Consider the following 57,671-nt stretch of genomic DNA (forward strand, 5'->3'; position numbering starts at 1 on the left):
CATTTTTTTTTTTTTTTTTATAATCGTGTCGTCAAAGAATGGCGATGTGAATGATATAGTCGGCTCAAAATGAGCGGAGCAAATATAATAAAAACAGTCCGAAAACGGTATAGTTTTACCGAGAAATACTGGAATTATCAGATTGCTAATTCGCACACGTTAAATTGCCAAATCGATGATTTTGATATTAAAAAATTGCGGTTTTATTATTTCGGAAATTTGGGCCAAAAAAAAACTCGTTTCAAATGATATGAAACGAGTTTTTTATAACAATTAGATAAATGATTATCTTCTTTTATCTTTAATCTTAGCTTTTTTACCAGTAAGTTCTCTGAAGTAGAAAATTCTAGCTCTACGAACAGAACCTTTCTTGTTGATTTCGATTTTTTGTAAAGCTGGTAAGTTTACTGGGAAGATACGCTCAACTCCAATAGCTCCAGACATTTTACGAATCGTGAAAGTTTCTGTGTTACCAGAACCTCTTCTTTGAATAACAACTCCTTTAAAAAACTGAGTTCTTGTTTTTTCACCCTCTTTAATTTCGTAGAATACTGTAATAGTATCTCCAGCTCCAAATTCAGGGAAATCTTTTCTAGCAACGAATTCGTCTTGAACGAATTTTAATAAATCTGCCATGATAATTTTATTATTATAGTTTTATTTAGAGTAACATTCACGGATCTCGCCAGAGGTTAGTCCAATTCGGGTGCAAATGTAAGTAAAAAAAATAAAATTCCAATAAAAATAAATTCCAAATTTCAATTTGTTAACTGTTTGATTAATTGGTGTTTGGAATTTTAAATATTTGAAATTTATTCTAAAAGATCTGGTCTTCTGTTTTTAGTGTGTTCATAAGCCATATCTTCACGCCATTTATCAATTTTGGCAAAATGTCCGCTCGTTAAAACATCAGGAACTTTCCATCCTTTATAATCAGCCGGTCTTGTATAAATGGGCCCCGAAAGTAAATTATCTTGAAAACTGTCTGTTAATGCTGAGGTTTCATCGCTCAAAACTCCTGGAATTAATCGAATTAAAGCATCAGATAAAACTAGAGCACCTAATTCACCACCAGATAAAACATAATCGCCAATAGAAATTTCTTTCGTAATAAAATGATCCCTTACACGCTGATCAACACCTTTGTAATGTCCGCATAAAATGATAATGTTTTCATACATAGACATTTTGTTAGCCATTTTTTGGTTTAATGTTTCACCGTCCGGTGACATATAAATGATTTCATCATACTCACGTTCACTTTTTAAGTGTGTGATACAGTCATCAATTGGCTGTACAGTCATCACCATTCCGGCACCTCCGCCAAAAGGGTAATCATCAACACTTTTTTGTTTGTTGGTTGTATAGTCGCGTAAATTATGAAAATGTACTTCTACTAAACCCTTATCAATAGCACGTTTCATAATCGATGCCTCAAACGGGCTTCTTAATAATTCCGGCAAAATCGTTATAATGTCAATTCGCATTGTTTTTCTTCAAAAGTTTTGCTGCAAAGATACAAAGTTAATATTTGAAGTTTTAATGATTTAATATTTGAAACATTTATGGGTATTAAATGGAAATATTTGAGCATTAAGAGCGGTTCAAGTTAATGTTTATTTAAACTATTGATAATCTTACGTTCGTTTCTTCTTTTGAGAGAAAGGTTATTTTTATAAAGCAATATATGAAGTAATAAGCCAAAATATAAAAGATGAAAAAATATCTATTGTTAATCACGATCGTAATTCTTGCCTCTTGCTCAAGCTCGAAAAATACTTTAGACGGTTTAACGGGCAAAACGAGGCATAGTCTCATTAAAAGCTGGGGTTTTCCTATTCGAACTGTTAACAATTCTCAAGGGCAGATATTGGTTTACGCAGATCAAGTTTATAAAAATTCTAATAATACAGAATCGAGAATTGCTGGACCGAGTTATTGGAATTATACCTATATATACATTGATTTTGAAGGAAAAGTGTATTCGTATAAAAATGAAAAGCAGAATTATCCTCCTCAGCAAATCGTTTTTACGAATTAATTTTAATACAGTCTTTTTTTTTGTTTAGTAGTTTGTAATCAATGGGATAAGGTTGTCTTTTTTGTTGTTTCTTTAAGTGAATTATTGTTAAATTTAACTACTTTTATTGAAGCTTAAAAATCAATAATAGATGAAAAATGGAATAATAATACTTGCTGTAATTTTTGTACTTGCTTCCTGTAACAACCAAAATCAATCAAAACCAATGGATACCACACAAAACGAAAAAGTAATAAAGCAATATTTTGAATATTTCAATAGCCATAATTGGAAAAAAATGGCTGAAATGTATACCGAAACAGCCGATTTTAAAGATCCATCATTAGGACAAGGAATTGTAAAGCAAACTCGCAAACAAATTCAGGAAAAATATGCAGCATTAAATGAAGTTTTTCCAGATTTAAAAGACAGTATTGTTCAAATATATCCCTCTGGAGAGAAACATATAATTGTTGAGTTTGTTTCAACTGGTACTGCGCCTGATAATTCAAAGTTTGAACTGCCAATCTGTACTATTTTTACAATCGAAAATGGAATGATTACAAAAGATTTTACTTATTTCGATAACTTTGAAGAAGAAGACTCAAAGTAAAATAGAGTAAGGAAAAAAGGAGAAATCATAAATAAAGAGATTACAATTGCTCTAGAAGACTTTATTCGTGATTTTGAAAATCAATTTGTGTAGTTTTAAGTTTTACTTTTTCTTATAAAGATGGTAACAAGAAGAAATTTTATAATAAACAGCAGTTTGGCAGGAGCGGCAGTTTTAGTTTTGCCGTCATTAGCATTTAGTATGGAAAAAAAAGAAATTGGCTTGCAGTTATATACACTGCGTGAGGAACTTCCAAAAGATGTAAAATCAACTTTAAAGAAAGTATCAGATTCTGGTTATTCTATTGTTGAAACTTACGGATTTTCAATCAAAGATCAGTTTTGGGGATTAACTCCTTCAGAATTGAAAAAGATTTTGGATAAAAATGATTTGAAAGCCGTCAGCGGTCATTATAATTTAGGGAGTTTTCTTTATGATGGAAATAAAGAAGAATTGGTTGCTGCTATTAAGGCAGCAAAAGTTTTAAAAAGTGATTTCTTAACGGTTCCATGGATTGATGAAGCGTATAGAAAAAATAGTGATGATTATAAAAAGATTGCCGCACGTTTGAATGAAGCTGCCAAAATGTGTAAACAAGAAGGATTGAAATTTGCGTATCATAATCACGATTTTGAGTTTCAAAAACTAGAAAACGGTGCTACAGGTTATGATATTTTGCTAAAGGAAACAGAAAAAGATTTAGTGTTTTTTGAATTAGATTTATACTGGGTTGCTCGCTCAGGCAACAATCCTCTTGAGTTGTTTGCTGCAAATCCGTGGCGTTTTAAAATGTGGCATGTAAAAGATATGGACAAAGAAAACCAGAGTTTGAATGCTGAAATTGGTTCTGGATCTATTGATTTTAAACCTATTTTCAAGCAGCGAAAAATATCAGGAATGACGTATTTTTTTGTAGAACAGGAGAATAATTATATCCCCAATACTATTGATTCAATTAAAACCAGCTGCGATTTTATTTCAAAAAACTTAATCTGAATAAGTAAGAATTTATGAAGAAACTTGTTTTGTTGGTGTTTGTAATTTTTTGTTCTTGTCATTCGAATAAGAAAGAAGAAAATAATTCAAAGTCACAGTTAAAAGTCCAGCAAATTTTACCGCCTCAACCTTATTTTGTAGCAATTAAAGTTAATGATGTTAAGCTTGAGGAACCAGTTTTTGGAGATTGGTTGTTTTCTCATAAAGAGAAAGGACAAAGTTTTGAACAATTTGTTCGGACTAAACATGTTGTTCCAACAAAAGAAGAGGATATTATCTATTTAAAACCAATTGGAAAATTTAATTCTTCACAATTAAAGCAAATTGAATTGGTTCGTCAATACTTACAAATATTCTTTCAGCTTGAAACCAAGGTTTTGGAAACGGTTTCAAATGATATTATTCCAAATCATGCTAGACGAATTGGTGATGTCGGACAAGAACAATTTTTAGCAGGATATATTTTGACAGATGTTTTAAAAGAAGGAAGTCCTGATAAAAGAATTGCATTAATGGCAATAACTGAAAAGGATTTGTATCCAAAACCAGAATGGAATTATGTTTTTGGTCTGGCATCTTACAGAGATAAAATTGCAGTAAGTTCTATTTACAGAATGCAGAAAGAGGCTGATTTTAATTTATGCTTAGATCGATTGCTGAAAATTTGTTCGCATGAGATTGGGCATATGTTTGGTTTGCATCATTGTATTGAAGTAAATTGCGTCATGAATGGAACCAATAGTATGATAGAAACAGATAGACATTCTATTAGATTATGTTCTCTTTGTCAAAGAAAATTATATTCGGGGTTTCAGTATGATAATATAAAAAGGTTAAATGAATTAGAAAAGTATTTTAGGGAAAACAATTTAGTTGAAGGATTACAGTTAATAAGAAAAGACCTTAAAAGTATTCAATAAAAATAAAATAGTATGAGTTTCGGAACAAGCAAAGAGTTTATTAAAGGAGATGAAATAGAATGGGAAGTAGTAGGCGAAGGAATCAAACGTAAAATATTAGCTTTTGATGATCGCGTTATGCTTGTTAATGTACATTTTGAAAAAGGAGGAATTGGTGTCTTGCATGAACATTATCATTCTCAAGTTACTTACGTTTCAAGCGGTAAATTTGATGTTACAATAAGCGGTGTCACACAGACTTTGAAAGAAGGAGATAGTTTTTACATTCCGCCTCATGCTATTCATGGTGTTGTTTGCTTAGAAAGCGGGCTTTTAACGGATGTTTTTAGTCCAATGCGTGAAGATTTTATGAAATAAAACAGTTTTCAGATACTGCATAATTGGTATAAAAAGGCTTGGTTTTAATGGAGACTTTAGAAATTTTATATTTTTTTTAAAGTTTTGGTTCCAATTAGAATAGTATTTTTGCAAAATGAATTTATCCAAAACGAATGTCCTTTTTATGGCAGTTTGCACTGGTCTTATCGTTGCAAATCTTTATTACTGCCAGCCTTTAATTGTTTTAATTGCCAACGAATTTAAAATTCCAGAAGCCAGCGCTGGAACTATAACGTATTTAACTCAGGCGGGTTACGCTATTGGGTTGTTTTTTATGGTGCCGCTTGGCGATAAACTAGAACGTAAAAAACAAATTTTAATAACCACTTTTGCTTCTGTAATAGCATTACTTATTGCAGCAGTGGCCAAAAGCTTTTTGGTTTTACAAATTGCGTCTTTACTAATTGGGATTACATCAATTGTACCACAGTTAATTTTACCCTTGGCAGCTTCATTGAGCACGCCCGAACAAAGAGGAAAAGTAATTGGAACCATTATGAGCGGTTTGTTAGTAGGAATTCTTCTTTCTAGAACTCTAAGTGGTTTTATCGGTCAGATTTTAGGTTGGAGATCCATGTTTTATATCGCAGCCGGAATTTGTCTTTTGATCTTTTTTGTCATCCAAAGTAAATTTCCTGTGAATAAACCTCAGTTTAAAGGTACTTATGGCGAGTTGATAAAATCTTTGTTTACGCTTATAAAAACACAGCCCGTTTTGCGTGAAGCTACACTAATTAATGTTTTTAGCTTTGCCCAGTTTGGTGCATTTTGGACTACTATGGTTTTATTGCTTTCAGGAGAACCGTTTCATTTTAATAGCGCGACAATTGGTTTATTTGGTATAGTTGGTGCTTCTGGAGCATTGGCAGCGCCTTTGGTTGGTAAAATAGGAGACAAAGGAAATTCTAGAATTGCAGTTGGCTATGGATGTTTATTGATTTTAATAAGCTTTTTGATTTTCTATTTTTCTATAGAAAGTGTAATCGGAATTGCGATTGGAATTGTGTTTATTGATATTGGAATTCAAGGAGTACACATTTCAAACCAAACCAGAGTTTATTCTCTATTACCCGAAGCCAGAAACAGATTGAATACCGTATTTATGTCATTTAGTTTTCTAGGAACCGCTGCGGGATCTGCATACGGATTATTGTTGTGGAAATTCGGCGGATGGCACGCTGTGGCAATTGGCTGTATGGTATTGTCATTATTGGCATTAACCGTTTACGGACTTACTTATAAATCAAAATCTAAAAAAATAGAAAGCACAAATTGATAAAAAATTAATTTGTAAATTTGCAATCAAATTAAAAATAACAACAATGGAAAACGGAATATACGCTAAATTTAACACTAGTAAAGGTGCGATTTTAGTAAAACTAACACACGATTTAACACCAGGAACCGTAGGGAATTTTGTAGCTCTTGCAGAAGGAAATATGGAGAATAAAGTAAAACCTCAAGGACAAAAATTTTATGACGGATTAAACTTTCATAGAGTAATTCCTGATTTCATGATTCAAGGTGGATGCCCTAAAGGAACTGGAACTGGAGATCCAGGTTATAAATTTGATGATGAGTTTGTATCAAGCTTAAAACACGATCGTCCAGGAGTTTTGTCTATGGCAAATTCTGGTCCAGGAAGTAATGGTTCTCAGTTTTTTATCACTCACGTTCCAACTCCTTGGTTAGACGGGAAACATACTGTTTTTGGTCATGTTATCGAAGGACAAGATGTAGTTGATGCTGTTGCTCAAGGTGACGGACTTGAAACTTTAGAAATTATTAGAGTTGGTGAAGAAGCTCAAAAATGGAACGCAATTGAAGCTTTTATTGGTTTAAAAGGTGCTCGTTTGAAACGTGAAGCAGCTTTAAAAGCAGAATCTGAAGCAAAAATGGAGCAATTAGCTGCTGGTTTTGATAAAACAGAAAGCGGTTTACGTTACAAAATGATCCAAAAAGGTGACGGTAAACAAGCTGAAGCTGGAAAAACAGTTTCTGTTCACTATGAAGGATCTTTAGAAAACGGAAAAGTTTTTGATTCATCTTACCCACGTAAAAAACCAATCGAATTTAGATTAGGTCAAGGTCAAGTTATTGAAGGATGGGATGAAGGTATTGCTTTATTACAAGTTGGAGACAAAGCTCGTTTTGTAATTCCTTCTGATTTAGCTTACGGACCATCAGGTGCAGGAGGAGTAATTCCGCCAAACGCAACTTTGATTTTTGACGTTGAATTAATGGACGTAAAATAATAAAACTGATAAAGTTTAAATTGATTTTAAATAGAATCCCATTCGCAAGACGAATGGGATTTTTTTTATATTTACTTAAAAATAAATCAAGGCAATGAAAACAAAAATTCTAACTTTAGCAGTTGTAACGTTACTTTTAGCGTCGTGCGGTACAAAAAAAACAACTGCCGCGACAGCAGAAACAACTGCGTCAGCTTCTAAAACGGTAAAAGCCGAATTAACTCCTGAATTAGCAGAGGGTAAAAATTTGTATGATAATAGTTGTGCAAGATGTCACAAATTGTACGAACCAAAAGATTTTACGAAAGAAGATTGGCAGCCAATTTTGGTGCGTATGCAGAAGAAAGCAAAGTTAGATGATGTGAAAATGGCATCAATAACAAATTATATTCATTCGCAATTATAATTTGCTCTTAAGAAATGATAATTAAAACTATTCAGTAAGTCTATTGAATAGTTTTTTTTGTTTTAGATAGATATAAAAAAAACACCGTCACAGAATGAGGTGTTTAAAAAGTTATAAATTATGTACAGCCGTATTGTCTACTGCTATTATTTTTAAAGTCTTTATACCAGCAGGTAATTCCCAATCGACTTCGTCATTTTCTTTAAATCCGATGATAGCAACGCTTAATGGAGCAAGAATCGAAATTTTAGATTGTTTTACGTCTGCAGATGAAGGTAAAACGATCTGAATTTTCATTTGTTTATTCGCCTTTACATCTTCAATTGTAACAAAAGAATTAATTCGGATAACAGAGCTGTCCATTTCGCCTTCCTTGCTGATAACTGCACGATCTAGTTCTTGCGAAAGCTGATTTGCTTCTTTAGTATTTGTTGAGTTTTTACTTTTTAATATCAATTCTCTTAAAAATTGATAATCTGTTTTACAGAATGTGGGTGTTGGTTTCATATATCTATATTTTATTATTATAATTTAAATGTTTGTGTTTTAATTTTGTTCTTCGTTCAGGCTGGTTAGATAATTGTTAATTCAAAAAAAATCAAATTGTAGATTTAGTACAATAAATGCTTTGAAATTGTTGAATTAAAAAAAGCAAAAAATTATTTGAGAGAAGTTACTCTTTCAAATAAAAATAAATATTAAAATGTGGTATAAATCCTCCGCCTGAAAGAAGAAATTGGAATAGACGGAGGCCTAATTAATAAAGGCCTTACTATGTGAAATAAAAACAGCACCAGACAGTTCTCTTCGTAAAGAAAACAGCAGGAGGCAAACTGTAAATATTGTTATAGTGCTCAAAATGAGTATTTGTTTGTTAGAAAGTACAAAGATAGGTAAACTTTTTTAAAGGTGTACACTCTTTATTTCCATTTGATATTACAGCCTATACTTGGTTTTTGAATTGTATTTAAAGAACGATTGTAAATTAAGGCATCAATGGCGCTTCTTAAATCGCTTCCGCTTAACGGAATTCCGTTTCCAGGTCTTGAATCATCAAGCTGTCCTCTGTAAAATAATCGATTTTGGCTGTCGAATAAATAAAAGTCCGGAGTGCAAGCCGCATCATAAGCTTTTGCAATTTCCTGCGTTTCATCAAATAGGTACGGAAAATCAATTTTATTTTTAAAAGCAAATTCGGTCATCATTTCTGGCGAATCTTCAGGATATTTTTCAATATCGTTGCTTGAAATAGCTATTACGCCAAGTCCTTGAACGCGATAATCATTTGCAATCATTACGATTTCTTTGATTACATGAAGAACAAACGGGCAATGATTGCACATAAAAATAACAAGAGTTCCTTTTGATCCTTTTAAATCTTCAAATGAATATTCATTATTAGAATTGGTATCTTTTAGATAAAAATTGGGAGCAATTGTTCCCAAAGGAATCATATTTGAAGGAGTTCGTGCCATTTTATAGAAAATTAGTTCTCAAAAATAGGGTTTAATTTCTGTAAAAAAAAGAGCACAAGAATAATTCTTCTCGAGCTGCTTTCAAGAGTAAATTGAACTCTAAAAAATAGATTGTAGATATAATGATATTATGGACAAAATTTATAGGTTTATAAATAATCAAAAATTAAAAAATGGATTTAACTTGGAACGAATTTGAAAGAACAGATATGAGAGTTGGAACGATCGTAGAGGTAAATGATTTTCCTGAAGCGAGAAAACCTGCGTATCAACTAACGATAGATTTTGGTGCCGAAATTGGCATTAGAAAAGCATCTGCACAAATTACAAAACGCTACCAAAAAGCAGATTTACTAAACAGGCAAATTGTGGCAGTTGTAAACTTTCCTAAAAAACAAATAGGAAAATTTATGAGCGAATGTCTTGTTCTTGGTGCTGTAGGCGAGGAAGGAGATGTTATTTTGTTAGCTCCAGATTTTAAGGTTGAAAACGGGCTTCGTATAGGATAGTGTTTAGTGTTCAGATTTTTAGTGTTCAGTTTTGGATAAGTAAATAATTGAACACTAAAAATCTGAATACTGATTACTTGTTAATATTCGATATCAGCTTTTGTAAAATTGCTTGTCCTTCTTCCCAATATTTTAAATCAGAATCTGAGTTAATATGGCCTTGTCTCCCAACATTTACAAAATCACTTCCCCATTTTTCGGCAAAATACCGCTTTCTTTCAAACAAAGAGTAAGGATCATTTTCACTGGCGACAACTATTGATGGAAATGGTAATTTATAAAGCGGCATTGGCGAAAAATTTCTAATAACATCTGGTGTGTGTTCGGGCGAATCGACATCTGCAGGAGCAACTAGTAATGCGCCTGCGATATTTTTGTTGTTATTTGTTTCTGCCCAGTGTAATACTAAAGAAACGGCTAAACTATGCGCAATCAAAATAGTTGGTTTGTCAAGTTTAGAAACAGCTTCGTTTAAGCGGAATATCCAATCTTCGCGAACAGGTTCGTCCCAATTATCCTGAACTAAACGGATAGAATTTTTAAATTTCTCATGCCAAAAGGTCTGCCAATGTTTGTCTCCTGAGTTTCCCAAGCCTGGTAATATTAATAGTTGTATTTCCATTTCGTGGAATTTTTATATATTAAAATGGTTAGTTTAAAAGTTTGTGTCTAGTTTTATCTCGACTAAACTTATAGAGTTTAAATATATAAAAAAAGTCCAAAATGTTTAGCATTTTGGACTTGTACTTTTTAAAAAGTTATATTGGGACTAAATATCGTCAAAATCGATATCTGTAAAGCTAGATCTTTGTCCTTCAGGTTTATCAGAACTGTATTCTTTTTTAAAATCTTTTTGGTGTCTTTCAGAAATTACTTCTTCGCCTTTGTGGTTCAAAACGTATGAAGTCATTTCTTCTAATATTTCGGCAAAAGCACTAAAATCTTCTTTGTATAAATAAATTTTGTGTTTTTTAAAATGAAAAGAACCATCTTCTTCAGTAAATTTTTTACTCTCAGTAATTGTGATATAATAATCGTCAGCTTTAGTAGCTCTCACATCAAAGAAATAAGTTCTTCTTCCTGCTCGTAATACTTTAGAAAAAATCTCTTCTTTTTCTAACATGTCATTTTCTCTCATAATACGTTCTATCATTTTTTGGAATTAATAGTACTCAAAAATCATAAAAAATTATCTATTACGCAACAATTAAAGTAATTCTTTTTCCGAAAGTTGTTTTAAATATAACGATGAATAATAGCCTTCCTGATTTATTAATTGATTATGAGAGCCTTGTTGAATGATTTTACCATCTTCTAAAATTATAATTTTATCAGCATTCTTTGCAGAGGAAACTCGATGGCTTACTATTATTGTAGTTTTATCTTTACAAATTTCAAAAAGGTTATTTAAGATTGTTTCTTCTGTTTCGGTATCTACTGCAGATAAACAATCGTCAAAAAGTAAAATGGCTGGATTTTTTATAATTGCCCTTGCAATCGATACACGTTGTTTTTGTCCGCCTGAAAGCGTTATGCCTCTTTCGCCTAAAATAGTGTCGTATTGTTTGTTGAAAGCGGCAATATTATCATGTACAACGGCACTTTTGGCGGCTTCAATCACTTCTTCATCTGTTGCATTTTGATTGCCAAATTTGATGTTATTTTTAATTGTGTCTGAAAATAAGAATGCGTCTTGAGGAACAATTCCAATATTATTTCGCAAATCATTTAAGTTTAAAGTACTGATTTCATTTCCGTCAATCGTTATTCTTCCATCAGTAACATCATATAAACGAGAGATCAAAGATAAGATAGTCGATTTTCCAGAACCAGTTTTTCCTAAAATGGCTAATGTTTCTCCTTTTTTTACTGTAAAAGTGACATTTTTTAAAGCTTCAATATTAGTGTCATCATAAGTAAAGCTTACATTTTCAAAAGCAATTGAACCTTGAATATCAGATGAGTTTGAATTGTTGTTTTTGATTTCTGGCTCGATTTTCAAAAATTCATTTAGACGCTTTTGAGATGCTTCGGCTTCTTGAACCATAGATGAAACCCATCCTAATGAAGCAACAGGCCACGTAAGCATATTTACATAAAGTATAAATTCGGCAATAGTTCCAATATTCGGAATTGTTCCGTTAATATACATGACGCCTCCAAAATAAATTACTACTAAATTACTGATTCCGATAAGCGCAATCATTAAAGGACCAAATAACGATTGAACTCTTGCTAGACTTAAGCTTTTGCGTTTGCTCTCTTCTGCAAGATCAATCATGTTGTTTTGATGTTGATTTTCTAAGGAATATGCTTTTATAACTCTAATTCCTGAAAATATTTCCTGCGAAAAACTCGAAACTTTTGATAAGTATTGTTGAAAGGTGGTGCTACGCTTATTGATTTCAGAACTTAGTTTGAAAATACAATAGGATAAAATTGGTAAAGGCAGAATGGTATATAAAGTAAGTAAGGGCGAAACATTATACATATATAGTATAACAATCGCAAAACGAATAAAAGTATTTATAGAATACATTACTGCAGGACCTACATACATACGAACTTTAGAAACGTCTTCGCTGATTCTGTTCATTAAATCTCCCGTTCGGTTTTGCTTATAGAAATTTTGCGAAAGATTTTCGTATTGCTTAAAAACCTCATTTTTCAAATCAAATTCAATATGACGCGACATTACAATCAAAGTCTGACGCATTAAAAAGGTTAAAAAACCTCCAACAATAGCACTCGCCGTGATTAACAGTGCGTTATGAATTAATTCTCGCTGATAGAAATCGACAATGATTGCAGAGTTTCGATCTGTTTCTGATAATTTAAGAAAGCGCTCAATCACGTCAAAACACTTGCTGACTAATTTTGGAGTAAATAAGAAAAATATTTGTGCGATTATGGTGATTAAAATACCTAAAGAAAAACTGTATTTGTACTTAATGAAATATTTGTTTAAATAGCTTAATTCTTTCATTTTTTTAAGAGATTCAATATTGAATTGATTTAATTTTATGAATTATTCTTAATTAAAATTATAATAAAATGCAATTAAATCAGAAATAATATATTGTGTAATTGTTATTATATAGATAAAAAATTAGCACAAGTGTATTTTTTGTTTAAGTTTGAGAAGTCTTTTTGACAAATTCATAATTTTAACTAATTAATACTAGCGCTATGGATGCAGCTTTCGCAACTGGAAAGGAACTTCAAAAAATGGATCCTGTTTTTGGTCAATTATCTTTTGACGATCACGAACAAATTGTATTTTGCAATGACAAAGATACAGGTTTAAAAGCAATTATTGGTATTCATAATTCGGTTATGGGTCCAGCTTTAGGTGGTACTAGAATGTGGAATTACAATACTGAATGGGAAGCGTTAAACGATGTTTTGCGTCTTTCAAGAGGTATGACTTATAAATCGGCTATCACCGGTTTGAATATCGGAGGTGGTAAAGCAGTAATTATTGGTGATGCTAAAACGCAAAAAACACCTGAGTTAATGCGTAAATTTGGTGAGTTTGTTCACTCTTTAAGCGGAAGATATATTACTGCTGAAGATGTTGGAATGGAAACTAAAGATATGGATACAGTAAGAGATGTAACTCCTTACGTAACTGGAATCTCTGAAGAAAGAGGTGGTTCTGGAAATCCTTCTCCTGTAACAGCTTACGGTGTTTATTTAGGAATGAAAGCGGCAGCAAAAAGCCAATTTGGTTCTGATGTTTTAGATGGTAAAAAAGTTTTAGTTCAGGGAATTGGACACGTGGGTGAAACTTTGGTTGAATATTTAACTAAAGAAGGAGCACAGGTAACTATTACTGATATTAACGAAGAAAAATTATATCAGGTTGCTTCAAAATACAATGCGACAATTTATACTGGTGAGGATTTATATACTGCAGATGTTGATATTTATGCGCCATGTGCAATGGGAGCAACTATTAACGATAATACAGTTAATAAAATTAAAGCTAAAGTTATCGCTGGTGCTGCAAACAATCAATTGGCAGACGAGAATGTTCACGGTGCGAGATTACAAGAAAGAGGAATTTTATATGCTCCAGATTTCTTAATCAACGCTGGTGGAATTATCAATGTTTATGCTGAATTAGAGCATTACGGTAAAGCAGAAATTATGGCGAAAACAGAAAATATCTATAATACTACTTTAGAGATTATCGATTATGCTGTGAAAAACGGAATGACTACGCATAAAGCTGCACTTACAATTGCTCAAAATCGTATTGATGCAAGAAAGATTGAAAACAGCGAAAAGTAATAAAAGCTTATTTTAGAATTTAGAGTCTCGGTTTTAGTCGTATTTTTTAAGTAATCTTTAAAATAGGGCTAATAATCGAGACTTTTTTTGTTGATTTAATTTTAATATAAGGATTGAAATTCCTAATTTTGCAGACTAATTTTTAAATGTTCTTACAAGGTGGTAAATAGAAGACACATACGCGTTAAAGTAATGCAGTCCATTTATGCAATGCATCAAAGCGGTTCTGATAATATGGAAAAAGAAGAGAAGTTTCTTTTTTACAGCATTGATAATATTCAGGATTTATATCTTATAATGCTTTCTTCATTAATTGAAATTTGCAAAAAAGAATCTGTTTTTTTACATCTTTCAAGCAAAAAACATCTTGCAACTGCTGCAGAACGTAATCCAAACGAAAAATTTATTAAAAACAAAATTTTTCAACTTCTTGCCGAGAGCAATTCCCTTAGTATCGCTTTGGAAAATCGTAAAATCAACAACTGGACTTTAAACGACGATTATATCATTTTGCTTTTAAATGATATTAAAGCAAGTGATTTGTATAAAAAATACATGAGCAACAATGTTAATACTTTTGAGGAAGACAAACAGTTTATTGCTGATTTATTTGCTGAAGTTATTGTTCCAAATGATAAATTATACGAATATCTTGAAGACGATAAATTAACTTGGGTTGATGATATTCCGGTTGTAAATACACATATCATTAAACAATTAAAAGCAATTAAAACTGAAGATCCAGACGATTTTAGAGTTCCAAAATTGTATAAAGATGTTGAAGATAAGGATTTTGCGAAAGATTTATTTAGAAGAACAGTTTTAAACGAAGCTGTTTTAGCTAAAGAATATGATGATAAAACGCCAAATTGGGACAGTGAAAGGATTGCCGAAATTGATACGATTATCTTAAAAATGGCAATTTGCGAATTCTTGAAATTTCCTTCAATTCCAGTAAAAGTAACTCTTAACGAATATTTAGAAATTGCAAAAGAGTATTCTACACCAAAAAGTAGTATTTTTATCAACGGAATTTTAGATAATCTTGTTAAGGAACTTACAGCCAATAAAAAAATGGTTAAAGTTGGAAGAGGACTAATGTAAAAAGGATAAATTCCAGTTTATAAATTCCAAAAGAAAATATTAATATAAATCAAAAACAGAATTTCAATTATGGGACAATTAACTCAATTTGCGCCATTTCTATTAATGTTTGTGGTAATCTATTTTTTCATGATCAGACCACAGCAAAAAAGAGCAAAAAACGAAAAAGAATTTGAAAGCAGCCTAAAAGTAGGTGATAAAATAATTACAAAAAGCGGTTTCCACGGTAAAGTTGTTGAGCTTGCTGAAACTTCAGTTATCATTGAAACAATGTCTGGAAAATTAAAAATAGAGCGTTCGGCTATTTCTATGGAAATGAGCGCTGCTTTGAATAAAAAGGCTTAATTTTTTAAATTACAATATTTGAAATCCCAAATTCCAAAAGGAGTTTGGGATTTTTTTGTTGTTTTTTTGTCATTTCGACCGAAGGGAGAAATTACACTGGGAATTCCGCAAAGTTTGTCGTCAATCTTTGTAGAGTTTCTAGTGTGATTTCTCGTTCCTCGAAATGACAAAAAAGAAAAAACCTTTGTCAAAGTTTAAAACTTTGACAAAGGTTTTCATATAGTTTTGGAATTTTTAAATACTACCTGTATTTATCATTCAGTCCAACATTTGCTAATATCATCGGAATCACTTTTTCGATTCTCGAAAGTTTCGTTTTTTCCTGCTTAGCACTTTCTATATATTCTAAAAACTCGTACTGTTTGTAAGGGGTAAACTTTTGAAAAGCTTCCTTTAAGGCTGGGTTTTGAATCATTTCTTTGTCAAGAAGTTCAGAGACTATCATTTCCTTTTTTGAAGGTTTAATGATTTTACCCTGCTTTTCGTTTTCGATAGCTTCTATGATATATTCTAAAACCTCTTTTTCGTTTACCTCTTCTTTCGAGGTAAAACGCCATTGACGCATAGATTTTGTTTTGTCTTCCTGAGCATTGATAAGTCTCTTTTTTTCGTCTTTTAGAAAAACTCCGTTAAGAAACCAAATAGCAAAGTAATTTTTAAAACCTCCAATTCCAATAACATTTTTTTTGTCGTAAACATAAATAGGACCGCCCCATTTTATAGTTTCAACAAGTTCAGTTTTATCAATAATTGACTTAAGGAAGAGTAATTCTTCCTGCCAATTATTGACTTTGTCCCAAACGTGTTTTTTATCAGAATTAGGTTCCAATTATTTTTTCTTTTTAGGTTTTTCGGCTGCTTCAAAAATTCCTGGAATTGCAGTAAGTTCTGCAATTTTTACAATAACATCTGTTGCTTTCTGAATACTTTCGGCAGGAACATATTCGTACTTTCCATGAAAATTATGTCCGCCTGCAAATATATTTGGGCAAGGTAAGCCCATGAAAGACAATTGAGAACCATCAGTTCCGCCTCGAATTGGTTTTATGATTGGTTTAATATCTAGTTCTCGCATTGCTTTTTCGGCAATATCTACAATATGTTTAACAGGAAGTACCTTTTCTTTCATATTGTAATATTGATCTTTTACTTCAGCAATTACAATATCTTCGCCAAATTTCTTCGCAAACTTCTTGTTGAATTTTTTAGCAATTTTAGCGATTAACTCTTTACGTTTTTCGAATTTCTTTTTGTTGTGATCACGAATAATTAATTCTAAAACAGTTTCTTCGATAGTGCCTTTTATGTGATGTACATGGAAAAAACCTTCGTAACCTTTTGTTTCTTGTGGTGTTTCGCCTTTTGGAAGTTCATTGATAAAATCATTTGCCAGCAGCATTGAGTTTATCATTTTTCCTTTGGCATATCCTGGGTGAACGCTTTTTCCTTTAAAAGTAATTTTCGCACCCGCTGCATTGAAATTTTCGTATTCTAATTCGCCAATTTGGCTTCCATCCATTGTGTATGCCCATTGAGCACCAAATTTTTCAACATCAAAATGATGTGCTCCGCGGCCAATTTCTTCGTCAGGTGTAAAACCAATTCGGATTTTACCGTGTTTAATTTCCGGATGCTGAATTAAGTATTCCATAGCAGAAACTATCTCTGTAATTCCAGCCTTATCATCTGCACCCAACAAAGTAGTTCCGTCAGTTGTAATAATAGTTTGTCCTTTATATTGCAATAAATCTTTGAAATAATCTGGAGATAAAATGATGTTTTTTTCGGCATTTAGAACAATGTCTTTTCCGTCATAATTTTCTACAATCTGTGGTTTTACGTTTGCACCGCTAAAATCTGGAGAAGTATCAAAATGAGAAACAAATCCAATTGTAGGCACTTCATGATCAACATTGCTTGGCAAAGTCGCCATGATATAAGCTTTGTCGTCAATAGTAACCTCTGTCAAACCTATAGTTTTTAGTTCTTCAACTAATTTGTTAGCAAGATTCCATTGTTTTTCTGTACTTGGAGTAGTTTTCGAATTCGGATCTGATTCGGTATCAATTGTTACATAACTGATAAAACGATCTATGATGTGTTGCATTTTTTTTAATTTTTAGCAAATATAAGTAATTTTTTCAGCAGATATATTTAGTAAGTTGTCTCTAAAAACAAAAAAAGGATTCTGTTTTCAGAATCCTTTTTTTAATATGATTTTTTCCTTTAAATACTTTTAACGCATCTAAAACCAAGATGATTGGCTGCAGATCGAATTTCTCCTTTTCCTCTGGTTCCAACCATATATCTGGTGCAGTATTGATCTGTACATAAAAATGAACCGCCTCGATGCACACGTTTTATTTGACTTGGATCTGCAGGATCATTGTAAGCATCAGGACCTTGCGGATTTTTAGCCACTTTTCCGCTTTCACTTAAAGATTTATAGTAATCTATGCTGTACCAATCGCTTGTCCATTCCCAGACATTTCCAGCAACATCATAAAGTCCGTAAGAGTTTGGAGCATATTGTTTTACTGGAGCAATGCCTTTAAAACCATCTTCGCCTGTATCTCCGTCTTTAATTGGAAAATGTCCTTGGTAAATATTGGCTTGAAATTTTCCTTTTGGCTTTAAAACATTTCCCCAAGCGTAAATTTCTCCTGTTTTACCACCTCTTGCAGCAAATTCCCATTCCGCCTCAGTTGGAAGTCTTTTTCCTGCCCATTTTGCATAGGCAGCAGCATCTTCGTAAGTAATATGTACAACTGGATATTTTTCTTTTCCTTTTAAGGAACTTTGAGGGCCAAGAGGATGTTTCCAGTCCGTTTCAGGAATATAGGCCCACCATTGCAGAAAATTGTTCAAATTTACAGCAGCATCAGTAGGATTAAATACTACAGAACCCGTTACTAGATCTTCTTCGGCAGCTGTTGGAAATTCTTCTTTAGTTGGTTTTTGTTCGGCAACAGTTATGTATCCCGTAGCTTTTACAAATTCAGCATATTGTTCATTTGTAACTTCGGTTTCGTCCATATAATAGCCGTCAACATAAACTCTATGTACAGGAGCGGCATCTTTTGTAACACCTTTTATACTGCATAAACTTTCATCTTCAACATTGCTTCCCATTGAAAATTCGCCTCCAGGAATCCAAACCATTCCTTTTGGAGCTGTTCCTGATGGTTTATTTTTATTTTCAATAGTTGGTGTAAAAACTGAAGCTATAGATGTATCGGGCTTTTCGGCACAATCCATTACTGCCATTTTTTGCTTTGGTGAGATTAGCTTGGTGTAACCATAAGCAATTGAAATAATAGAAATAGTCAGCACGGCAAATATCCAGTAGGTTTTATTTTTCATTGTAAAAATTTTAAGCTGATAATGGTTGTTAATAGATAGGCATAAAAGTAAATAAAATTATTTTTAATAGTATACTGAATTGGTAGAATTTAAAAATTAATTGTCTTTTTCAACATTCACAACTTCATATTTATTCTTTCCATCAACTTGAACGGATTGATAGTAAGTTTCTCCAAATTTTACGTATTTATTGTCTCCAATAGTTACTTCTTCACCGCCTTCAGGCAGATTGTCTACTAAAGTTCCTGCTGTTGGTGCAACAACTTTATAATTACTTCCGTCTTTTTCATAATACGTTCCTCCATAATAATAGTTATTGACGGTTCCTGTATTGACTGTTTCGGCTCCACTCGGAATATTGTTTACGGTACCTCCAACTGGAGCAGGCACAGCTGTATAACCTCCATTTGTAGAGCTGTACCAAACGCCTTGATCGTAGTGATATTTTTCATTTTCTACGCTGACTACGATTGCTGTAACGGCTAGAGTTGCTACGAAAAATCCCCAAGGATGCCAAACTGGTCCCCAATAGAATGGTGCATAAGGACGTGGGTAATACGGGTGATAGCAGTTGTAGCGATATCCGCCATATACATAAGGAGGGCGTGTATATGGTCTGTAGCCCGGTCTCACTACCGTATTACGATTGTTGCGAACGTGAACGCTGTTGTTTACATTGATGTTTACATTGTTTCTGTTTCGATTAACGGTATTGCCGCTAATATTGGTATTTCTGTTTCCTGTTTTATTTCTATTTACAGTATTAGAATTTCTATTGTTGGTTGTAGTTCTACCGCCAATTTTTGAGTTGGAAGAGTTAGAAGGTCTGTTTATTTTAGTACCCGAATTATTTGCGCCGGGTCTATTTGCTGTTGGTCTCGCTTGAGTTGCTGGTCTGTTTTGTATTGCACCGCCGCCTCTCTGTATTCCGCCGGCAGGTCTATGTGCGCCACCACCACCGCCTCGACGCTGTGCGGTACTATCTATTGAAATCAAAAAAAATGATCCAGCTAAAAATAGTAATGCACCTTTTTTTAGAGTTTTAGTTAATTTTTTCATTTTCAGATTTTTATGTTGGTTAAAGTTATTAAAAAATATACTTTGTATAGAATTTTAAGTCGAATATTTTGAATTGCTGCAATGTCATTTTAACTGTTATAGAGAAATATCCCATTGTATTCTAAAACGCCAGCCTTGTTCTAAAGGCAAGGTTTTGTCCTGAAAACTAAAATAGGAAACCTCTGAAGTGAGCTTGTTTTTATGTCCCTTAAAGAACCAGTTAAAAGCAAGGGTTGTTTCGTTTTGCAAATTTTGTTTTATACTGTTATCTGGGCGATAGGAAGCGTGTCTTCCTGCCATTTCTAAGTGTTTTGGCCACCAATCAAGTACATTGTGAAAAAAATAACCAGCCTGAACATAGTATCCTTTTAAAGTTGTTATGTCATTATTATTCAATTTATCAATAATTTCTTTGGTATGCAATTCGCTTTGCCAAGAAAAACCGCGATACATAAAAGCAGTTTCCATATTCCATTGATTTACTCTGTATTGACCAGGTAAACCATTTTCAAACCCGTCTAAAGAACCTCCTCCTGCTTGAGAAAAGCGAGTATAAGGGCTTCTATTGGTTATGGCAGAAAAAGCAACAATTGGAGTGGGTTTTTCATGAAACTCTAAATCGCAGCCTTCAAAATCAAGAAAGCGTCCCAAAAAGTTCCATTGAGCACGTCCAAAATACATTAAATTATTGTCATCGTTACTCGTGTTTCCTCTACCAGTTCCAGTTAAGGCTGCTACCCAATAATTAAAATCGGCAATGCCGGCTCCTTTAAGATGACCATTAACTTCAACTCCCATTTGTCTGTCTACAGTAAAAGGTCTGTTAATCAAAGATCGCTCTACGGTTTGCTGTTCACCGCTGCTTATAAAACGTTCGCGGGTAAATTCAGTTTTCCATTGCCCGACTTTAAAGCTCAGCCATTCCCATTTTTCGATCATTATTCTAAAGTCCAGTAAATTGGACTGACTTAATTCATATTCCCAATAGTATTTCAACCAGGGTTCAAAAGCATGTCCGCCAATTTTAAGTCTGGCGCGGTTTATTTTAAAAGTGGTTTTGGCATCTTGACTGTAATCATCATAAGTTAAAGGATCGGTATCATAGGGAGTAGAAAATCTAAATTGAAATCGGCTTTGTAATTGAAATAGAAATTTATTGTCTTTGGTTTGTAGTTCTATTCCCTTATCTCCATAACGAACATTAATTAGTTTAGTAGTATCTTTTTCTTTCAATTGCTGCGCTGAGCCATCTAAACTAAATAATAGTACTAAGCAGAGAAGAAGAGTATTCGATACGTTTGTTAGAATGTTTGCGTTATGCATATGCTTAGAATGTTTGTAATAATTTATAGTTACTTAGTATGGCTATTTTCCTCCAAAGTTTTTAGCAATTCCTAAACCAATTCCCCGACTGTCATATGCATTCCATTTTAAGTCGTAGCTGAAAGTTCCAAATATTTCCCAATCTTTTGGAAGTTCATAGCCATATTCTACCCCGGCTCGCGTCAAAAAGAAATCTTCTTCTTTGGCAAATTCTCCTCCAAATCCTAAAAGAATACTCCATGATTCGCTAGGTTTATAGATTCCCATAACGGCAGGAGCGATAGGATAACTGCGTTCGACAGTTTCTTTATCGTCACCGCTTGCATATGTTTTTTCGACTTTAAATTTTTCAATAATAAAATCGGTGTGCAGACCAATTGCCCATTTTTCGTGAAATTGATACGTATAATCAACTCCCCATGCAGGAAGATTTAATACATCATGATTTCCTTCGTCATCACGACCTTCAAATACATGAGCATGATTAATTGATATTCCTATTTGATGATGCGGACTAAATGTTTTCTTTTCGCTTTCTTGAGCTGTAATACTGTTGTAACTGACTAAATAAAAAATCGTTGCCAGGAAAACTGTTATCTTAATATGATTAATAGTAGAAAACATTTAGAGTCTGTATTAATGAAATATTAGTTTAAAGCTGTAAATAGCTCAAAATTAAATAATAAATGACCCAAACAGGTTTGTGCTAAGAGCTTAAATCGTTTCATTTTATAACTTGCAACGTCAAAAAAGTAAATTTTGACTCAATATTTTTAGTTTTTTGAAATGTTTTTAATTTTTATGTTAAAATTGATTTGAAAACTCTTGTAATTTGTTTTCTGTAAAAAGCACCTTTTTAAACTATAATATTTAAATTTGCATCCGAAAAAATAACAACAACACACTTATGTATAAATTGATAATCCGTCCGATACTTTTTTGGTTTGATCCTGAAGAAGTGCATTACTTTACTTTTTCATTTGTAAAATTCATTTCAAAAATCCCTGGAGTTTCATCAATTATACGATCTATTTATGAGGTAAAAGATTCTCGTTTAGAAAGAGAAGTTTTTGGAATTAAATTCAAAAACCCAGTTGGACTTGCGGCTGGATTTGACAAAGATGCCAAGTTGTATAAGGAGCTTTCTGATTTTGGTTTTGGTTTTATCGAAATTGGAACTGTAACGCCGGTTGGTCAGGAAGGAAATCCTAAAAAACGTTTGTTCCGTTTAAAAGAAGATCAGGCAATTATTAACCGAATGGGGTTTAATAATGGCGGTGTTATTGAAGCTGTAGAACGTTTGAAAAAGAATTCAGGAGTTTTAATTGGTGGGAATATTGGTAAAAATAAAGTGACACCAAATGAAAATGCGGTTGATGATTATATCATTTGTTTCGATGCTTTGTTTAATCATGTTGATTATTTTGTGGTAAATGTAAGTTCTCCAAATACACCAAATCTAAGGGCATTACAAGACAAAGAGCCTTTAACGGCTTTATTGCAGACTTTGCAAGATCGAAATATAGAGAAACAAAAAACAAGCACTCAAAAAGTAAAACCAATTCTTTTAAAAATTGCTCCAGATCTTACAGATGAGCAATTGTTAGATATTATTGATATTGTAAAGACAACTCAAATTGCGGGTGTAATTGCTACAAATACGACTATTTCAAGAGATGGTTTACAATCTCAAAACCAATCTGAAACGGGAGGTTTGTCTGGAAAGCCGTTAACAAAACGTTCTACAGAAGTAATTCGTTTTCTTTCGGAAAAAAGCAATAAAGCATTCCCAATTATTGGAGTAGGAGGAATTCATTCAGCAGATGATGCGATCGAAAAACTTAATGCAGGTGCAAGTTTAGTGCAATTGTATACAGGTTTTATTTATGAAGGTCCTGCACTTATAAAAGCTATAAACAAGAAAGTTTTAAGTCAGTTATAAAATTAGTATCTGAACAACTTGTCCAACAAGTATTGCGATTCCAAAACTGATTAAAGTGCCAATCAAAACATATTCAGTTAGTTTTCGATCTTTGGCTTCTTTTAAATCTCCAAACCTAAAAATAGATTTTGCGGCCAGCAAAAATCCAATAGCTTCAAAATGTCCTAAAAGGATAAAGCAGAATATAAATAAACGCTCTAATATGCCAATGTAATTTCCTGCATTGGCAAGTGAGTTATCTTGATTACTGTTTTGACTTTCAGGGCTCCAAATTGAGATTATGGTTTTAATAAAAATAGAAGTTGGTTTAGTTATAAATATAATTCCCGTTACTAAAATCCAAAATTTATCATCAAGCCAAAAATGAATCATATTTTTATTTTGGTATAAAAGGCTGATGCCAATCAGAATCAAAATATGTGCAATTTGGTCTACAACAAACCAAGTGCGTTTCGTTTTCTTCTTCTGAAAATTAAGTTTGATAAAATCTATAAAGCCGTGGGTAATGGCTATGAATGCTGCGTAAGGTATAAAACTTATTTCTCCAACTAGAATTGCTGCCAAAATTCCGTGCAGTAAAACATGAAGATATAAATAAAAGCTTTTATGTTTCTTCGTTTCTTTATCAGCGACCCATTTGTTGGGCTGCCAAATAAAATCTCCTAATAAATGGGCTAAAAACAGTTTTATAAATAAAATCATGGAGCTGTAAGTTGTTTTATTTGTGTTCTAAAATAGCGGTCTAAAGTGATAACCAAATCAAATTGAGCACGTTTTTGCCTGCGGCTAACAGCGGCTTGGTTAATACCTAATTTCTGACCAATTTCTTCTTGAGACAGAGTTGGATTTTCTATTGCCAAAGCTGTAAATTCAGCAGATTGTACCAGCCAGTTGTCCATAAAGGTTAAAGCCAGCTGCAGCATTAGATTCAGTTTTTCATTAAAATCAATGTCGGCAGTTCGTAAAGCCAGTGTTACCTTTTGTTTTTTTAAAGTTCCAAAAAGTTCTCCAGAATTAATGAAAGCAGTTCCATTACTTTCCGATATTTTTGCAGCATTATGTGTTTTGCTGCCAAAACCAATACTCATTCGGGCATCTAGTTTTATAGCTCTTAAACGTGCTTTTAGTAAAATAGCAGTTAGTAGAGCTTCCTCAGGATTTTCAACTTCAATTTGAAATTCATCGCCTCTGTAAATTTCCCATTGATTTGGTGTATCACCAAATTGAGCAAGGATTTTTTTTAAATCCTCGACCCAATGTTTTGATTGCTGTTGTCTTGAATCGATTATGTCGCCTGTAATTACACTAGTCATAAGATCAAATATAATTAAAAAATAATAAAATTTGTATTACAAATATAAGTAATGTTTTTTATTATTACGGTTATTGGTAATATGTTTAATTATTACCATTTTATGTAATATTTGTTTTTATTACTGCTTTTGGTAATGGTTTAGAAATAAAATAAAACTTTTGAGACTTATATGGTTAAAAAAAACGGATTATACAAAACGACTTAATTTTTATTTGTTTAAAAAAGGAACTAACTTAGCCCTTACAAAAGAGTAAGTTTTGAATAAAGAAATCAAGATTATCGAATGTCCGCGAGATGCCATGCAAGGTATTAAAGCATTTATTCCCACAAAAAATAAAGTGACTTATATACAGGCTTTACTTCGCGTAGGGTTTGATACTATTGATTTTGGAAGTTTTGTATCACCTAAAGCAATTCCGCAAATGCAAGATACTGCCGAGGTTTTAGCACAACTTGATTTGTCTCAAACTACAAGTAAGCTTTTGTCGATAATTGCAAATACACAAGGAGCGGCTTTGGCTTCAGAACACGAGTCAATTCAGTATTTAGGTTTTCCTTTTTCGATATCAGAGAATTTTCAAATGCGTAATACTCATAAAACCATTGCAGAATCTTTGATAACTCTTGCAGAAATTCTAGAGATTGCCGATAAAAAAAAGAAAGAGGTTGTTACTTATCTTTCAATGGGATTTGGAAATCCTTATGGAGATCCTTGGAATGTTGAAATCGTGGCAGAATGGACAGAAAAACTGGCAGGAATGGGCGTGAAAATTTTATCACTTTCAGACACTGTTGGAAGTTCGACACCAGAAGTTATTACCTATCTTTTTTCTAATTTAATTCCGAAATATCCGCAAATTGAGTTTGGAGCACATTTGCATACTACTCCCGACAGTTGGTTTGAGAAAATTGATGCAGCTGCAAAAGCAGGATGTACACGTTTTGATGGTGCAATTCAAGGGTTTGGCGGCTGTCCGATGGCAACAGATAAACTAACAGGAAACATGCCAACCGAAAAATTGATCTCTTACTTTACAGCCAATAAAAAAACAACGGGACTTAATTCCTTAAGCTTTGAAAGTGCTTATAATGAAGCTTCAAAATTGTTTGGAAAGTTTCATTGAAAAAGATTACAATAATTTAGCAATCAGGCAATATCTAATTAACGAAAGACGTTTTTATTTATACTATATAAAACAAGCATGCAGTCAAATCTCATAAATAGAATAACTATAGTTTTGTTTTCATCGATTTTATTTCTCTCTTGTTCGAGTGATTTAGATTTTGATCAGGTCGATGATTTAGTACTTCAGCCAACTTTTGTTGCCAATCTGGCTTATTTTACTATTACAGCAGATCAAATTGAAGACAATGGTTCTGGATTTCCAATACCTCCAGCTGTAGAAGATTTTGATGTTTTTAAAAACAAGTTCTTCAATGAGAATTTGATGAAAGCCGAGTTTAATTTTGAAATCGAAAATACAATTAACAGAGGTTTTGAGGTTGATTTGATACTAATTGATGCTAATAATACATCGTTAGAAACTATTTCTTTAAATGTCCCGACCTATACAGGAGGTTCTAATGTAATTAAATATCCTGCTGAGGTTTTTGAAGGAGAACGATTAGTCAGGCTGAAAAAATCTGTAAAAATAGCCTTTGTTGTTCGTATTGTTCCAGGATCGGGAACAGGAGCAATTTCAGGTAACTTAAAACTAAAATCAGGTGCAATTGTTTATATGAAAATACAATGAAAAAAACACTTTTAATTGTAATCTTGATTTTTCAATTTTCATCTTTCGCTCAGAACAAACAAGTATTATACAACTTTACATCAATTCCGCAGTCTTCCCTCGTTAATCCAGGTGCTGATGTGTCTTATAAATTCTATTTTGGGATTCCAGTTCTATCAGGAGTTTCAGGAAATGTTGGTTCAAGCAGCTTTTCGGCTTATGATTTATTTGCTAATAATGGTGTAGATTTCAATGATAAAGTTCGAAATGTTATCAATAAATCATCAGCAAATGATAAAACACAAGTAAACCAGCAGCTTGAAATATTCTCGGGCGGATTTAGAATAGGAGGACAGGAAAGTAAATCTTATATTTCATTTGGAGCTTATCAGGAATTTGATTTTTTAATGTATTTTCCAAAAGATGCCGCAATCTTGGCTGTTGATGGAAATCAGAACTATATGGGGAAATCCTTCAACTTGGCAGATATAAATGTTCGTGCCGAAGTACTTTCCGTTTTTCATGTTGGTTTTCATAAAAAATTAAACAAAAAACTCGTTTTGGGTGGACGTGCTAAAATTTATTCCAGTGGTGCTAACGCAACTTCAACCAAAAATTCAGGGTACATTTATACAGCACAGGGAACCGGTACAAATATGTATACGCAAATAATTGAATCAAATTTAGAGCTTAGAACCGCCGGAATAGCAAAGTTTACGAAAGATGAATATGAAGGGAGTGTTGCCAAGGATATTGCGCACAATACTTTTTTTAACGGAAGTCTTGGCTTAGGATTCGACGCCGGACTTACTTATAATATCGAAGATAATCTTCAGCTTACTGCAAGTGTGCTTGATGTTGGTTTTATAAGACAATCAAAAGATGTTGAAACCAGAACTTACAAAGGAAGTTATAAGTACGATGGAGTAAATCCTAGTTTTGGTACGACCGATGAACCGAATGATATTATAGACGATTTTGAAAAAGCGATTCCAGAAGAGAAACTTTATAATAAATATACAACTTGGCGCCCTGTTAAATTTAATTCTTCTATTCAATATTCTTTTGGTGAAACAAGATCAGACGAAGATTGTAATTGCAAAGGTTCTAGCGAACGAAAATATCTTAATGCAGTTGGAGCGCAATTATTTGCTATGACGATGCCAAAAGATCCTTACGCTGCATTAACCGCTTTTTATAAACGCAGTATTACGGAGAAATTGGATGTAAAAGCAACTTATACAGTTGATCCCTATTCTTATACGAACATCGGTTTAGGTGTTTCTGGAACTCTTGGAAAATTCAATATGTATGTTCTTGTAGATAATGTTTTTGAATACAAAGATGTTTCAAAAGCAAATAGTATTGCATTTCAATTCGGGTTCAATTTTGTTTTTCAAGATTCAAAGAATTAATATCTCAGGTTTTGCTTTTATTGGAATTTGAAACTTCGTATTTGGAGTTTTAAATTGTAAGTATTTCCCTGTAAGAGTAAATTTATGAATAAGTTAGTATTCAAGTTTCCAATTTATTCACTATATTTGCACGCAATTCAACTAGAAATTGCAACATGATAGCACACAACTCCAAGATTATCGGCGAAGGTTTAACTTACGACGATGTATTATTAGTACCTAACTACTCGAATGTGCTTCCCCGCGAAGTGAGTATCAAATCGAAATTCTCAAGAAACATAACATTAAACGTTCCAATCGTATCTGCTGCTATGGATACTGTTACCGAAAGTGCAATGGCAATCGCTATGGCGCAAGAAGGAGGAATTAGTGTTTTACATAAAAACATGACTATCGAGCAGCAAGCTGCAGAGGTTAGAAAAGTAAAGCGTGCAGAAGCAGGAATGATTATCGATCCGGTAACATTACCAACAACTTCGACTATTGCAGATGCAAAAAATGCCATGAAAGAATTTGGAATTGGCGGTATTCCAATCGTTAACGAGAATAGAATTCTGAAAGGAATTGTTACCAATCGTGATTTACGTTTCGAGAAAAATGGTGCAAGACCAATCGCTGAGGTAATGACAAGCAAAAATTTAGTGACTGTTGCCGAAGGGACTTCATTAGAGCAGGCGGAAGTTGTTTTACAAGGGCATAAAATCGAAAAATTGCCAGTTGTAAACGCTAATAATGAATTAGTTGGTTTGATTACCTTTAGAGATATTACAAAACTGACTCAAAAACCAATCGCAAATAAAGATTCATTTGGTCGTTTAAGAGTTGCTGCTGCGATAGGAGTTACCGGAGATGCAGTTCAAAGAGCTGAAGCTTTAGTAAACGCAGGTGTAGATGCAATTATTATAGATACTGCACACGGACATACAGAAGGTGTGGTAAATACCTTAAAAGAAGTAAAATCAAAATTCCCTCAAATAGATGTAATTGTAGGAAACATTGCAACGCCGGAAGCTGCTAAATATTTAGTAGAAAATGGTGCTGATGGTGTAAAAGTTGGAATTGGACCAGGTTCAATTTGTACTACACGTATCGTTGCAGGTGTTGGTTTTCCTCAGTTTTCGGCAGTTTTAGAAGTTGCTGCAGCTATTAAAGGAACCGGAGTTCCAGTTATTGCTGATGGTGGAATTCGTTATACTGGAGATATTCCTAAAGCAATTGCTGCAGGTGCTGATTGTGTAATGTTAGGTTCATTATTAGCTGGAACAAAAGAGTCTCCAGGTGAAACTATTATTTTTGAAGGAAGAAAATTCAAATCTTATCGTGGAATGGGATCTGTTGAAGCGATGCAAACAGGATCTAAAGACCGTTATTTCCAAGATGTTGAAGACGATGTTAAAAAATTAGTTCCAGAAGGAATTGTTGGTCGTGTTCCTTACAAAGGTGAATTAAACGAAAGTATGCTTCAATTTATTGGAGGTCTTCGTGCAGGAATGGGCTACTGTGGTTCAAAAGATATTCCTACTTTACAAGAAACAGGACGTTTTGTTAGAATTACTTCAAGTGGAATTACTGAAAGTCATCCGCATAACGTAACAATTACAAAAGAAGCTCCAAATTATTCTAGATAATTTTAGTTTTAATTATATAAAACAAAAGGCGTAAGATTTAATTCTTACGCCTTTTTTTTATTTTATAGAGAAGTATTTTGTTCTGCTTCTCTCAATTTTTGATTCTCTAAAATCTGTGGAATAAATGGTTTAACTTCATTTTCAATTTCAGATTCAGGTATATTTAGAGCTTTTGGATTAGAAGATAATTGCAGCCAAGGTTTTGGACCGTCAAAATTATAGTTTCCAAAAACTATAACTGGAGTTCCTTTTACTTTTACATTTTCCTTGTCTTTCAAAATCCATTCATCAGCAAATTTGTAGAGATATTTAGCATCTTTTTCTAATAATCTTAAGCAAGAATGTGATGCTGGATAACCGGGAAGTTCGTATTCGTGAAAACCAACACCTAGTTTGTTCTCTATATTGAAATTCCATTTTAAATCCCATTCGTCATTAAAAGTACTTGTTGTTTTTTCAGCTTTCCAATTCGTGAAGAATAATCCTGTTGGAGTCGGATCTTTTTTTCTTCCCATATTTGTCGGCCCAGTATAAACTAATTCTCCATTTTTATAAGCGGCAAAAATCTGTGCAGGATAAGAGAAAATAATAATTTTAGAAACCTCTTTCAAAGCAGAAACATGCAGAGGGAATGGCATATAATAAACCAAATCCCCACTAAAATCGCTTGGAATAACAACAGAGTCAAGTTTTTTGAAGTTTGCTTTGTCTGTTCTGTTTAAAGCGTAAACAATATCAAGTTTGCTGCTGTCAGCTTCATTGATTTTTAACCAGCCTTTTGTTTTTTCAATTTGAAAGGAAACAGATGATTTTGGTTTCTTGTATTCAATCGTTTTTTTAGGCTTAGTATTTTTGGTTAGGTTTGCTTTGTCGTTTTTCTTGCACGCTCCTAATAAAACTAACATTAAGAAGAACGATAAATTCGCTGTATAATATAACTTTTTCATATGATGAGCTTTTATGAAAATAAAGTTATAACTAGAATATTGTAAAAGGGTTACATAATTTTTAGAAATGGTTGTTTGATTTTCATCTACCTGTTTTTTTATCTGAGAAAATCAAAGTAGCTTAAAATATGTTTTTGTAAGCAGTGAGCAAACAAATTCAGTTCTTCCTGTATCAGAATCGGATAGTTTATCTCCCGTGTATGTTAGTTTTAAATATCCGGTTTTTTTATCAATGTAAAATACCCAAATTTGATTATTTGCATAAACTAATTCTGAATATGAGGATTGATTGCCTAGTTTGTTAAAATATGTTATTTTTTCAGTATTGACTTTTTTCCAGCTTTTAGCATGTCTGATTAAGTCAGAAAACTGGATTTCTTCTGTCGTAATTGTTATCATTTGTCCAACAATAGCATCGTCTTCCCCCATAACCCATGAAGGTCTGTCATCAATCATTCTCCAGTTTCCAATTAATTCACTCATTAAATTGTTTTTTGGAAAAATTTCCAAAGAATCCGCTTTTTTAAGTTCAGACGAATCTATTTTGTTTTGTGAGAATAGTTGAAAAAATGAAAAGAGTAGAATAAATACTGTTTTATACTTAGACATTTTTATTATTTTTTAAATCTAAAATATTAAAAAAAAGCTTTAAATCAATCTTTTTATTTTAGCATGTTGTAAAAGAATAATAGTTTTAGCATCAACAATTTCGCCAGATTCAATCATAGCATAAGCTTCGTCAAAGGTATATTCCAGAACTTCTATATTTTCCTGTTCAGAATCCAACCCTCCGCCATCGCTGACTTTCATGCTTTCATCATATTCACCTGTAAACAAATATAAAATTTCGGTTACAGCACCTGGAGACATATAGGTTTCTACAACTTTTTGAACTTTTTTTATGCGATAACCAGTTTCTTCCTCAGTTTCACGAATGATGCATTCTTCCGGATTATCTTGATCTAAAAGTCCTGCACAAACTTCAATCATCATTCCTGTTTTGTTGCCATTTAAAAAAGTTGGCAAACGAAATTGACGCGTTAAAATAACAGTTTTTTTTGTGGTATTGTAAAGTAAAATTCCAGCTCCATTTCCTCGGTCATAAACTTCGCGTACATGCGTCTGAATTTTTTCGTTTTCTTTTTGATAAGTAAAATTTACTTTATTTAAAATGTACCAATTGTCTGAGAGTAAAGATGTTTCTGTAATTTTGATTTCTGGGTTTTTCATATGGCGAATAGATTTGTATAAAAAAACGCCCTGATTATCAGAGCGTTTTAAAGGTATTATTTTGTTATTGTTTGCTTTCTGTCTGGTCCAACCGATACAATTTTGATTGGTACTTCGATTTCTTTCTCAATAAACTCAATATATTCTTTTAGCTCAATTGGCAATTGATCGTAAGTTGTTAAACCTGTTAAATCAGCTTTCCAGCCTTTAAATTCTTTGTAAACTGGAGTAACATTTTCTGGCTCAATGTTGTAAGGGAAATGAGCAATATTTTGTCCTTTATAGTTGTATTCTGTACACACTTTTAAAGTTTCAAAACCAGAAAGTACATCACCTTTCATCATCATTAACTGCGTAACTCCGTTAACTTGAACGGCATATTTTAAAGCTACAAGGTCTAACCATCCGCAACGTCTTTGTCTTCCTGTTACAGATCCAAATTCGTTACCTACTTTTGCCATAGTAGCACCAACTTCGTCAAAAAGTTCAGTTGGGAAAGGTCCGCTTCCAACACGTGTTACATAAGCTTTAAAAATTCCGTAAACTTCTTTGATTTTGTTAGGAGCAATTCCTAAACCAGTACAAGCTCCAGCAGCAGTAGTGTTAGATGAAGTTACAAATGGATACGTTCCAAAATCAACATCTAATAATGAACCTTGAGCGCCTTCGCACAGAATAGATTTACCTGCTTTTTGAGCTTGGTGCATGTATTCTTCACTATCGATAAAATCTAGTTTTTTCAATTCTTCGATAGCTTCGAAAAATTCTTTTTCAAGTTCTGCTAAGTTGTATTGAATGTTAACGTCGTAAAAAGCAATCATTGCTTCGTGCTTGTCAGCTAAAGCTCTGTAACGATCTTTAAAGTCTTCTAATTCAATATCACCAACGCGTAAACCGTTTCTACCTGTTTTGTCCATGTAAGTTGGCCCAATTCCTTTAAGGGTAGAACCAATTTTAGCTTTTCCTTTTGACGCTTCAGAAGCGGCATCAAGTAAACGGTGTGTTGGTAAAATTAAATGTGCTTTTCTAGAAATGATTAATTTGCTTTTGATGTCAAGTTTAAATTTCTCTAAACCTTCAATTTCTTTTTGAAAAACTACTGGGTCAATTACAACTCCATTTCCGATGATGTTTACTGAGTTTTTATGAAAAATTCCTGAAGGAATGGTTCTAAGTACGTGTTTAATTCCGTCAAATTCTAGTGTATGTCCTGCGTTTGGTCCTCCTTGAAAACGTGCGATAATATCATAATTTGAGGTAAGAACGTCAACAATTTTTCCTTTACCTTCATCTCCCCATTGTAATCCTAGTAATAAATCTACGGTCATTCTGTTTTAATTTGCGTTGAGACAAGCTGAGTTGTCCTACTGATTAATGTAGTTAATTTTCTTTTTTTTTATTTTTTTGAATAATGCCTTTTTGGGATTATTGTTTTTGCTTTTTGTTTCCGTAGAAATAAAGTGAATGATTCGTAATTTCGATATCAAATATTTCTTCGATTGTTTTTTTGATGGTTTGAATTCTTGGATCGCAAAATTCAATTACTTCGCCAGAATCAGTCATGATAATATGATCATGCTGTTTGTCAAAATACGATTTTTCGTAATAAGCCTGATTTTGCCCAAATTGATGTTTTCTAACTAAAGCGCAGTCCAGCAGCAGTTCAATCGTGTTGTATAACGTAGCTCTGCTCACACGATAGTTCTTATTTTTCATTTTGATGTATAGATTTTCTATATCAAAATGCTCCTCGCTATCGTAGATTTCCTGAAGTATAGCATAACGCTCAGGAGTTTTGCGATGCCCTTTTTGTTCAAGATACATTGTAAAAACATTTTTTACAATTTCTTGATTCTTAGTGTTGTCAGTTGAAATGAGTGTCATATCCGGCAAAGATAATTTTTTATTTTTAATGAATAAAAGTTTCGGGTTTAAAGTTTCGTTACAAAATTCTTATAGTTTCCCTAAAAAGTTAGGTTCTGTACTCTCTCGTAACCTTATCAACCCCGTCAATTTTCTTAATTGCATTGATCATTTTTTTCAAAATAGTATTGTTTTGAACAATAACCGCAATCTGTCCGTGAAAAATTCCAGCATCAGTACTCAATGAAATACTCTGAATATTAACGCTCATATTGTTTGAAATTACACGAGTCAATTGATTGGTAAGTCCTAAAACATCCATTCCTGTAATATTTATAATCGCCTTAAATTCTTCTTGAGAAGAATCGATCCATTTGGCGCTCATAATTCTGTAAGCGTAATTGGACTGCATTCCAATAGCGTTAGGACAGTCTTTTTTATGCACTTTGATTCCTTCGTTGATGGTTACAAAACCAAAAACGTCGTCACCAGGAATAGGGTTACAGCATTGAGATAACTTATAATCTAGTTTATCATGCTCAGTTCCAAAAACCAGCATGTCGTAATTACTGCTGATAACGGGTTTGTGTATGTCTTCTGAAGTCGTTGTATCTTTATTTCTTTTAATTTTATTTTTAAAGAAATTGATAAACGTATTGCTTTTTTGTGCGGCATAATCTTTTAACTGCTGATTTTCAATTGCACCAATTCCAACGCGATAGAATAGATCTAAGCTTGTTTTTAATTTAAAAAAGTTAACTAACTCATTTGTAGTCTGCTCGTTAAGCGTAATTTTTAAATGTTTTAGTTTTCTGGTAAGTAATTCTTTTCCTTCTTCAGCAATTTTTTTGGTGTTCTCGTTTAGAACGTTTTTAATTTTATTTTTTGCTCTCGAAGTTGTTACATACTCGAGCCAGTTTACCGTTGGTTTTTGGTTTGCAGAAGTTATAACTTCAACTTGATCACCACTTTTAAGTTCATGATTTAAAGGAACTAAACGACCGTTTACACGAGTACCCCTGGTTTTAATTCCAATTTCAGAGTGAATGCTAAATGCAAAATCAAGTGAAGTGGCACCTTTTGGCAGTGATTTGATTTCTCCTTTTGGAGTAAACACGAAGATTTCTTTAGAATATAAATTCATTTTAAAATCCTCAACAAAATCAACGGCATTGGTTTCCTGATTTTCTAGTGCTTCACGAAGTAAATTCAGCCAAGTATCTAAACCGCTTTCTTCGGTTGCGCCATTTTTGTATTTGTAATGTGCTGCATATCCTTTTTCGGCAATTTCATCCATACGCTCACTTCTTACCTGAACTTCGACCCAGCGGCCTTTTGGTCCCATAACGGTAATGTGAAGTGCTTCGTAACCAGTTGATTTTGGTGATGAAATCCAGTCGCGTAAACGACTAGGGCTTGGTCTGTAATGATCTGTTACAATCGAATAGATTTTCCAAGCAATAAATTTTTCGTCATGTGGATCAGATTTGTAAACAATTCGCAATGCAAACTTGTCATAAACTTCATCAAAACTTACATTTTGAGCGCGCATTTTTCGACGAATCGAATAAATTGATTTTGGACGGCCTTTTATAATGTAATCAACATTCTCAGCATCTAAAGATTTCTTCAAAACATCCGAAATATCTTTGATGTAAGCATCTTGTTCTTCCTTAGTTTCTCTAATTTTACTTACAATATCATTGTAAACGGCAGGTTCTGTATATTTTAAACCTAGATCTTCTAGTTTAGTTTTAATATTATAAAGCCCTAAACGATGAGCGAGAGGAGCATAAATATAAAGTGTTTCAGAGGCGATTTTGGTCTGCTTGTATTCCGCCATCGAATCCATCGTCTGCATATTATGTAAACGATCGGCGAGTTTAATCAAAATTACGCGTACATCATCATTCAGCGTCAAGATCATTTTTCTAAAATTCTCTGCCTGCATAGAGGCATTTAGATCTTTTTGTACTAATGAAATTTTCGTTAAACCTTCAACTAACTGTGCTACTTTTGGATTGAATAATCGTTCAATATCTTCTACAGTCATTGGAGTATCTTCAACAACATCGTGTAATAAAGCCGCGGCAATAGAAGTTGCTCCCAGACCAATTTCTGAGGCAACAATTTTTGCAACTGCAATAGGATGAAAGATATACGCTTCTCCAGATTTGCGTCTTTGCTCTTTGTGGGCATCTACAGCAACATCAAAAGCCTTTCTAATCAGTTTTTTATCAGTAGGCGATAAAGTCTGATAACTAATTCGTAGTAATTCTTTATACTCCTGCGCAATCGCTTTGTTTTCTTTTTCTGTATCTATTTCTATCATAACGGCATGGTTCAAGTACTAAAAATAGGAAAAAAAATGAATATACGCAAGGGAATCGATCTCTGATTTTTAGAATGAAATTAATTGGTTTCAGGTTTCAAGTTTCAAGTTTTTGAACCCACTTTTCAAACCAAGTTTTCGACCTGAAACTTGAAACCTGAAACTTGATCACAAAGCTTTATGAGAAACCTGAAATAAAAATTACTTTTTAGAAAAATCTAAATCTTGAAAATCATAACTAAAATCAGTCAGGTCAGAAATTGGAAGCATTTTTAAGTTAACCACATTTCCGCTTTCATCGTATTTGAAAAGCAAATGAGCATCTGCATGAAAAAAGGCATTATTCCATTTTACAACATAATTACCATCTTTGTAGAAAAAGACTTCACCAGCAAGCTGCGGAGAACGTTTTGAAGCAAAATACAGCTTTCCTTTTTTCTCTGTAATCGTTATTTCGCCAAACCAATTGTCTTTGTAAGTACCAATAATTTTTGAAAAATCAACCTTTAGTTTGTTTTTTTTATTTTTTGCCACAACAGCCCAAACTTCGTCTGTAACTTTATCAGCAGATTCTTCGCTGGCTTTCATTCGGTTGCTGTAAACCGTAACATAATCATCAGATTTAATGCCTAAATAACTGTCTTTAATTGTATTTGTAATGGCGCTGAATGCCGCTCCAGACTGTTGATTGGTTAAAACGATAATTCCTAATCCTAATTCTGGAATCAAAGTAGTTTGTGTAACATTACCTTCTAATCCGCCTGTGTGTGAAACTTGTTTGTATCCTTTTACATCGCTTAAAAACCAGCCTAAACCATATCCGTTAAAATGAGTATTGTAAGGAGGTCTTGTTTTGGTTGGAATTATAGTTTGTAACTGCCACATTTCGTCATGTTCTTTTTCTGAAAATAACTGTTTATTGTCGCCGTATTTTCCGTTATTGATTTGCAGAATTGCCCATTTACTCATGTCGTTTACACTAGAATAAATTCCGGCAGCACCATCGAAAAGCTGATTTTCATAACGTTTTATTGTTTTCAATTTTCCATCAATCGGAACGTGTGGCGTAATTACGTTTGTGGTGTCTTTTAAACGTTTTACCGATGCCACACTATTGGTCATTTCTAGTGGTTTCATGATTCGTTCTTCAACAAAATCAGCCCAAGTTTGTTTGCTTACTACATGTACAATTTCGCCCGCAATTATATACATTAAATTGTCGTAATCGTATTTTGTTCTAAAACTCGAAACAGGTTTTAAATAACGTAAATTATGAATAATATCTTGAGCTTTAAAATCGCTTCCATCTGGCCAAATCATCAAATCACCTGCGCCAAGACCCAGTCCGCTTCTGTGCGTTAGTAAATCACGGATTGTAAATTCGCGAGTTACAAAATCATCATACATTTTAAAATCTGGAAGATAAGTAATTACTTTATCATCCCATTTTATTTTACCTTCGTCAACCAGCATTGCTAACGCCGCAGATGTAAAAGCTTTACTGTTTGATGCAATTCCAAATAAGGTATTGGCATCTACTTTTTGTTGTGTCAAAACTGATTTTACACCATATCCTTTGGATAAAACTACTTTGCCGTCTTTTACAATCGCAACTGCAATTCCTGGAACATCAAAAGTTTTTATAGTTCGATTTACCAAGTCATCTACTTCTTGATTGGTTATTTGTGCTGAAACAGAAAAGCTAAATAATAATGCTAAAAGCGATAATTTGTAATTCATGATGGAAAGTTTTTTTTTAGTTAAATCCTCTTTGACGTTTGGCTTCAAAAATTAAAATCGCGGCGGCTACAGAAACATTCATACTGTCTATTTCGCCCTGCATCGGGATAATGATATTTTGTGTTGCTGCATCACGCCAGTCTTGTGTTAATCCCGTAGCTTCTGTACCAACAACTAAAGCGGTTGGAGTTGTGAAGTTTTGGGTATGATAAGAAGTTGAATTTTGTAAGGTAGCACAGTAAAAATCGATCTTTTTTTCTTTCAGAAAAGCAATGATTTCTTCTGTGGTTCCTGTGGCAATTTGATTAGTAAATAAGCAGCCAACGCTGGAACGTACTATATTTGGATTGTATAAATCGCTTTTTGGATTTGCAATTAATACGGCATCTAAGTTTGCTGCATCTGCAGTACGTAAAAGTGCACCAATGTTTCCTGGTTTTTCAGGAGATTCGGCTACTAAAATCAAAGGATTGTCTGATAATTTTAAATCAGACAGTTTTAAAGATTTGGTTTTGGCTACTGCCAAAATACCTTCGGTTGTATCTCGATATGCTAGTTTTTGGTAGACTTCTTTGTTGATTTCGATCAACTGAACTGATTTAGAAACTAGTTCGTAAATTTGATTTTCGGTAACTAATTCAGGTAAAAATAAAACCGTTTCGATTTCAAAACCGCCTTTTATAGCAAGTGAAATTTCGCGTTGTCCTTCAATTAAAAATGTTCCGGTTTGTTTTCGGGCTTTTGCTTTTTCTTGTAATAAAACAAGCGATTTTATAAACGGATTTTGTACTGAAGTGATTTGTTTCATTTTTTTAAAGGCTCAAAGTTGCAAAGGTTCAAAGGTACAGAGTTTTTTCTAAAAGTTACAAAGGTTCAAAGCGGCAAAGGTTGATAGGTTATTTTTTTACTTGGTTTTGAAAACCTTGCGGGTGTTTAGTGAATAAATAGAAATAAAAATTTGCCACGAATTTCACGAATTTTTACAAATTTTTTACCAGTGATAAGTAAAATTTTAATTCGTGTAAATTTGTGAAATTCGTGGCAAAAAGCCAGATTTTTATTTCTTAAAAACTTCTTTAACCTCAGTATCTACAGGATGATCTGCGCTAAAAGTGTATCCCATAATTTTGGCAATAGTTTGAGCAAACTGTTTTTGATAAATTTGAGATTCTGTTTTGATTTCACCTTTTGGAGCAATTTCAGGACCCATCGCTGCAAACCAAATTTGTGATGCGCCGGCAATGTCAGAACCATGATCAGTCCATTGTGTTTTTATTTTGTCGCCGCGTCCGTGATCAACCGTAATGAAAATGGTTGTTTTATTTTTGTATTGCGGATCATTTTGTACAAAATCCCAGATTTCTTTAATCCATTTATCAACCTGATTGGCAGCGTCAAGATACGATTTGTATTGTCCGTGATGTGCCCATTCATCTGTTTCACCATAAGCAACATAAAGTACTTTTGGTTTGTTGGTTTTTAGCTCGTTCATTGCTTGATAATGTGTAAAAACATCTAGACATTCACCTTCATTAAAAGGTTTGTACGAGTTATTACGCATATCATTCAATAATTTTTGAGTGGGCGTTGGCTTAGTTCCTCCAACATTATCAAAAGCCGAAATAACAGGGAAACCGCTTCTTTCTTCGTTTAAAATTCTATCAAAAGCATCCCAAGCTCCAAAAGCTGCAGTTTTGCCTTTTATTTTTGGCTGCTGGTTTAAATATTCTAAAATATTTACATTCGGATTGGCTTTGTAACTGTTTGAATTTACCTTAAGATCAACATTTCCAGTCATAATTTCGCTATATCCGGGATAACTAAACCAATATGGATTGGCTACATCAACTTTGTTACCAAGATCACGATTGCCATAAATTTGTCCTTTTGAAGCAATTTCTGACCAGAAAAAAGGCATTATTTTTTTACGAGATGATGCAAAATCAGCACCAGCGTAGTTTTTATAAATATAAGTGCTGTCACCTTGATTGAATTTTTTATCATTGGCAATTGCAGGATCAATTCCTTTAAAAACTTCCTGCCATCTAAAGCCGTCTGTGGTGATTACAATAATGTTTTCTGTTTTTTGTGCGCTGCTTAAAAAGCTTATTAAAACAAATGCGGTTAAAAATAGTTTTTTCATAGTATAGTTTTTTTGAATTGTAAAGGTCGAAATATTCACGATTTTAAAAATAAACATTTGTATTATCTTTTGTTTTTTATAATGTAAACAATAAAGATTATTTGACTTAATAAAAAAAGAAGAAGCGAAGTATAAGCTACAATATCAAGTAATGTAATGAATTCAAGAATATCTTTTGAATTTTCGACAGTTGTCATGCGGATAAACATATTAAATCTTGCGTAAAATACAAAAGGAATGCAAAGGATAAAATGTATTGCAAAAATTTTAAAAGAAATTACTTTTCCTTTTCGGAGTATTATCCAGTAAGTTATAAGAATTACTAAAAGTATGCTCCATACAATTATTTCTAAATAAGATGTTGACGGAATAACAGTATTCCATCCTGGATTTTGAATTGTGAATCCTGATTCAAATGGAGTTGCAACAAGGAAAAGTAATAAAAATGATAGAAAGGGGATATGTTTTTTTTCCATTTACCTATTTATTGAATCAATTTATCTGATCATTTACTACAAAATCCCGCGCGCCTTAATTTCTAAATATTTATTAATAGCATCTAAAGTCAGATTCTCTGGCTGTGTTAAAACGGAATGGATTCCGTATTTTTTTAATTCATTTGCGATAAGGCGTTTTTCGAACATGAATTTTTCGGCTATAACTTTATCGTAAACTTCTTGAATAGTATCTGTTTTTTTGTTGATGATATCGTTTAATTCTGTATTCTGAAAAAAGACAACTACCAATAAGTGGCTTTTTGCAATTCCTTTTAAATAAGGTAATTGGCGATTTAAACCATCCATAGTTTCAAAATTGGTGTACAGGATAATTAAGCTTCTTTGGTTGATATTTTTCTTAATATCGACATATAATCTGCTGTAATCGCTTTCGAAAAAATCAGTTTTAATATTGTATAAAGTTTCCAGTATTTTTTGCATTTGAGAGCCTCTTCTTTCAGCAAAAACTCTGTTTTCTACTTTTTTAGAGAAAGCGAAAAGACCAGCTTTATCTTGTTTTTTCAGAATTACATTGGATAAAACTAAAGTCGAATTTATCGCATAATCTAATAAACTCAATCCATTAAAAGGCATTTGCATCACACGTCCTTTATCAATTGCCATGTAAACTGATTGTGATTTTTCGTCTTGAAATTGGTTCACCATCAAAGTATTTTTCTTTGCAGTGGCTTTCCAGTTTATGGTTCTAAGATCGTCGCCTTGAACATATTCTTTAATTTGTTCAAACTCCATTGTGTGACCAATTCGGCGTATTTTTTTGATTCCGTATTGATATAAATTATTAGAGAATGCTAATAAATCGTATTTTCTCAACTGAATATACGAGGGATATGTTGGAACCATTTGATCTTTGGCAAATGAAAATCGACGGGAAATTAATCGTAAAGGAGATGATACATAGATATTTAAATACCCAAAATAATATTCACCACGTTCTGTTGGGCGTAAATCATAGCCAATTTCTTTTTGATCTGAAGCTTTGATTTTTTTTACAATTTTAAAATCGCGCACTTGAAATTGAAATGGAATTTCATCAATTATCTTAACTAAAATAGGAAAGGTATAATAGTTTTTTATTTGAATATTTACAGGATTTAAATCTCCATTTGAAAGCTTTTCGGGCGTAATTCTTTCTGCTTCGATTCCAGTTTTTGTGAGATATAAAATTAGAATATCAAGAGCTAAGAAAGTGAATAGAATCAAAAATACAAACCATACAGCATTGTACAAATTTGGAAAAATAAAAGCGCAGACAAATAATCCTATAATGCCCAAAAGCACATAGAAAAAGAAATTATTCAGATATAGACTTTTTATAAAATTCACTGTTTTTTTGTTTCAGGTTTAAAGTTTCAGGTTTCAAGTTAACTCATAACTCAAAATTCATAACTCATAACTTTTTTACTATCTCGGAATCTCTACTGTTTCGATAATTTGTTTGATAATTTCTGAGCTTGTAATTCCTTCCATTTCACGTTCTGGAGTTACAATCACACGATGTTGTAAAACAGGAATAGCAGCTTCTTTAATATCTTCCGGCGTAACAAAATCACGTCCGCGAATAGCAGCAAATCCTTTGGCAGCATTTAAAATCGCAATAGACGCACGAGGCGAAGCTCCTAAATACAAGAAGGCATTTTCACGAGTGTTAACGACGATTCTGGCAATGTATTCTAATAAATTTTGCTCAACTCTAATCTGTTTTACTAAAGCTTGATAATTGTTTATTTCAGATGATGAAAGAATAGTTTTAATAGCTTCTAATTTACCATGATCCTGCAATAAATGTTCTCTCTGGATAATTAAAATTTCTTCGTTTAATTTTGGATAATCAATGGTAATTTTAAACAAGAAACGGTCTAATTGTGCTTCTGGCAAACGATATGTTCCTTCTTGCTCAATTGGATTTTGGGTTGCAATTACTAAAAACGGAGTTTCTAATTGATAGGCAGAACCGTCAATTGTAATCTGGCGTTCTTCCATAACTTCAAAAAGTGCAGCCTGAGTTTTTGCTGGAGCACGATTAATCTCGTCAATTAAAATTAAGTTAGAAAAAATAGGGCCTTTTTTAAATTCAAATTCTGAGCTTTTCAAATTAAAAATAGAAGTTCCTAGAATATCCGAAGGCATTAAATCCGGCGTAAACTGAATTCGGCTAAAGCCAATGTTTAATGTTTTTGAAAGTAATTTAGCAGTAATTGTTTTCGCAACTCCAGGAACACCCTCTAATAAAACGTGACCGTTTGATAAAATGGCAACTAAAAGCTGATCGACCATTTTGTGCTGACCGACAATTACGGTTTCTAGTTCTTTTTTGATCTCGTTTACGTGTTCTAAAAGCGGAGCTAGATTTATTCTGGCTTCAAAATTCACATTTTCATTGGTGATTTCAGTTTCTTGAGTATTAATATCGTCCATGATTGTGTATGTTTTTTATTTAATTGGTATAAAATATTAGTTTAAAATCTTTTCAATTGCAGTATTAATTCTAATTAAATCTTGTTCAATACTGGCATGATAACCGTTTCGATGTTCGTTGATTAAAAATATAAGTTCCTGAATATCTGTTTCGTTTTTTCCAGTTTTATGATGCAGTTTTTTTACAAAATCTTCATCAAGCTTTGTGGTATCGATTAAATATTCAGTTCGAATTTTTTCTAAGAAATAAATGATTTTTTTATCAATAATATTGGTGTGATCTCCTTCTTGATAGTACAAATTACCTATTGTTTTAGTAAAATCTATAGTAGAATTTGCTAATGGCTGCAAAATAGGTACAATACGCTGTTTTCGTTTTGCATTGAATACCATAAAAATCAGCATTCCGATTAAAAATAAATACCAAGCCCATTTTAATGCGGGCTGACTTAGAATATAACGAAGCGGTGATTCTGAGATATTTTCATTGTTTTGTCCTTTGGTATACCAGTAAATATTGCCTTTCGGAATGTATGATAATACATTTTCAGTATATTGATATCGATCTTCTTTTAACAAATTATAATTGGTAAAAGCTACGGGATTCATGTGCAGATAGAAATAACCGCTTTTGTAGGCAACTTTTATAAAGTTGATGTTTTTTTTCTCTTTTGGATTTCCTTGATACCCTAAAACAGTAGTATTTAAAGTGTCGATTTTAGAAAAGTAATCAACAATATTGCCTGATGATTTATAGATTTTTGAACTCAGTTTTTTATTCGCCATCCAAACAGAATTATTTTCAGTTTGAAGAAAACCAGAATTGTAATCTATTTTAAGACTGTCTAATAAAGGTTTTGGAAAATTGGTCATGCTTAAAAAAGCATTATTTCCATGCGAGACAAAATACATGATCTCTTTAATCGATTGATCGTCAATAGTGTTTTGTGCCGAAATGTTTAGAAAAGTACCTTTTACAGTATAAGTTTGCACCAAAGTGTCTTCATCGTATTTTGAATCTAAAAATTCATACGGTGTGACATCAGCAATTTTTTCAATTTTTTGATTTTTAAGAATACCGCCAATTTCTTTGTCAAAAACATACAACCCAAAAGGGATTTTGTCATTGACAGAGTAGGTTGGTCTCCAATCAACAGGTTTTGGTTTGTTGTAATCTGAAACTAAAATTAAGATCAAGATAAAAACCAGAATTCCAATGTAAATTTTGATATTTTTACTCATCAGCTAAAGGTTTTTAAAGCATTCTTAAATCGATTTTCAGCCTTGTTGAAGGTTGTATCGTTAATTTCAAATTCTCCGTACCAAATATAATTATAGAGATAAGATAAATAGGTAAACTCTTCTTTGTGAGCTGGTTTTTGAAGTTCGTATAAGTAATCTGAATTGGTTTTTTCAATATCCCATTCAATGTAATTATGCTCTGCCATCGTTTTTAAAAGCCAAAGATAATAGTATCGAACAGCGGTGCGTTTTTCGCCTGAAGCAAGGCTTTCTTTTATCAGTTTTTCGAAATCTAGAAGATGAATATTTTTTTCAATATCAGAATAATGAACTGTTCTTTTCTGCGAGTTTTTGCCAAAAATCCATTGCCCTTCTTTGTTAATAATGGCTTTGACAATTAAATAAATCACTAAAACAATAACCAAAACAGCGATGATTCTTAGAAAAAGAACGGTGAATTTTAATGAAGCTTCAGTTGTGCTGAAAGAGAAAATATTTCGCAAAATACTAGCAAGCCAATCTTTAAAGCGATCCCAATAGCTTTTTTCTGGCGCTTTCTGCTCATAGATAAAATCTTGATCGGTATATTTTTTTTTGAAATTTTTTGAGAATGCTTTTGCTTCTACAGTACTCGAATCAATTTGAATATCAGATTCGGTATATTTTACCGCATTAATTTTTGGAGGTTCTTCTGTCACCAAAGAATCCTGCGCATGCGAGATGCCGCAGAAAAAGAGAAAAGATAAAATAAATAAAAATTTATTCATTACTGGTGTAGATTAATTCGATTTGGCAGATAGTTTTTGTACTTTTTTATGAACAATAAAAGGATAAATCAGGTAATAAAATGAAATTATCGCTAACGTAAACAAGATAATAAAACTGCTTAACCAATTAGGCATATCGATAGAATATCGGGTTATAAAACCTTCTAAAAAACCAGCACCTATTGTAAAAGGAAAAGTACTCAAGAATATTTTGAAGCTGTTTTTAAAACCAATTTTAAATGAATTCATTCTCGAAAAAGTTTTAGGAAATAGGATAGAAGCTCCTAAAATAAATCCTGCAGCAGATTCTATAACAATTGCAAAAATTTCCATTGAACCATGAATCCAAATACCGCGAACGCTTTTCCAGAATACGCCTTGATCGTAGAAAAAATACTGAAAAGATCCCAGCATTATTGCATTTTGAAGAAAGATGTAAAATGTACCAATACCGCCTGTAATTCCAAACATATAACATTTTGCACCAACATAAAGATTATTCATCGTAATGCCGATAAAACTTCCCCAGTTTGATCCAGATCCGTAAACCGCCATTGGATTTCCTTTTTTGATATTATCCAGAGACATATTTACATAGTCATCGCCTAAAATCAAACGAACAAAATTTGAATCATATCGTGCCGAAACGACTCCAATTGCGACAGTCACAAAAAATAAAACAAAAGCATACATCAAATATCTTTTGTATTCAAATAAAAGCAGCGGAACTTCGGTTTTGAAAAATTCAACGATTCTATTTTTTTCAGTTCGTTTCGTTTTGTAAATTTTTTGGTAAATCTGCGAAGCAAGATGATTTAAGTATACAACCGTCTTACTTTTAGGGTAATAAGTTTGTGCATACGACAAGTCATTCATTAATTGAATGTACAAATTAGCTAATTCGTCAGGATTTTTCTTAGCTTTGCGGAAAATAGCTAGCTCAAATTCCAGCCATTTTTCTTTATTTTGTTTTATAAATGCAACTTCTCTCATTGAAGGCTAAAATATAAAATATGTCAGAATTATCTATTAATACGACACAAAATGTTCGAATAAATTTTATCGCCGCCACGGTAGGTGAGCGAATGGGTGCTTATTTTATAGATTTAGGCATTAAATTATCATACATAATTGTTGTTTCACTGCTTGTTTTTTATTGGCTTGACCTTGGTCCGTTGATGGATAATTTAGATACTTGGTCACGAGGTGCCATATTTTTAATGCTTTATTTCCCTCTAATTATTTACTCTATTACTCTAGAAAGTATTTTTGAAGGTCAGTCTTTTGGAAAGAAATTAGTCAAAATTAAAGTGGTTAAAATAGATGGTTATCAAGCCGGATTTGGTGATTATTTAATGAGATGGTTTTTTAGAATAATTGATTTTTCATCATTTTATGGACTTGTTGGTTTAATTGCAGTTGTTTCAAGCAAAAAAGCACAGCGTTTAGGCGATATGGCTGCAGGAACGGCAGTAATTACACTAAAAAACAAAATCAATATAAGTCATACTATTCTTGAGGAAATTGGAGATGCTTATGTGCCAACCTATCCTTTGGTTATTAAATTATCTGATAATGATATGAGAATTATCAAAGAAACATATCAAAAAGCCGAGGCAAAAAACGATCATGAAGTGATTTATAAATTAGTTGCTAAGATCGAAAATGTAACAGGAATAAAGAATCAATCCGGAAATAATGTTGATTTTATTAGAATAGTGTTAAAAGATTATAATTTTTACACTCAAAACATGTAATGTTACTTTTTTTGTAATTAGTCGTTCGATACTGCAGAGTTTATTCAGAAAAATGATAGTTTTCAAATTTTTAGTATAATTTTTTAACATACTTCGCAAATCGCCGAAAAAAAATGCTTTTAAGCTCATAACGGGTTAGATGATTTCTTAAATTTGTTAAAGAACTTAGCAGTAAGTTTCTTTAAAAATGGCGTAACCGAAAAGCCAAAGAGTAGGAAGATTTAAATATAAAACAATGAAAATTAAAAGCTTATATGTTGTTGTAATACTATTTTTGGTATCAATTGCAGCCTTTGCTCAGGGCACAAAAAAATTAGATAAAATTATAAAAAGAGATTATCAGGTAATTGAATGTACAATTAGTAAAATGTCTGATAAAGCAGTTGAATATTCTCTGCCAGGAGAAACACTGCAAATTTCGTTAGATACGGGACAAATTGCACGTATTGATTTTGCAAGCGGACGTTCACAAACATTTGATGTAACGCCAACAAGCAGTTCTCCATCAACAAGATCAACAGCGGTTGTTTCTTCTGAAATGAAACAAAATACAATTGCAGTACTTCCAGTTCCATATCTAAATTCAGACACACAAGAAAGTTCTGAAGATATGGCAAAATTTGCACAAAATGACCTTTATAATAAACTGCTGGATAAATCATCAAATATTTTTCCTTTAACCGTTCAGGATTTAAGAACGACTAATAGTTTGCTTCGTAAAGCTGGAATTGATTATAAAAATATTGACGAAACGCCAATTGAAGATCTTGAAAAAATTCTAGGCGTTGATAATATTGTAGCGGCTAAAATTTCATATACTATTGGATCTGGCACAACGGCAACGACTTACAACAGCGGGAATGCAAAAGTAAGTGACAATAACAAGAAGGTAAAAACCAGCGATATTTCGACTACGACAGCCAATACGCAAGAGTATTACTATTACACCGTATATTTTGATATGTATAAAAACGCCTCAAAAATATACTCGCAAACACGTAAACCTTTCTTGGCGGTAAAAGACAGCTGGATTGATTCTGTGCAGTATTTACTGAAAAGAAGTCCGATTTATGTAAAAAAATAACTGAATAAATGAAAAAATTTAAATCTAAGATTAGTATTTTACCCATTCTTTTTTTAAGTGTCATCTTTGGTGGAGTTTTAATAAAATTGCTTTATGAAAAAGTTTGGGGTGTAAGTGCTTTTTTAGTTTTGATTATCATTTTTATTGGACATATATTTTTAAACACGTTCTATAGTGTTGAAGGAAAAAAATTGAGAATAAAATGTGGGTTTTTAATTGATTATATAGTTGATGTTCAACAAATAAAAAGAATTTCCGAAACAGGAAGTTTAATGAGTTCTCCTGCGCTTTCTCTGGATAGACTTGAGATTTTGTATAATAAGTTTGATACTGCAATAATTTCGCCAAAAGATAAACTCGGTTTTATTGAAACAATAAAGAAAATAAATCCAGAAATAGAAGTAATTGTAAAATGTAAATCAAGTTAATTGTAATTTTATATCAAAAATCTTTGTATCTCTGCATCTTTAAACCTTTGCAACTTTAAAAAAGAATGTTTCATTTATTAGATATTATCGGTACGATGGCATTTGCAATGTCTGGCGCTTTAACGGCAATGCACAAAAGGCTTGATCCGTTTGGCGTTTTTATTATTGCTTTTGTAACCGCCGTTGGAGGCGGAACCCTGCGCGATGTTTTAATAGGCAGAACTCCGGTGGGCTGGATGCTCAATCTGCAATATGTATATGTTATTATCTTAGGTTTTTTTCTCGCTATTCTTTTTAGAAAAAAGTTCGATAAACTCAGAACCTCTTTGTTTTTGTTTGATACAATTGGTTTAGGCGTTTTTACTTTGATAGGCCTTGAAAAAGGAATTATGGTTGGTCTGCATCCAGTAATTTGTGTGGCGCTTGGTACAATGACAGCCTGTTTTGGCGGTGTACTTCGAGACATTTTATGCAATGAAATTCCAACCGTTTTTAGACGAGAAATTTATGCAACGATCTGTATTTTTGGCGGAGTTGTCTTTTTTGTTTTAAGAAAATGGAATCTGGCAGACGATGCGTTGTATCTGGTAACTTCTGTAGTTATTATTTCTGTACGTTTATTGGCAGTAAAATACAAATGGCATTTACAAGCATTTGATCATAAATAAGATTTATTTCTGCCGCGAATTACACTAATTTCCACAAATTATACTTTAGGAATATAAGCAGTATGCTTATAAAAAAGTTATAATTTTGGTACCATTGAGTGTAATTGAAAAATAATTAGTGAATATTCGTGAAATTCGTGGCAAAAGAAAAAATGAAAAATCTTACAGTAAAAAAATACACGAAAAGCGATTACGACATTTGGAATGATTTTATCGATCAGGCCAAAAATGCTACGTTTTTGTTTCATCGTGATTTTATGGAATATCACGCAGATCGTTTTGAAGATTTTTCGCTTTTAATTTTTGAGGATGAAAAATTACGAGCTATTCTGCCTGCAAACAAACGATCAAATTCTGTTTATTCACATCAAGGACTTACATACGGCGGTTTGGTTTTTTCAGCCAAATTAAACGGAGAAAAAGCAGTGTCAATTTTAGATGCCGTTTTGTTTTTTTTGAATGAAAACAGCATTGAAACCTTTTATTATAAACCAATTCCAAGTTTTTATCTTTCAGGTGGAAATCAAGAAATCGACTTTTTTTTATTTAAAAGAGGTGCCGTTTTAGAACGAAAAGAAATGAATTTAGCTGTAAATTTAAATCTGCCTTTAAAGATTTCCAAAAGTAAACTAAAGCATTTTAGACGAATTGAAAATCTTGATTTAGATATCATTGAAGAAGAAGATTTTCAGCCTTTTTGGAATGAAGTTCTGGAACCAAGATTATCAGAAAAGTTTAATGTAAAGCCAGTTCATTCAAAAGAAGAAATTGCCTTATTAAAAAACAGGTTTCCTCAAAATATAAAACAGTTTTCTGTATATCAGTATGATGAAATTATTGCCGGCATAACGATTTTTGAAACCAAGAATATTGTAAAATCACAATACGGTGCCACTTCCAAAAAAGGAGAAGAAGTAAGAGCACTCGATTTTTTATTCATCAATTTGATCCATAAATACAAACGAAAAGGAAAGCATTTTTTTGATATGGGAATTGTAAATGATGACAATGATTCAGGTTATCACGCTGGATTACTCAAACAAAAAGAAGAATTAGGCTGTACGGTTTATAATCAGGATTTTTACAAAATTGAGATAAAATAATTTCTATTAGACAGTTCTATATGTATTTTGATAACCGAAATACCTATTTTTGAGATTACAAATTAATTCAAATAGATTTTTAGAATTATCTATGTGAATCTTTTTAATCTGTGGCTGATACAAAATATGATACCATTTCTAGATCTAAAAAAAATTAACGAGCCTTATGAAACTGCTTTTCAAGAAAAACTGAAAATGGTTTTAGATAATGGCTGGTATATTTTAGGAAAAGAAGTTGAAATTTTTGAAAAGGCTTTCGCCGAATATTGCCAAACAAAATACTGTATTGGAGTTGGAAATGGTTTTGATGCTTTAGTATTAATCTTTAAAGGTTACATACAACTTGGAAAACTGCAAAAAGGCGACGAAGTTATTGTTCCTGCAAACACTTATATTGCCAGTATTTTAGCCATTTTGCAAGCAGGTTTAGTTCCTGTTTTAGTCGAGCCAAAATTAGTAACCTATAATATAAATCCTGATTTGATTCAGGAGAAAATTACATCAAAAACAAAAGCTGTTTTAGCCGTTCATCTTTACGGACAATTGGCCGAAATGGAGAAAATAAACAAAATTGCTGTTCAAAATAATCTTTTAGTAATAGAAGATGCTGCACAATCGCATGGAGCGATTGAAAATTCTAATAATTCCAAATTCCAAATTCCAAACAGAAAGGAAGATAAAATCAGCAATCAAAAATCAGCAGTCAAAAATCTAAAATCAAGTGCAGCGTACAGCTTTTATCCAGGGAAAAATTTGGGTTGTTTGGGCGATGGCGGAGCGATTACGACAAACGATTCTGAGTTGGCAAAAGTGCTTTTTGCGCTTCGAAATTATGGTTCACATCAAAAATATTACAACGAATATATTGGCGTAAATTCGAGATTAGATGAATTGCAGGCAGGATTTCTGAATTTAAAATTACCCAATTTAGATGCTGATAATAGTAAACGACGAGCAATTGCAAAACGCTATTTGACTGAAATTAAAAACGATAAACTAATATTACCCTATTGGGATGATTCTAATAACCACGTTTTTCATTTATTTATCATTAGAACTAAAAATAGAGACGATTTGCAGCATTATTTAAAAGATAATAATGTTGAAACCGTAATTCATTATCCAGTGCCGCCGCACAAGCAAAATGCATTTTTAGAGTGGAATAATCTATCTTTTCCTATTACAGAAAAAATTCATAATGAAGTTTTAAGTTTACCAATAAGTCCTGTTTTAACAGAGGAAGAAGTTGATTTTATTATCGAAACACTTAATCAATATTAATTAGTGTCTGATAGTAAAAAATCATATCAAGATATTTTAAAAACGACTTCGGTTTTTGGAGGAGTACAGTTTTTTTTGATTTTGTTTTCCGTTATTCGAACCAAGTTAATTGCTGTTTTTATTGGTCCTGCAGGAATGGGAATTGTTGCTTTGTTAAATTCAAGTTTAAGTGTTTTAAACAGTATTTCAGGTTTAGGAATTGAAACCAGCGCGGTAAAAAGCATTTCCGAAAATTATAAAAACGATGATATAAAAACAGTTTCAAAAACAATTCAAATTGTAAAAAAGATTGTTTTTATCACTGGAATTGCTGGAATGCTGTTTACTTTAATTTTTTCAAAAACCTTAAGTATCATTACTTTTGGCGATTCAAGTCAAACCTATTCGTTTGCATTCCTTTCTGTAACCGTTTTATTTAAACAATTATCTTCAGGGCAATTGGCTGTTTTGCAAGGGTTGCGTCAATTCCGATTTTTAGCCAAAGCCAATCTATATGGTAATTTATTTGGATTGCTATTTTCCATTCCGTTGTATTATTTTTTAAGAATTAATGCCATAGTTCCCACCATCGTCATTACGTCATTATTTTCTTTAGTTTTTTCATTTTATTATTCCAGTAAAATAAAAATGGAGGAAGAAAAAATCTCAAAAACAGCAGTTATTGCCGAAGGGAAATGGATTGTAAAACTTGGTTTTATGCTGACTATAAGCAGTGTTTTAACGCTTTTGTCAACATATCTAGTTCAGATTTATATTGGTAAAACCGGCGGATTGGAGCAAGTAGGTTTTTACAACGCAGGATTTACTTTGCTGAATTCTTATGTTGGAATTATTTTTACAGTTATGAGCACCGATTATTTTCCAAAATTAGCGGCTGTAAATACAGATAATAATCAAATTAGAACCAGCGTACAGCAGCAAGCTTTTATTTCAATTTTACTTATCACGCCAATCATTGTTTTGTTTCTTACTTTAAGTTCGGTAATTGTTCGGCTTATTTATACTACAAAATTTGATGTTGTAATTCCAATGATTTGTATTGGAATTTTAGGAATGTTGTTTCGTGCCGTTTCATGGGCAATAGGATTTATTTTAATTGCCAAAGGGGATTCGAAAATGTTTGTAAAAACTGCCGTTGGTTTTAATATATTGTCATTATTGATGAATATTTCAGGCTATTATTTTTATGGTTTAGAAGGTCTTGGTTTTAGTTTCTGTTTTTATTTTTTATTCCATTTTATTGGTTTAAAAATAATTACTAAAAAACGGTACAATTTGTATTTTGAGAAAGATTTCTATGCAGTTTACCTCGTGTGTTTTGCAATCTGTCTCACTGCATTTTTAGTTAGATATATTGAAATTGAGCTTTTAAAATACACTTTATTATCCATTATGATTTTGCTTTCCTTTTGGTTTAGTTGGTTCCAAATCAATAAAAAGATAAATTTAAGCGAAATATTTACTTCATTTGTGATGCGAAAAAAAGACAGAAATGATTCAGAGCAGTTATAAAAAATGCCGTTCTTTTTACAATAAAACCAAGTTTTACTGCAAAGTAAACTGGATCAAAACACTGTATTTTAATTTCAAGAAATTCCCTTTTAAAACAGCAAAAAAACTTCCTATTTTCTTTTATGGGCCTGTGAAATTTACTTCGATGAAAGGCGAGATTCAGCTTATCGGAAAAATTCAAAAAGGAATGATAGGTTTTGGTCAGCCTTACGAATTGAATTCTGTTCATAAAGGAATTGCTGAAATTGCTGTTTATGGAACATTGCTCTTTAAAGGAAAGTTTCAATTTGGAAAAGATTACTTTCTATTTGTTGGCGAAGATGCCGTTTGTGAGCTTGGTAATATGGCATCAATGGCTTCGAGTTCAAAATTAATTTGTACTGAAAAAATTGTTTTAGGAGATTATGCCAGATTTGGTTCTGAATCGCAGATTATAGATACTAATTTTCATGATTTAATTGATACTCAAACAGGGGAGAAGTTTAAAAAATCAGCTCCAATTCACATCGGAAATTATAATTTTATGAGTAATAGAGTTTCGATTTTTAAAGGAACTCAAACGCCTGATTTTTGTACCGTTGCATCAAATAGTTTATGTACAAAAGAGTATACAGCTTTAGGCGAAAATATTTTAATTGGTGGTGTTCCTGCTAAATTGATCCGAAATAATATTTCCAGAGACTGGCAGGGAGAAAAACAGCAATTAGATGATTTTTTGTCTATTTAGTAAAAATAGAATTTGGTAAAAACAGCCACGAATTCACGAATTATTTTGCCAATTTTAATGATTAAAAATTCGTGTATTCGTAGCTGTTTTTATTTACAAAAGTATTTTAATTCGTTGTTTTACTTCAAGCAGAATATATTTAAATAACAATTTAAAATTCGAAGTTTTAAACGCCAAAATCATTTCATAATGCATTCGTTTTAAAATGGCTTTGTGTTCTTCCTTTGTTCTGTTTAAAGCAATTGCTTTCTGAATAATCAAATAAGTAGAATAATTTATTTTTCTAGATCTTTCGTCGTTTTTAAGAAAAAAATGCGTTCCTTGAGAAGTCAAGACAATTCGTTTTTGAATCAAAATTGCATCAATAAAATCAAAGTCATATTTTCGGGAAGCACGAATCCACAGATCTAAATCTTCATAAGCCAGATTTTCATCATAACCTTGTAAATCATCAAAAACAGATTTTTTAACCATCGATGAAACAGAGCAAATACTATTACCGCCAGAAATGACACTTAAATAAATATCGCCCGTTTTTCGGGTTTCGATTGTTTTTTTTGAGGAATCAACAGGAAAGTAATAAGAGTCAAACTCACCATTTTCAGTAATCAGTTCTGTATTTCCGTAAACAACACCTAGGTTTTTATATTGACTTTTTTGAAATGCTTTTATTTGTAATGAAACACAATTTGCTGCTAAAATATCGTCGCAGGCCAAATCAATTATAAAGCTGCCTTTTGCATGTCGAAGCGCTTTATTAAACGATTTGGTACTTCCTAAATTCGTTTCATTTTCAATAAATAAAACATCAGGATAATTGGTCAGCCAATTCTTAATGACTTTTCTTGAATTATCGGTGCTGAAATCATCAACAATAGTTAATTCAACATAAGGATAATCTTGATTAACAGCCGACATTAAACTCTCGACAATAAACCTTTCGTGGTTATAACACAAGCAAATTATAGACACTAATGATTTATCCTTCATGTTTTTTGTTTTACCATTAAGAGATTAAGGAAATAAAGTTAAACACAAGCTTAATTTTCTCCTTTAAGAAAATTAAGACAAAGCTTTATGCAACTTAATGTCTTAATGGTTCTAAATCTTATTTTATTTTAAAAAGTTATATTTGATACGAAAATAAGAAATCACGAATGATATTGTCTCACAAAAAAAAGAAAATTGCGCTGATTGGTTATCGCTTAAGCGGAGGCGGAAGTGAAAAAGTAATGGCAAATTTGTCTGTTTTTTTTGAAAGTAAAGGTTTTGAAGTTGATTTAATTATTGTTTTAGACGAAGTAAGTTATCTCTATTCTGGGAAATTGGTAAACCTGGGTTTGCTCAAAAATAAAAGCAATGGTTTCTTTAATAAAGCTAGAAGATTAAAGGTTTTACGAGATTATTTAAATCACAATCAATTTGATTTTATTATTGATTTTCGCTTTCGAACTAAGGTTATTCAAGAGCTTATTTTGGCTCGATTTATTTATAATGCAAAGACTATTTTTACGGTTCACAGTTTTTTAATTGATCATTATATGCCAAATAATTCTTGGCTCACACAATTAATGTACAATCATTGTTTGGCAAATGTTGCTATTACTGAAGAAATGAAAACATTGGTAGAAACGAAACATAAATTAAAAAATGTGGTAACGATTGCAAACCCTGTAAACTTTGATGAGATTGTGCAAAAACAGAATGAAAAGATTGATTTACAGTTTGATTTTATAATTGCAATTGGACAATATGAAAATGAAATAAAACAGTTTGATAAACTCATTTCGAGTTACGCTGAATCTGATTTGCCTCGAAATAAAATTCATTTGGTTATAATTGGAAACGGAAACGAAAACAAGCTCAGAAAAGTAATTTTAGAGAATAATATTGCCGATTTTGTTCATCTTTTAGGTTTTCAGAATAATCCATTTAAATATCTCAGCAAAGCAAAATTTTTGGTTTTAAGCAGTAAAAATGAAGGTTTTCCAAATGTTATTTTAGAAGCTTTGGCGTGCGGAACTCCGGTTGTTTCATTCGATTGTGATTTTGGCCCAAGAGATATGATTTCAAGTTTTGAAAATGGTATTTTAGTCGAAAATCAAAATTGGGAAAAGTTTACCGAAACAATGAATTTGTTCGTTTCAGATGAGAATTTATATCTGCATTGTAAACAAAATGCAACTAAAAGCATCAGCCCGTTTTTATTAGAAAAAATAGGCGAACAATGGTTGAATTTAATGAATTTGAACTAAAAATATGACCACAATTCAAGATATAACATTGGTAAAAATTCCTGTGGTAGAAGACTTAAGCGGGAATTTGGCTTTTATTCAAAACGGAATTCTGCCTTTTGAATTCAAGCGGGTTTATTATCTTTTTGATGTGCCAAGTACAGCTTTTCGCGGCGGACATTCGCATATTGAACAACACGAAGTTTTAATTGCTTTGAGCGGCAGTTTTGAAGTGATTGTAAATGATGGAATTGAGAAAAAAAGCTATTTGTTGAATAAACCAAATGTTGGATTGCATTTACCAAACGGCATTTGGCGTGAATTAGAAAATTTTTCTTCAGGTTCAGTTTGTCTTGTTTTAGCTTCAGATGTTTTTGAGGAAATGGATTATATCAGAGATTATGAAACTTTTTTGAAGTCTAAAAAATGAAACTGCTTTACATTGTTCCCACAATAAAAAATGCCGATGGAGTTGCCAGAGTTTTATCTGTTAAAGCCAATTATTTTATTGAACATTTTAATTATGAAGTACATATTTTATCTCAAAATGAAAATGACGAATTGCCTTTTTATGACTTCAATTCTAACGTTGTATTTCATTCTATTGAACTAAAGGGAAATGCTTTTAAGTTCTTAAAATCCTATCAGAAACAAATCAATCAAAAAATACAAGAAATAAATCCTAATGTTATTTTGGTTGCTGATAATGGTTTAAAAGGATTTGTTCTTCCTTTTTTAATTAGAACAAAAATTTCAATTATTCTAGAATGTCACAGCTCTAAATTTATTGAAGAGAAACAACAGAAATCAGGTTTCTTGTCAAAATTAGTTTCAAGAATAAAATATCGTTTTAAAGATTTTGGTGCACAAAATTTTACGCAAGTTGTTGTTTTATCAAATGAGAATTCAAACGAATGGAATGCGAAAAATGTAGTTGTAATTCCAAATCCGTCTTGGGTTAAAACGGAAGAAACAGCTTCTTTACAAAATAAAAAAGTAATTGCCGTTGCTAGAAATTCATATGAAAAAGGTTTAGACCGATTATTGCCCATTTGGGCAAAAGTAAATGAAAAACATTCTGACTGGGTTTTGGATATTTATACAAATGAAACCGATTCGTTGAAGAAAGAGATTATTCGTTTAGGATTAAGTTCAGGAGTTAATTTTTTTCCCTTTCAAAAAAGTATTGAGAGTATATATTTAGAAGCATCTATTTACGTGATAACTTCTCGATTTGAAGCTTTTTCTATGACTTTGATCGAAGCAATGTCTTTTGGTTTGCCTTGTATCGCCTACGATGGTTCCGCGGGTCCAAGATCTATTATTAATAATGAAACAAATGGATTTTTGGTTCCTGATGGAAATATAGCATTGTTTGCAGAGAAAATTTCAGTTTTGATTGAGAATGAAAATTTACGAAAACAATTAGGTTCAAATGCAAAAGAATCAATGCAGCTTTACGAGATAGATGCTGTAATGGAAAAATGGAAGAAATTGCTGGAAAGTTTATAGTTGCAACTTTATTTTAAGCTGCAGATATAACTTATTTTGAATACGTTCAACAGCATTAAAGAAGGATTGTCGGAGTTTAATTGTTTGCAGATAATTCGATTAAAAACGTTGTAAAATAATCCTAAAGCAAATTTTAGTTTATATTTTTTGAGCAGATTGTGTGCATATAATATTTTTACAAAACTAGGATCAATTTGTTTTTTTTGATTTAAAATAATCAGGTTTTCCAGACTGTTTTTCACTTTAGAAAGGTAAGTATCGCTGTTGTCAATTTCTCCATGTTCAACAGCATTATCAATATGTTTTACACTAAAGTTTGATTTGCTGACTTGAAAAGCAAAAAGAGTGTCTTCGTGACCATATTTTGTTAAATCCGCATCAAATTGTATGAGGTTAAAACAATCTTTTTTGATCAAAGTATTGTTGAACATTAGAGTTTTGAAAACAGAAGAATTTCTTTGAGAAACAGTTTTATCTTCAACCATTCGTCCATATTTCCATCTTAATTTTTGTTCTTTAGATTCGACTTTCAGCGGATGAATTCTGCCGCCGTAAACGATGTCAAAAGAAATAGTATCGAGATAATTTTGTATAAAACTGGGATTGATAATAATAGAATCTCCATCAATAAAAAGAAGATTCTCGTATTTAGCTTTTGCAACGAGTAAATTTCGATTAGAGCTTAATCCAATGTTCTTTTCTAAAGAAATAAAAGAAGAATTTTGCAAAGAATTTATAGACTCATTTTCCTTGTTTAGTACAGAATTTGAGGCGTCATCCTGAGCAATTATTTCAAAATTAATTCCACATAAACTGCATTGCTTTACGAGTTCGTTAACGAGCGATAAAACATTTTGATTGTAAATCGGAATTAAAATCGAAAGCATTTACACGTTTCTTTGCACCACTTCAAAGATTCTTTCATCTTCACATTTTAATGTTTTAGATGGAAATTTCATCAATAATGCATAATCGTGAGTGGCCATGATAATAGTTTTACCATTGGCATTAATCGTTTTTAGTACTTCTAAAACTTCAGAACTCGTTTGAGGATCAAGATTTCCTGTTGG

Annotated in this window: 61 protein-coding genes (1 of these 61 running past the window's edge); 28 read left to right on the forward strand and 33 right to left on the reverse strand. The window is 32.3% G+C overall.

Features of this window, described 5'->3' with window-relative positions; genetic code table 11:
* Positions 1-285 precede the first annotated feature (285 nt).
* Positions 286-636 (reverse strand): 50S ribosomal protein L19, encoded by a 351-nt coding sequence (rplS, locus tag B0A75_RS16690; RefSeq protein ID WP_089055403.1) that lies wholly within the window; start codon positions 634-636, stop codon positions 286-288.
* A gap of 176 nt (positions 637-812) precedes the next feature.
* Positions 813-1,487, reverse strand: a complete 675-nt coding sequence (gene trmD / locus B0A75_RS16695; protein WP_089055404.1) for a tRNA (guanosine(37)-N1)-methyltransferase TrmD — start codon at positions 1,485-1,487, stop codon at positions 813-815.
* A gap of 227 nt (positions 1,488-1,714) precedes the next feature.
* Here trmD and B0A75_RS16700 point away from each other — a divergent pair, with 227 nt between their 5' ends.
* The 8 genes from B0A75_RS16700 to B0A75_RS16735 all read left to right on the forward strand — a co-directional run bounded on the left by B0A75_RS16700 (position 1,715) and on the right by B0A75_RS16735 (position 7,588).
* Entirely contained in the window at positions 1,715-2,041 is a 327-nt protein-coding gene (locus tag B0A75_RS16700; protein ID WP_089055405.1) for a hypothetical protein, read from the forward strand.
* Between the two features lie 130 nt (positions 2,042-2,171).
* Positions 2,172-2,633, forward strand: coding sequence for a nuclear transport factor 2 family protein (locus B0A75_RS16705; protein ID WP_208861282.1), 462 nt, complete (start codon positions 2,172-2,174; stop codon positions 2,631-2,633).
* 120 nt (positions 2,634-2,753) lie between these two features.
* A complete protein-coding gene (locus B0A75_RS16710) occupies positions 2,754-3,629 on the forward strand; it encodes a sugar phosphate isomerase/epimerase family protein (protein WP_089055406.1) in 876 nt (291 codons plus the stop codon).
* A gap of 14 nt (positions 3,630-3,643) precedes the next feature.
* Positions 3,644-4,549, forward strand: coding sequence for an archaemetzincin family Zn-dependent metalloprotease (locus B0A75_RS16715; protein ID WP_089055407.1), 906 nt, complete (start codon positions 3,644-3,646; stop codon positions 4,547-4,549).
* A gap of 12 nt (positions 4,550-4,561) precedes the next feature.
* A complete protein-coding gene (locus tag B0A75_RS16720) occupies positions 4,562-4,906 on the forward strand; it encodes a cupin domain-containing protein (RefSeq protein WP_089055408.1) in 345 nt (114 codons plus the stop codon).
* 115 nt (positions 4,907-5,021) lie between these two features.
* Positions 5,022-6,203 carry an MFS transporter gene (locus B0A75_RS16725; RefSeq protein WP_089055409.1) on the forward strand — a complete coding sequence of 394 codons (1,182 nt, stop codon included), beginning with the start codon at positions 5,022-5,024 and terminating at the stop codon, positions 6,201-6,203.
* A gap of 46 nt (positions 6,204-6,249) precedes the next feature.
* Positions 6,250-7,182: a peptidylprolyl isomerase gene (locus B0A75_RS16730; RefSeq protein WP_089055410.1), complete on the forward strand. Its 933-nt coding sequence runs from the start codon at positions 6,250-6,252 to the stop codon at positions 7,180-7,182.
* Positions 7,183-7,276: 94 nt separating this feature from the next.
* Positions 7,277-7,588 carry a cytochrome c gene (locus B0A75_RS16735; RefSeq protein ID WP_089055411.1) on the forward strand — a complete coding sequence of 104 codons (312 nt, stop codon included), beginning with the start codon at positions 7,277-7,279 and terminating at the stop codon, positions 7,586-7,588.
* 111 nt (positions 7,589-7,699) lie between these two features.
* On the opposite strand, the gene B0A75_RS16740 is transcribed toward B0A75_RS16735, so the two are convergent.
* On the reverse strand, positions 7,700-8,095 hold the full coding sequence (locus tag B0A75_RS16740; RefSeq protein WP_089055412.1) for a GreA/GreB family elongation factor: 396 nt from the start codon (positions 8,093-8,095) through the stop codon (positions 7,700-7,702).
* A 413-nt stretch (positions 8,096-8,508) separates the two neighbouring features.
* On the reverse strand, positions 8,509-9,063 hold the full coding sequence (locus tag B0A75_RS16745; RefSeq protein WP_089055413.1) for a thioredoxin family protein: 555 nt from the start codon (positions 9,061-9,063) through the stop codon (positions 8,509-8,511).
* A gap of 173 nt (positions 9,064-9,236) precedes the next feature.
* Here B0A75_RS16745 and B0A75_RS16750 point away from each other — a divergent pair, with 173 nt between their 5' ends.
* Positions 9,237-9,572: a tRNA-binding protein gene (locus B0A75_RS16750; RefSeq protein WP_089055414.1), complete on the forward strand. Its 336-nt coding sequence runs from the start codon at positions 9,237-9,239 to the stop codon at positions 9,570-9,572.
* A 73-nt stretch (positions 9,573-9,645) separates the two neighbouring features.
* On the opposite strand, the gene B0A75_RS16755 is transcribed toward B0A75_RS16750, so the two are convergent.
* The 3 genes from B0A75_RS16755 to B0A75_RS16765 all read right to left on the reverse strand — a co-directional run bounded on the left by B0A75_RS16755 (position 9,646) and on the right by B0A75_RS16765 (position 12,558).
* Positions 9,646-10,194: an RBBP9/YdeN family alpha/beta hydrolase gene (locus B0A75_RS16755; protein WP_089055415.1), complete on the reverse strand. Its 549-nt coding sequence runs from the start codon at positions 10,192-10,194 to the stop codon at positions 9,646-9,648.
* Positions 10,195-10,341: 147 nt separating this feature from the next.
* Complete coding sequence (locus tag B0A75_RS16760; RefSeq protein WP_078227816.1) at positions 10,342-10,710, reverse strand: PUR family DNA/RNA-binding protein; 369 nt, start codon at positions 10,708-10,710, stop codon at positions 10,342-10,344.
* A 69-nt stretch (positions 10,711-10,779) separates the two neighbouring features.
* Positions 10,780-12,558 carry an ABC transporter ATP-binding protein gene (locus B0A75_RS16765; protein ID WP_089055416.1) on the reverse strand — a complete coding sequence of 593 codons (1,779 nt, stop codon included), beginning with the start codon at positions 12,556-12,558 and terminating at the stop codon, positions 10,780-10,782.
* 203 nt (positions 12,559-12,761) lie between these two features.
* On the opposite strand from B0A75_RS16765, the gene B0A75_RS16770 reads away from it, so the two are divergent.
* The 3 genes from B0A75_RS16770 (at position 12,762) to yajC (ending at position 15,317) form a co-directional block, all read left to right on the forward strand.
* The gene (locus B0A75_RS16770) at positions 12,762-13,868 is read left to right on the forward strand and encodes a Glu/Leu/Phe/Val family dehydrogenase (protein ID WP_089055417.1); all 1,107 of its coding nucleotides are present in this window, start codon (positions 12,762-12,764) and stop codon (positions 13,866-13,868) included.
* 192 nt (positions 13,869-14,060) lie between these two features.
* Positions 14,061-14,972 carry a transcription antitermination factor NusB gene (nusB, locus tag B0A75_RS16775; RefSeq protein WP_089055464.1) on the forward strand — a complete coding sequence of 304 codons (912 nt, stop codon included), beginning with the start codon at positions 14,061-14,063 and terminating at the stop codon, positions 14,970-14,972.
* A gap of 69 nt (positions 14,973-15,041) precedes the next feature.
* The gene (yajC, locus tag B0A75_RS16780; protein WP_089055418.1) at positions 15,042-15,317 is read left to right on the forward strand and encodes a preprotein translocase subunit YajC; all 276 of its coding nucleotides are present in this window, start codon (positions 15,042-15,044) and stop codon (positions 15,315-15,317) included.
* 241 nt (positions 15,318-15,558) lie between these two features.
* Here yajC and B0A75_RS16790 read toward each other — a convergent pair whose 3' ends face one another.
* From B0A75_RS16790 to B0A75_RS16815, 6 genes are all read right to left on the reverse strand, one after another.
* On the reverse strand, positions 15,559-16,146 hold the full coding sequence (locus B0A75_RS16790; protein WP_089055420.1) for a YdeI/OmpD-associated family protein: 588 nt from the start codon (positions 16,144-16,146) through the stop codon (positions 15,559-15,561).
* On the reverse strand, positions 16,147-17,424 hold the full coding sequence (gene pepT / locus B0A75_RS16795; protein ID WP_089055421.1) for a peptidase T: 1,278 nt from the start codon (positions 17,422-17,424) through the stop codon (positions 16,147-16,149).
* 119 nt (positions 17,425-17,543) lie between these two features.
* Positions 17,544-18,680 (reverse strand): formylglycine-generating enzyme family protein, encoded by a 1,137-nt coding sequence (locus tag B0A75_RS16800; protein ID WP_089055422.1) that lies wholly within the window; start codon positions 18,678-18,680, stop codon positions 17,544-17,546.
* A 96-nt stretch (positions 18,681-18,776) separates the two neighbouring features.
* Positions 18,777-19,739 (reverse strand): DUF6515 family protein, encoded by a 963-nt coding sequence (locus B0A75_RS16805; protein WP_089055423.1) that lies wholly within the window; start codon positions 19,737-19,739, stop codon positions 18,777-18,779.
* A gap of 96 nt (positions 19,740-19,835) precedes the next feature.
* Positions 19,836-21,062, reverse strand: a complete 1,227-nt coding sequence (locus tag B0A75_RS16810) for an OprO/OprP family phosphate-selective porin (protein WP_089055424.1) — start codon at positions 21,060-21,062, stop codon at positions 19,836-19,838.
* Between the two features lie 42 nt (positions 21,063-21,104).
* A complete protein-coding gene (locus tag B0A75_RS16815) occupies positions 21,105-21,686 on the reverse strand; it encodes a hypothetical protein (RefSeq protein WP_089055425.1) in 582 nt (193 codons plus the stop codon).
* Positions 21,687-21,969: 283 nt separating this feature from the next.
* Between B0A75_RS16815 and B0A75_RS16820 the strand changes: the two genes are divergently transcribed.
* On the forward strand, positions 21,970-23,004 hold the full coding sequence (locus B0A75_RS16820) for a quinone-dependent dihydroorotate dehydrogenase (RefSeq protein WP_089055426.1): 1,035 nt from the start codon (positions 21,970-21,972) through the stop codon (positions 23,002-23,004).
* On the opposite strand, the gene B0A75_RS16825 is transcribed toward B0A75_RS16820, so the two are convergent.
* Together B0A75_RS16825 and B0A75_RS16830 are read right to left on the reverse strand one after the other, a co-directional pair.
* Complete coding sequence (locus tag B0A75_RS16825; RefSeq protein WP_089055427.1) at positions 22,999-23,706, reverse strand: DUF3307 domain-containing protein; 708 nt, start codon at positions 23,704-23,706, stop codon at positions 22,999-23,001. The two genes, B0A75_RS16820 and B0A75_RS16825, sit on opposite strands and share 6 nt — an antisense overlap.
* Positions 23,703-24,317 (reverse strand): RNA polymerase sigma factor sigma-70 region 4 domain-containing protein, encoded by a 615-nt coding sequence (locus B0A75_RS16830; protein ID WP_089055428.1) that lies wholly within the window; start codon positions 24,315-24,317, stop codon positions 23,703-23,705. Before B0A75_RS16830 ends, B0A75_RS16825 begins: the two co-directional genes overlap by 4 nt.
* Positions 24,318-24,576: 259 nt before the next feature.
* Here B0A75_RS16830 and B0A75_RS16835 point away from each other — a divergent pair, with 259 nt between their 5' ends.
* The 4 genes from B0A75_RS16835 (at position 24,577) to guaB (ending at position 29,095) form a co-directional block, all read left to right on the forward strand.
* Positions 24,577-25,443 (forward strand): hydroxymethylglutaryl-CoA lyase, encoded by an 867-nt coding sequence (locus B0A75_RS16835; RefSeq protein ID WP_089055429.1) that lies wholly within the window; start codon positions 24,577-24,579, stop codon positions 25,441-25,443.
* 78 nt (positions 25,444-25,521) lie between these two features.
* Positions 25,522-26,073, forward strand: coding sequence for a hypothetical protein (locus B0A75_RS16840; protein WP_089055430.1), 552 nt, complete (start codon positions 25,522-25,524; stop codon positions 26,071-26,073).
* A complete protein-coding gene (locus tag B0A75_RS16845) occupies positions 26,070-27,467 on the forward strand; it encodes a DUF5723 family protein (RefSeq protein ID WP_089055431.1) in 1,398 nt (465 codons plus the stop codon). Before B0A75_RS16840 ends, B0A75_RS16845 begins: the two co-directional genes overlap by 4 nt.
* A 155-nt stretch (positions 27,468-27,622) precedes the next feature.
* Positions 27,623-29,095, forward strand: coding sequence for an IMP dehydrogenase (gene guaB, locus B0A75_RS16850; RefSeq protein WP_089055432.1), 1,473 nt, complete (start codon positions 27,623-27,625; stop codon positions 29,093-29,095).
* A 62-nt stretch (positions 29,096-29,157) separates the two neighbouring features.
* Here the strand turns inward: guaB and B0A75_RS16855 are convergent, their stop codons facing one another.
* The 15 genes from B0A75_RS16855 to B0A75_RS16925 form a co-directional block, all read right to left on the reverse strand.
* Positions 29,158-30,042, reverse strand: a complete 885-nt coding sequence (locus B0A75_RS16855) for a L,D-transpeptidase (protein ID WP_089055433.1) — start codon at positions 30,040-30,042, stop codon at positions 29,158-29,160.
* A 111-nt stretch (positions 30,043-30,153) separates the two neighbouring features.
* Positions 30,154-30,525 carry a hypothetical protein gene (locus tag B0A75_RS16860; protein WP_123872388.1) on the reverse strand — a complete coding sequence of 124 codons (372 nt, stop codon included), beginning with the start codon at positions 30,523-30,525 and terminating at the stop codon, positions 30,154-30,156.
* 165 nt (positions 30,526-30,690) lie between these two features.
* Positions 30,691-31,272, reverse strand: a complete 582-nt coding sequence (locus B0A75_RS16865; RefSeq protein WP_089055435.1) for an NUDIX domain-containing protein — start codon at positions 31,270-31,272, stop codon at positions 30,691-30,693.
* A gap of 56 nt (positions 31,273-31,328) precedes the next feature.
* Positions 31,329-32,600, reverse strand: coding sequence for an adenylosuccinate synthase (locus tag B0A75_RS16870; protein WP_089055436.1), 1,272 nt, complete (start codon positions 32,598-32,600; stop codon positions 31,329-31,331).
* Between the two features lie 97 nt (positions 32,601-32,697).
* Positions 32,698-33,156 (reverse strand): Fur family transcriptional regulator, encoded by a 459-nt coding sequence (locus B0A75_RS16875; RefSeq protein ID WP_026981862.1) that lies wholly within the window; start codon positions 33,154-33,156, stop codon positions 32,698-32,700.
* A gap of 88 nt (positions 33,157-33,244) precedes the next feature.
* Positions 33,245-35,467 (reverse strand): RelA/SpoT family protein, encoded by a 2,223-nt coding sequence (locus B0A75_RS16880; protein ID WP_089055437.1) that lies wholly within the window; start codon positions 35,465-35,467, stop codon positions 33,245-33,247.
* Between the two features lie 201 nt (positions 35,468-35,668).
* On the reverse strand, positions 35,669-37,207 hold the full coding sequence (locus B0A75_RS16885) for a serine hydrolase (protein ID WP_089055465.1): 1,539 nt from the start codon (positions 37,205-37,207) through the stop codon (positions 35,669-35,671).
* Between the two features lie 16 nt (positions 37,208-37,223).
* On the reverse strand, positions 37,224-38,015 hold the full coding sequence (locus tag B0A75_RS16890; protein ID WP_089055438.1) for a TrmH family RNA methyltransferase: 792 nt from the start codon (positions 38,013-38,015) through the stop codon (positions 37,224-37,226).
* 249 nt (positions 38,016-38,264) lie between these two features.
* Complete coding sequence (locus tag B0A75_RS16895) at positions 38,265-39,350, reverse strand: alkaline phosphatase family protein (protein WP_089055466.1); 1,086 nt, start codon at positions 39,348-39,350, stop codon at positions 38,265-38,267.
* A gap of 62 nt (positions 39,351-39,412) precedes the next feature.
* Entirely contained in the window at positions 39,413-39,826 is a 414-nt protein-coding gene (locus tag B0A75_RS16900; protein ID WP_089055439.1) for a hypothetical protein, read from the reverse strand.
* Positions 39,827-39,862: 36 nt separating this feature from the next.
* Positions 39,863-41,194: a DUF58 domain-containing protein gene (locus B0A75_RS16905; RefSeq protein ID WP_089055440.1), complete on the reverse strand. Its 1,332-nt coding sequence runs from the start codon at positions 41,192-41,194 to the stop codon at positions 39,863-39,865.
* 78 nt (positions 41,195-41,272) lie between these two features.
* Entirely contained in the window at positions 41,273-42,286 is a 1,014-nt protein-coding gene (locus B0A75_RS16910) for an AAA family ATPase (RefSeq protein ID WP_089055441.1), read from the reverse strand.
* A 36-nt stretch (positions 42,287-42,322) separates the two neighbouring features.
* Positions 42,323-43,528 (reverse strand): DUF4350 domain-containing protein, encoded by a 1,206-nt coding sequence (locus B0A75_RS16915; protein WP_089055442.1) that lies wholly within the window; start codon positions 43,526-43,528, stop codon positions 42,323-42,325.
* Positions 43,528-44,295, reverse strand: coding sequence for a DUF4129 domain-containing protein (locus B0A75_RS16920; protein WP_089055443.1), 768 nt, complete (start codon positions 44,293-44,295; stop codon positions 43,528-43,530). The genes B0A75_RS16915 and B0A75_RS16920 overlap by 1 nt, the downstream gene beginning before the upstream one ends.
* Before the next feature lie 12 nt (positions 44,296-44,307).
* Positions 44,308-45,288 (reverse strand): stage II sporulation protein M, encoded by a 981-nt coding sequence (locus B0A75_RS16925; protein ID WP_089055444.1) that lies wholly within the window; start codon positions 45,286-45,288, stop codon positions 44,308-44,310.
* 20 nt (positions 45,289-45,308) lie between these two features.
* Here B0A75_RS16925 and B0A75_RS16930 point away from each other — a divergent pair, with 20 nt between their 5' ends.
* The 8 genes from B0A75_RS16930 to B0A75_RS16965 all read left to right on the forward strand — a co-directional run bounded on the left by B0A75_RS16930 (position 45,309) and on the right by B0A75_RS16965 (position 52,855).
* On the forward strand, positions 45,309-46,052 hold the full coding sequence (locus B0A75_RS16930) for an RDD family protein (RefSeq protein ID WP_089055445.1): 744 nt from the start codon (positions 45,309-45,311) through the stop codon (positions 46,050-46,052).
* A gap of 235 nt (positions 46,053-46,287) precedes the next feature.
* Complete coding sequence (locus B0A75_RS16935) at positions 46,288-47,136, forward strand: hypothetical protein (protein ID WP_089055446.1); 849 nt, start codon at positions 46,288-46,290, stop codon at positions 47,134-47,136.
* A gap of 8 nt (positions 47,137-47,144) precedes the next feature.
* Positions 47,145-47,564 (forward strand): PH domain-containing protein, encoded by a 420-nt coding sequence (locus B0A75_RS16940; RefSeq protein ID WP_089055447.1) that lies wholly within the window; start codon positions 47,145-47,147, stop codon positions 47,562-47,564.
* A 65-nt stretch (positions 47,565-47,629) separates the two neighbouring features.
* Entirely contained in the window at positions 47,630-48,232 is a 603-nt protein-coding gene (locus B0A75_RS16945; RefSeq protein WP_089055448.1) for a trimeric intracellular cation channel family protein, read from the forward strand.
* A 152-nt stretch (positions 48,233-48,384) separates the two neighbouring features.
* On the forward strand, positions 48,385-49,335 hold the full coding sequence (locus B0A75_RS16950) for a FemAB family protein (RefSeq protein ID WP_089055467.1): 951 nt from the start codon (positions 48,385-48,387) through the stop codon (positions 49,333-49,335).
* A gap of 126 nt (positions 49,336-49,461) precedes the next feature.
* Positions 49,462-50,616 carry a DegT/DnrJ/EryC1/StrS family aminotransferase gene (locus B0A75_RS16955; protein ID WP_089055449.1) on the forward strand — a complete coding sequence of 385 codons (1,155 nt, stop codon included), beginning with the start codon at positions 49,462-49,464 and terminating at the stop codon, positions 50,614-50,616.
* Positions 50,617-50,619: 3 nt separating this feature from the next.
* Positions 50,620-52,128 carry an oligosaccharide flippase family protein gene (locus B0A75_RS16960; protein ID WP_089055450.1) on the forward strand — a complete coding sequence of 503 codons (1,509 nt, stop codon included), beginning with the start codon at positions 50,620-50,622 and terminating at the stop codon, positions 52,126-52,128.
* Positions 52,109-52,855 (forward strand): acyltransferase, encoded by a 747-nt coding sequence (locus B0A75_RS16965; protein ID WP_089055451.1) that lies wholly within the window; start codon positions 52,109-52,111, stop codon positions 52,853-52,855. Before B0A75_RS16960 ends, B0A75_RS16965 begins: the two co-directional genes overlap by 20 nt.
* Before the next feature lie 93 nt (positions 52,856-52,948).
* Here the strand turns inward: B0A75_RS16965 and B0A75_RS16970 are convergent, their stop codons facing one another.
* Positions 52,949-53,845, reverse strand: coding sequence for a glycosyltransferase family 2 protein (locus tag B0A75_RS16970; protein WP_089055452.1), 897 nt, complete (start codon positions 53,843-53,845; stop codon positions 52,949-52,951).
* Positions 53,846-54,012: 167 nt separating this feature from the next.
* On the opposite strand from B0A75_RS16970, the gene B0A75_RS16975 reads away from it, so the two are divergent.
* Genes B0A75_RS16975 through B0A75_RS16985 form a run of 3 tightly spaced genes read left to right on the forward strand, consistent with a single transcriptional unit; the run spans position 54,013 to position 56,601 of the window.
* Positions 54,013-55,110, forward strand: coding sequence for a glycosyltransferase (locus tag B0A75_RS16975; RefSeq protein WP_089055453.1), 1,098 nt, complete (start codon positions 54,013-54,015; stop codon positions 55,108-55,110).
* A gap of 4 nt (positions 55,111-55,114) precedes the next feature.
* Positions 55,115-55,519, forward strand: a complete 405-nt coding sequence (locus B0A75_RS16980) for a sugar 3,4-ketoisomerase (protein ID WP_089055454.1) — start codon at positions 55,115-55,117, stop codon at positions 55,517-55,519.
* Positions 55,516-56,601 (forward strand): glycosyltransferase family 4 protein, encoded by a 1,086-nt coding sequence (locus B0A75_RS16985; RefSeq protein WP_089055455.1) that lies wholly within the window; start codon positions 55,516-55,518, stop codon positions 56,599-56,601. Before B0A75_RS16980 ends, B0A75_RS16985 begins: the two co-directional genes overlap by 4 nt.
* Positions 56,602-56,609: 8 nt before the next feature.
* On the opposite strand, the gene B0A75_RS16990 is transcribed toward B0A75_RS16985, so the two are convergent.
* Positions 56,610-57,488, reverse strand: coding sequence for a glycosyltransferase family 2 protein (locus B0A75_RS16990; RefSeq protein WP_089055456.1), 879 nt, complete (start codon positions 57,486-57,488; stop codon positions 56,610-56,612).
* Positions 57,489-57,671, reverse strand: partial view of a cell division ATP-binding protein FtsE gene (locus B0A75_RS16995; protein WP_089055468.1) — the end only. It continues 501 nt past the right edge of the window; 183 of the gene's 684 nt are visible here — the last part of the coding sequence; its start codon lies beyond the right edge, outside the window; the stop codon is at positions 57,489-57,491. It abuts the gene before it with no gap.

Origin of the sequence: Flavobacterium oncorhynchi, assembly GCF_002217355.1 — a bacterium.
Lineage (GTDB): Bacteria > Bacteroidota > Bacteroidia > Flavobacteriales > Flavobacteriaceae > Flavobacterium > Flavobacterium oncorhynchi.

Excerpts from the sequence above, each read along its gene's own strand:
- rplS (WP_089055403.1), bottom strand. The coding sequence starts at position 636 with ATGGCAGATTTATTAAAATTCGTTCAAGACGAATTCGTTGCTAGAAAA.
- trmD (WP_089055404.1), bottom strand. The coding sequence starts at position 1,487 with ATGCGAATTGACATTATAACGATTTTGCCGGAATTATTAAGAAGCCCG.
- B0A75_RS16700 (WP_089055405.1), top strand. The coding sequence starts at position 1,715 with ATGAAAAAATATCTATTGTTAATCACGATCGTAATTCTTGCCTCTTGC.
- B0A75_RS16705 (WP_208861282.1), top strand. The coding sequence starts at position 2,172 with ATGAAAAATGGAATAATAATACTTGCTGTAATTTTTGTACTTGCTTCC.
- B0A75_RS16710 (WP_089055406.1), top strand. The coding sequence starts at position 2,754 with ATGGTAACAAGAAGAAATTTTATAATAAACAGCAGTTTGGCAGGAGCG.
- B0A75_RS16715 (WP_089055407.1), top strand. The coding sequence starts at position 3,644 with ATGAAGAAACTTGTTTTGTTGGTGTTTGTAATTTTTTGTTCTTGTCAT.
- B0A75_RS16720 (WP_089055408.1), top strand. The coding sequence starts at position 4,562 with ATGAGTTTCGGAACAAGCAAAGAGTTTATTAAAGGAGATGAAATAGAA.
- B0A75_RS16725 (WP_089055409.1), top strand. The coding sequence starts at position 5,022 with ATGAATTTATCCAAAACGAATGTCCTTTTTATGGCAGTTTGCACTGGT.
- B0A75_RS16730 (WP_089055410.1), top strand. The coding sequence starts at position 6,250 with ATGGAAAACGGAATATACGCTAAATTTAACACTAGTAAAGGTGCGATT.
- B0A75_RS16735 (WP_089055411.1), top strand. The coding sequence starts at position 7,277 with ATGAAAACAAAAATTCTAACTTTAGCAGTTGTAACGTTACTTTTAGCG.
- B0A75_RS16740 (WP_089055412.1), bottom strand. The coding sequence starts at position 8,095 with ATGAAACCAACACCCACATTCTGTAAAACAGATTATCAATTTTTAAGA.
- B0A75_RS16745 (WP_089055413.1), bottom strand. The coding sequence starts at position 9,063 with ATGGCACGAACTCCTTCAAATATGATTCCTTTGGGAACAATTGCTCCC.
- B0A75_RS16750 (WP_089055414.1), top strand. The coding sequence starts at position 9,237 with ATGGATTTAACTTGGAACGAATTTGAAAGAACAGATATGAGAGTTGGA.
- B0A75_RS16755 (WP_089055415.1), bottom strand. The coding sequence starts at position 10,194 with ATGGAAATACAACTATTAATATTACCAGGCTTGGGAAACTCAGGAGAC.
- B0A75_RS16760 (WP_078227816.1), bottom strand. The coding sequence starts at position 10,710 with ATGAGAGAAAATGACATGTTAGAAAAAGAAGAGATTTTTTCTAAAGTA.
- B0A75_RS16765 (WP_089055416.1), bottom strand. The coding sequence starts at position 12,558 with ATGAAAGAATTAAGCTATTTAAACAAATATTTCATTAAGTACAAATAC.
- B0A75_RS16770 (WP_089055417.1), top strand. The coding sequence starts at position 12,762 with ATGGATGCAGCTTTCGCAACTGGAAAGGAACTTCAAAAAATGGATCCT.
- nusB (WP_089055464.1), top strand. The coding sequence starts at position 14,061 with ATGCAGTCCATTTATGCAATGCATCAAAGCGGTTCTGATAATATGGAA.
- yajC (WP_089055418.1), top strand. The coding sequence starts at position 15,042 with ATGGGACAATTAACTCAATTTGCGCCATTTCTATTAATGTTTGTGGTA.
- pepT (WP_089055421.1), bottom strand. The coding sequence starts at position 17,424 with ATGCAACACATCATAGATCGTTTTATCAGTTATGTAACAATTGATACC.
- B0A75_RS16800 (WP_089055422.1), bottom strand. The coding sequence starts at position 18,680 with ATGAAAAATAAAACCTACTGGATATTTGCCGTGCTGACTATTTCTATT.
- B0A75_RS16805 (WP_089055423.1), bottom strand. The coding sequence starts at position 19,739 with ATGAAAAAATTAACTAAAACTCTAAAAAAAGGTGCATTACTATTTTTA.
- B0A75_RS16810 (WP_089055424.1), bottom strand. The coding sequence starts at position 21,062 with ATGCATAACGCAAACATTCTAACAAACGTATCGAATACTCTTCTTCTC.
- B0A75_RS16815 (WP_089055425.1), bottom strand. The coding sequence starts at position 21,686 with ATGTTTTCTACTATTAATCATATTAAGATAACAGTTTTCCTGGCAACG.
- B0A75_RS16820 (WP_089055426.1), top strand. The coding sequence starts at position 21,970 with ATGTATAAATTGATAATCCGTCCGATACTTTTTTGGTTTGATCCTGAA.
- B0A75_RS16825 (WP_089055427.1), bottom strand. The coding sequence starts at position 23,706 with ATGATTTTATTTATAAAACTGTTTTTAGCCCATTTATTAGGAGATTTT.
- B0A75_RS16830 (WP_089055428.1), bottom strand. The coding sequence starts at position 24,317 with ATGACTAGTGTAATTACAGGCGACATAATCGATTCAAGACAACAGCAA.
- B0A75_RS16840 (WP_089055430.1), top strand. The coding sequence starts at position 25,522 with ATGCAGTCAAATCTCATAAATAGAATAACTATAGTTTTGTTTTCATCG.
- B0A75_RS16845 (WP_089055431.1), top strand. The coding sequence starts at position 26,070 with ATGAAAAAAACACTTTTAATTGTAATCTTGATTTTTCAATTTTCATCT.
- guaB (WP_089055432.1), top strand. The coding sequence starts at position 27,623 with ATGATAGCACACAACTCCAAGATTATCGGCGAAGGTTTAACTTACGAC.
- B0A75_RS16855 (WP_089055433.1), bottom strand. The coding sequence starts at position 30,042 with ATGAAAAAGTTATATTATACAGCGAATTTATCGTTCTTCTTAATGTTA.
- B0A75_RS16860 (WP_123872388.1), bottom strand. The coding sequence starts at position 30,525 with ATGAGTGAATTAATTGGAAACTGGAGAATGATTGATGACAGACCTTCA.
- B0A75_RS16865 (WP_089055435.1), bottom strand. The coding sequence starts at position 31,272 with ATGAAAAACCCAGAAATCAAAATTACAGAAACATCTTTACTCTCAGAC.
- B0A75_RS16870 (WP_089055436.1), bottom strand. The coding sequence starts at position 32,600 with ATGACCGTAGATTTATTACTAGGATTACAATGGGGAGATGAAGGTAAA.
- B0A75_RS16875 (WP_026981862.1), bottom strand. The coding sequence starts at position 33,156 with ATGACACTCATTTCAACTGACAACACTAAGAATCAAGAAATTGTAAAA.
- B0A75_RS16880 (WP_089055437.1), bottom strand. The coding sequence starts at position 35,467 with ATGATAGAAATAGATACAGAAAAAGAAAACAAAGCGATTGCGCAGGAG.
- B0A75_RS16885 (WP_089055465.1), bottom strand. The coding sequence starts at position 37,207 with ATGAATTACAAATTATCGCTTTTAGCATTATTATTTAGCTTTTCTGTT.
- B0A75_RS16890 (WP_089055438.1), bottom strand. The coding sequence starts at position 38,015 with ATGAAACAAATCACTTCAGTACAAAATCCGTTTATAAAATCGCTTGTT.
- B0A75_RS16895 (WP_089055466.1), bottom strand. The coding sequence starts at position 39,350 with ATGAAAAAACTATTTTTAACCGCATTTGTTTTAATAAGCTTTTTAAGC.
- B0A75_RS16900 (WP_089055439.1), bottom strand. The coding sequence starts at position 39,826 with ATGGAAAAAAAACATATCCCCTTTCTATCATTTTTATTACTTTTCCTT.
- B0A75_RS16910 (WP_089055441.1), bottom strand. The coding sequence starts at position 42,286 with ATGGACGATATTAATACTCAAGAAACTGAAATCACCAATGAAAATGTG.
- B0A75_RS16915 (WP_089055442.1), bottom strand. The coding sequence starts at position 43,528 with ATGAGTAAAAATATCAAAATTTACATTGGAATTCTGGTTTTTATCTTG.
- B0A75_RS16920 (WP_089055443.1), bottom strand. The coding sequence starts at position 44,295 with ATGAATAAATTTTTATTTATTTTATCTTTTCTCTTTTTCTGCGGCATC.
- B0A75_RS16925 (WP_089055444.1), bottom strand. The coding sequence starts at position 45,288 with ATGAGAGAAGTTGCATTTATAAAACAAAATAAAGAAAAATGGCTGGAA.
- B0A75_RS16930 (WP_089055445.1), top strand. The coding sequence starts at position 45,309 with ATGTCAGAATTATCTATTAATACGACACAAAATGTTCGAATAAATTTT.
- B0A75_RS16935 (WP_089055446.1), top strand. The coding sequence starts at position 46,288 with ATGAAAATTAAAAGCTTATATGTTGTTGTAATACTATTTTTGGTATCA.
- B0A75_RS16940 (WP_089055447.1), top strand. The coding sequence starts at position 47,145 with ATGAAAAAATTTAAATCTAAGATTAGTATTTTACCCATTCTTTTTTTA.
- B0A75_RS16945 (WP_089055448.1), top strand. The coding sequence starts at position 47,630 with ATGTTTCATTTATTAGATATTATCGGTACGATGGCATTTGCAATGTCT.
- B0A75_RS16950 (WP_089055467.1), top strand. The coding sequence starts at position 48,385 with ATGAAAAATCTTACAGTAAAAAAATACACGAAAAGCGATTACGACATT.
- B0A75_RS16955 (WP_089055449.1), top strand. The coding sequence starts at position 49,462 with ATGATACCATTTCTAGATCTAAAAAAAATTAACGAGCCTTATGAAACT.
- B0A75_RS16965 (WP_089055451.1), top strand. The coding sequence starts at position 52,109 with ATGATTCAGAGCAGTTATAAAAAATGCCGTTCTTTTTACAATAAAACC.
- B0A75_RS16970 (WP_089055452.1), bottom strand. The coding sequence starts at position 53,845 with ATGAAGGATAAATCATTAGTGTCTATAATTTGCTTGTGTTATAACCAC.
- B0A75_RS16975 (WP_089055453.1), top strand. The coding sequence starts at position 54,013 with ATGATATTGTCTCACAAAAAAAAGAAAATTGCGCTGATTGGTTATCGC.
- B0A75_RS16980 (WP_089055454.1), top strand. The coding sequence starts at position 55,115 with ATGACCACAATTCAAGATATAACATTGGTAAAAATTCCTGTGGTAGAA.
- B0A75_RS16985 (WP_089055455.1), top strand. The coding sequence starts at position 55,516 with ATGAAACTGCTTTACATTGTTCCCACAATAAAAAATGCCGATGGAGTT.
- B0A75_RS16990 (WP_089055456.1), bottom strand. The coding sequence starts at position 57,488 with ATGCTTTCGATTTTAATTCCGATTTACAATCAAAATGTTTTATCGCTC.